This window comes from Mesorhizobium sp. SP-1A (assembly GCF_032460275.1).
In the GTDB taxonomy this organism is placed as follows: domain Bacteria; phylum Pseudomonadota; class Alphaproteobacteria; order Rhizobiales; family Rhizobiaceae; genus Mesorhizobium.
This window is the reverse complement of the sequence record NZ_JAVXZD010000005.1, coordinates 280,032-334,720: the sequence shown is the minus strand read 5'-3', so window position 1 is coordinate 334,720 and position 54,689 is coordinate 280,032. Positions and strand designations below refer to the sequence as shown.

57 protein-coding genes (2 of these 57 cut by a window edge) are annotated in these 54,689 nt (G+C 66.0%); 32 read left to right on the top strand and 25 right to left on the bottom strand.

Annotated features, from left to right (window positions below; translation table 11 throughout):
- Both QU595_RS23110 and QU595_RS23105 read left to right on the top strand, forming a co-directional pair.
- A protein-coding gene (locus tag QU595_RS23110) for a DMT family transporter (RefSeq protein WP_315926339.1) crosses the window boundary here: on the top strand, window positions 1–121 show its final stretch. It extends 737 nt beyond the left edge of the window; the window shows 121 of its 858 coding nt (coding positions 738–858); its start codon lies beyond the left edge, outside the window; it ends in the stop codon at window positions 119–121.
- 271 nt (window positions 122–392) lie between these two features.
- Entirely contained in the window at window positions 393–1,427 is a 1,035-nt protein-coding gene (locus QU595_RS23105; protein WP_315926337.1) for an aspartate-semialdehyde dehydrogenase, read from the top strand.
- A 65-nt stretch (window positions 1,428–1,492) separates the two neighbouring features.
- On the opposite strand, the gene QU595_RS23100 is transcribed toward QU595_RS23105, so the two are convergent.
- Window positions 1,493–1,909: an ACT domain-containing protein gene (locus QU595_RS23100; RefSeq protein WP_315926499.1), complete on the bottom strand. Its 417-nt coding sequence runs from the start codon at window positions 1,907–1,909 to the stop codon at window positions 1,493–1,495.
- 141 nt (window positions 1,910–2,050) lie between these two features.
- Between QU595_RS23100 and QU595_RS23095 the strand changes: the two genes are divergently transcribed.
- Window positions 2,051–2,317 (top strand): YMGG-like glycine zipper-containing protein, encoded by a 267-nt coding sequence (locus QU595_RS23095; RefSeq protein ID WP_315926335.1) that lies wholly within the window; start codon window positions 2,051–2,053, stop codon window positions 2,315–2,317.
- Between the two features lie 165 nt (window positions 2,318–2,482).
- Here QU595_RS23095 and rpsP read toward each other — a convergent pair whose 3' ends face one another.
- The 3 genes from rpsP to ffh are packed head-to-tail and all read right to left on the bottom strand — an operon-like array spanning window position 2,483 to window position 4,866.
- Complete coding sequence (gene rpsP, locus QU595_RS23090; RefSeq protein WP_315926333.1) at window positions 2,483–2,872, bottom strand: 30S ribosomal protein S16; 390 nt, start codon at window positions 2,870–2,872, stop codon at window positions 2,483–2,485.
- Window positions 2,873–2,921: 49 nt separating this feature from the next.
- Window positions 2,922–3,248: a chorismate mutase gene (locus QU595_RS23085; protein WP_315926331.1), complete on the bottom strand. Its 327-nt coding sequence runs from the start codon at window positions 3,246–3,248 to the stop codon at window positions 2,922–2,924.
- Window positions 3,249–3,255: 7 nt separating this feature from the next.
- Window positions 3,256–4,866, bottom strand: a complete 1,611-nt coding sequence (gene ffh / locus QU595_RS23080) for a signal recognition particle protein (RefSeq protein ID WP_315926329.1) — start codon at window positions 4,864–4,866, stop codon at window positions 3,256–3,258.
- Between the two features lie 323 nt (window positions 4,867–5,189).
- Here ffh and QU595_RS23075 point away from each other — a divergent pair, with 323 nt between their 5' ends.
- On the top strand, window positions 5,190–5,888 hold the full coding sequence (locus tag QU595_RS23075; protein ID WP_315926327.1) for a DUF2270 domain-containing protein: 699 nt from the start codon (window positions 5,190–5,192) through the stop codon (window positions 5,886–5,888).
- A gap of 92 nt (window positions 5,889–5,980) precedes the next feature.
- Here the strand turns inward: QU595_RS23075 and QU595_RS23070 are convergent, their stop codons facing one another.
- Complete coding sequence (locus QU595_RS23070) at window positions 5,981–6,928, bottom strand: CPBP family intramembrane glutamic endopeptidase (protein WP_315926325.1); 948 nt, start codon at window positions 6,926–6,928, stop codon at window positions 5,981–5,983.
- A gap of 265 nt (window positions 6,929–7,193) precedes the next feature.
- Here QU595_RS23070 and QU595_RS23065 point away from each other — a divergent pair, with 265 nt between their 5' ends.
- A complete protein-coding gene (locus QU595_RS23065; protein ID WP_315926323.1) occupies window positions 7,194–8,009 on the top strand; it encodes a lytic murein transglycosylase in 816 nt (271 codons plus the stop codon).
- A 121-nt stretch (window positions 8,010–8,130) separates the two neighbouring features.
- Here the strand turns inward: QU595_RS23065 and QU595_RS23060 are convergent, their stop codons facing one another.
- Both QU595_RS23060 and QU595_RS23055 read right to left on the bottom strand, forming a co-directional pair.
- The gene (locus QU595_RS23060) at window positions 8,131–8,703 is read right to left on the bottom strand and encodes a GNAT family N-acetyltransferase (RefSeq protein ID WP_315926321.1); all 573 of its coding nucleotides are present in this window, start codon (window positions 8,701–8,703) and stop codon (window positions 8,131–8,133) included.
- Window positions 8,704–8,820: 117 nt separating this feature from the next.
- Window positions 8,821–9,600, bottom strand: coding sequence for a Bax inhibitor-1/YccA family protein (locus tag QU595_RS23055; RefSeq protein WP_315926318.1), 780 nt, complete (start codon window positions 9,598–9,600; stop codon window positions 8,821–8,823).
- A gap of 429 nt (window positions 9,601–10,029) precedes the next feature.
- Between QU595_RS23055 and thpR the strand changes: the two genes are divergently transcribed.
- From thpR to QU595_RS23035, 4 genes are all read left to right on the top strand, one after another.
- Window positions 10,030–10,626, top strand: a complete 597-nt coding sequence (gene thpR, locus QU595_RS23050) for an RNA 2',3'-cyclic phosphodiesterase (RefSeq protein WP_315926316.1) — start codon at window positions 10,030–10,032, stop codon at window positions 10,624–10,626.
- Between the two features lie 5 nt (window positions 10,627–10,631).
- Complete coding sequence (locus tag QU595_RS23045) at window positions 10,632–10,928, top strand: 4a-hydroxytetrahydrobiopterin dehydratase (RefSeq protein ID WP_315926314.1); 297 nt, start codon at window positions 10,632–10,634, stop codon at window positions 10,926–10,928.
- Between the two features lie 133 nt (window positions 10,929–11,061).
- On the top strand, window positions 11,062–11,424 hold the full coding sequence (locus QU595_RS23040) for a YkvA family protein (protein ID WP_315926312.1): 363 nt from the start codon (window positions 11,062–11,064) through the stop codon (window positions 11,422–11,424).
- Window positions 11,425–11,692: 268 nt separating this feature from the next.
- Window positions 11,693–12,196, top strand: coding sequence for an invasion associated locus B family protein (locus QU595_RS23035; RefSeq protein WP_315926310.1), 504 nt, complete (start codon window positions 11,693–11,695; stop codon window positions 12,194–12,196).
- A 72-nt stretch (window positions 12,197–12,268) separates the two neighbouring features.
- Here the strand turns inward: QU595_RS23035 and QU595_RS23030 are convergent, their stop codons facing one another.
- Window positions 12,269–13,621, bottom strand: coding sequence for a chloride channel protein (locus tag QU595_RS23030; RefSeq protein ID WP_315926308.1), 1,353 nt, complete (start codon window positions 13,619–13,621; stop codon window positions 12,269–12,271).
- 178 nt (window positions 13,622–13,799) lie between these two features.
- Between QU595_RS23030 and rlmN the strand changes: the two genes are divergently transcribed.
- Window positions 13,800–15,032 (top strand): 23S rRNA (adenine(2503)-C(2))-methyltransferase RlmN, encoded by a 1,233-nt coding sequence (gene rlmN, locus QU595_RS23025; RefSeq protein ID WP_315926306.1) that lies wholly within the window; start codon window positions 13,800–13,802, stop codon window positions 15,030–15,032.
- Window positions 15,029–15,484: a hypothetical protein gene (locus QU595_RS23020; RefSeq protein ID WP_315926304.1), complete on the top strand. Its 456-nt coding sequence runs from the start codon at window positions 15,029–15,031 to the stop codon at window positions 15,482–15,484. The genes rlmN and QU595_RS23020 overlap by 4 nt, the downstream gene beginning before the upstream one ends.
- A 39-nt stretch (window positions 15,485–15,523) precedes the next feature.
- Here the strand turns inward: QU595_RS23020 and QU595_RS23015 are convergent, their stop codons facing one another.
- Together QU595_RS23015 and QU595_RS23010 are read right to left on the bottom strand one after the other, a co-directional pair.
- The gene (locus QU595_RS23015; protein WP_315926302.1) at window positions 15,524–16,168 is read right to left on the bottom strand and encodes a LysE family translocator; all 645 of its coding nucleotides are present in this window, start codon (window positions 16,166–16,168) and stop codon (window positions 15,524–15,526) included.
- Window positions 16,169–16,361: 193 nt separating this feature from the next.
- Entirely contained in the window at window positions 16,362–17,627 is a 1,266-nt protein-coding gene (locus QU595_RS23010; protein WP_315926300.1) for a Glu/Leu/Phe/Val dehydrogenase, read from the bottom strand.
- A 292-nt stretch (window positions 17,628–17,919) separates the two neighbouring features.
- Here QU595_RS23010 and QU595_RS23005 point away from each other — a divergent pair, with 292 nt between their 5' ends.
- On the top strand, window positions 17,920–19,143 hold the full coding sequence (locus tag QU595_RS23005; RefSeq protein ID WP_315926298.1) for an argininosuccinate synthase: 1,224 nt from the start codon (window positions 17,920–17,922) through the stop codon (window positions 19,141–19,143).
- 183 nt (window positions 19,144–19,326) lie between these two features.
- Here QU595_RS23005 and QU595_RS23000 read toward each other — a convergent pair whose 3' ends face one another.
- From QU595_RS23000 to acnA, 3 genes are all read right to left on the bottom strand, one after another.
- Entirely contained in the window at window positions 19,327–19,713 is a 387-nt protein-coding gene (locus QU595_RS23000) for a DUF2794 domain-containing protein (RefSeq protein WP_315926295.1), read from the bottom strand.
- 392 nt (window positions 19,714–20,105) lie between these two features.
- Window positions 20,106–20,879, bottom strand: a complete 774-nt coding sequence (locus tag QU595_RS22995) for a thioredoxin family protein (RefSeq protein WP_315926293.1) — start codon at window positions 20,877–20,879, stop codon at window positions 20,106–20,108.
- A gap of 167 nt (window positions 20,880–21,046) precedes the next feature.
- Entirely contained in the window at window positions 21,047–23,749 is a 2,703-nt protein-coding gene (acnA, locus tag QU595_RS22990; RefSeq protein WP_315926291.1) for an aconitate hydratase AcnA, read from the bottom strand.
- Between the two features lie 263 nt (window positions 23,750–24,012).
- Between acnA and ccmA the strand changes: the two genes are divergently transcribed.
- From ccmA to QU595_RS22970, 4 genes are all read left to right on the top strand, one after another.
- On the top strand, window positions 24,013–24,645 hold the full coding sequence (gene ccmA, locus QU595_RS22985) for a heme ABC exporter ATP-binding protein CcmA (RefSeq protein ID WP_315926289.1): 633 nt from the start codon (window positions 24,013–24,015) through the stop codon (window positions 24,643–24,645).
- Between the two features lie 49 nt (window positions 24,646–24,694).
- On the top strand, window positions 24,695–25,360 hold the full coding sequence (ccmB, locus tag QU595_RS22980; RefSeq protein WP_315926497.1) for a heme exporter protein CcmB: 666 nt from the start codon (window positions 24,695–24,697) through the stop codon (window positions 25,358–25,360).
- Between the two features lie 103 nt (window positions 25,361–25,463).
- Window positions 25,464–25,631 carry a heme exporter protein CcmD gene (gene ccmD, locus QU595_RS22975; RefSeq protein ID WP_315926287.1) on the top strand — a complete coding sequence of 56 codons (168 nt, stop codon included), beginning with the start codon at window positions 25,464–25,466 and terminating at the stop codon, window positions 25,629–25,631.
- Window positions 25,628–26,209, top strand: coding sequence for a DsbE family thiol:disulfide interchange protein (locus QU595_RS22970; RefSeq protein ID WP_315926285.1), 582 nt, complete (start codon window positions 25,628–25,630; stop codon window positions 26,207–26,209). The genes ccmD and QU595_RS22970 overlap by 4 nt, the downstream gene beginning before the upstream one ends.
- 134 nt (window positions 26,210–26,343) lie before the next feature.
- On the opposite strand, the gene QU595_RS22965 is transcribed toward QU595_RS22970, so the two are convergent.
- The 7 genes from QU595_RS22965 to QU595_RS22935 form a co-directional block, all read right to left on the bottom strand.
- Window positions 26,344–26,511, bottom strand: coding sequence for a DUF1127 domain-containing protein (locus QU595_RS22965; RefSeq protein ID WP_315926283.1), 168 nt, complete (start codon window positions 26,509–26,511; stop codon window positions 26,344–26,346).
- Window positions 26,512–26,702: 191 nt separating this feature from the next.
- Window positions 26,703–27,371, bottom strand: coding sequence for a septation protein A (locus QU595_RS22960; RefSeq protein WP_315926281.1), 669 nt, complete (start codon window positions 27,369–27,371; stop codon window positions 26,703–26,705).
- A 77-nt stretch (window positions 27,372–27,448) separates the two neighbouring features.
- The gene (gene ftsY / locus QU595_RS22955; RefSeq protein WP_315926279.1) at window positions 27,449–29,239 is read right to left on the bottom strand and encodes a signal recognition particle-docking protein FtsY; all 1,791 of its coding nucleotides are present in this window, start codon (window positions 29,237–29,239) and stop codon (window positions 27,449–27,451) included.
- Between the two features lie 14 nt (window positions 29,240–29,253).
- Window positions 29,254–30,552: a tRNA (N(6)-L-threonylcarbamoyladenosine(37)-C(2))-methylthiotransferase MtaB gene (gene mtaB, locus QU595_RS22950; protein WP_315926277.1), complete on the bottom strand. Its 1,299-nt coding sequence runs from the start codon at window positions 30,550–30,552 to the stop codon at window positions 29,254–29,256.
- Complete coding sequence (gene dapF / locus QU595_RS22945; protein ID WP_315926275.1) at window positions 30,552–31,439, bottom strand: diaminopimelate epimerase; 888 nt, start codon at window positions 31,437–31,439, stop codon at window positions 30,552–30,554. The genes mtaB and dapF overlap by 1 nt, the downstream gene beginning before the upstream one ends.
- A gap of 59 nt (window positions 31,440–31,498) precedes the next feature.
- Window positions 31,499–31,660, bottom strand: coding sequence for a DUF1328 family protein (locus QU595_RS22940; RefSeq protein WP_315926273.1), 162 nt, complete (start codon window positions 31,658–31,660; stop codon window positions 31,499–31,501).
- Between the two features lie 102 nt (window positions 31,661–31,762).
- Entirely contained in the window at window positions 31,763–32,773 is a 1,011-nt protein-coding gene (locus QU595_RS22935) for an MBL fold metallo-hydrolase (RefSeq protein WP_315926271.1), read from the bottom strand.
- Window positions 32,774–33,000: 227 nt separating this feature from the next.
- Between QU595_RS22935 and QU595_RS22930 the strand changes: the two genes are divergently transcribed.
- From QU595_RS22930 to lpdA, 8 genes are all read left to right on the top strand, one after another.
- Window positions 33,001–33,543, top strand: a complete 543-nt coding sequence (locus tag QU595_RS22930) for a protease inhibitor Inh/omp19 family protein (RefSeq protein ID WP_315926269.1) — start codon at window positions 33,001–33,003, stop codon at window positions 33,541–33,543.
- Window positions 33,544–33,564: 21 nt separating this feature from the next.
- Entirely contained in the window at window positions 33,565–34,749 is a 1,185-nt protein-coding gene (gene zapE, locus QU595_RS22925) for a cell division protein ZapE (protein WP_315926267.1), read from the top strand.
- 314 nt (window positions 34,750–35,063) lie between these two features.
- Window positions 35,064–36,032, top strand: coding sequence for a malate dehydrogenase (mdh, locus tag QU595_RS22920; RefSeq protein ID WP_315926265.1), 969 nt, complete (start codon window positions 35,064–35,066; stop codon window positions 36,030–36,032).
- Window positions 36,033–36,047: 15 nt separating this feature from the next.
- Window positions 36,048–37,241: an ADP-forming succinate--CoA ligase subunit beta gene (gene sucC, locus QU595_RS22915; RefSeq protein ID WP_315926263.1), complete on the top strand. Its 1,194-nt coding sequence runs from the start codon at window positions 36,048–36,050 to the stop codon at window positions 37,239–37,241.
- Window positions 37,242–37,325: 84 nt separating this feature from the next.
- Window positions 37,326–38,237 carry a succinate--CoA ligase subunit alpha gene (gene sucD / locus QU595_RS22910; protein ID WP_315926261.1) on the top strand — a complete coding sequence of 304 codons (912 nt, stop codon included), beginning with the start codon at window positions 37,326–37,328 and terminating at the stop codon, window positions 38,235–38,237.
- A gap of 89 nt (window positions 38,238–38,326) precedes the next feature.
- Window positions 38,327–41,329 (top strand): 2-oxoglutarate dehydrogenase E1 component, encoded by a 3,003-nt coding sequence (locus QU595_RS22905; RefSeq protein ID WP_315926259.1) that lies wholly within the window; start codon window positions 38,327–38,329, stop codon window positions 41,327–41,329.
- A 25-nt stretch (window positions 41,330–41,354) separates the two neighbouring features.
- Window positions 41,355–42,653, top strand: coding sequence for a 2-oxoglutarate dehydrogenase complex dihydrolipoyllysine-residue succinyltransferase (gene odhB / locus QU595_RS22900; protein WP_315926257.1), 1,299 nt, complete (start codon window positions 41,355–41,357; stop codon window positions 42,651–42,653).
- A gap of 91 nt (window positions 42,654–42,744) precedes the next feature.
- Complete coding sequence (gene lpdA / locus QU595_RS22895) at window positions 42,745–44,148, top strand: dihydrolipoyl dehydrogenase (RefSeq protein ID WP_315926255.1); 1,404 nt, start codon at window positions 42,745–42,747, stop codon at window positions 44,146–44,148.
- Between the two features lie 88 nt (window positions 44,149–44,236).
- Here the strand turns inward: lpdA and QU595_RS22890 are convergent, their stop codons facing one another.
- The 3 genes from QU595_RS22890 to QU595_RS22880 all read right to left on the bottom strand — a co-directional run bounded on the left by QU595_RS22890 (window position 44,237) and on the right by QU595_RS22880 (window position 46,838).
- Window positions 44,237–44,632: a hypothetical protein gene (locus tag QU595_RS22890; protein WP_315926253.1), complete on the bottom strand. Its 396-nt coding sequence runs from the start codon at window positions 44,630–44,632 to the stop codon at window positions 44,237–44,239.
- 140 nt (window positions 44,633–44,772) lie between these two features.
- Complete coding sequence (locus QU595_RS22885) at window positions 44,773–45,834, bottom strand: TraB/GumN family protein (protein WP_315926251.1); 1,062 nt, start codon at window positions 45,832–45,834, stop codon at window positions 44,773–44,775.
- 65 nt (window positions 45,835–45,899) lie between these two features.
- Window positions 45,900–46,838, bottom strand: a complete 939-nt coding sequence (locus tag QU595_RS22880; protein WP_315926249.1) for a tyrosine recombinase XerC — start codon at window positions 46,836–46,838, stop codon at window positions 45,900–45,902.
- Between the two features lie 68 nt (window positions 46,839–46,906).
- Between QU595_RS22880 and rimM the strand changes: the two genes are divergently transcribed.
- Window positions 46,907–47,506 (top strand): ribosome maturation factor RimM, encoded by a 600-nt coding sequence (rimM, locus tag QU595_RS22875; RefSeq protein WP_315926247.1) that lies wholly within the window; start codon window positions 46,907–46,909, stop codon window positions 47,504–47,506.
- On the top strand, window positions 47,503–48,204 hold the full coding sequence (gene trmD, locus QU595_RS22870) for a tRNA (guanosine(37)-N1)-methyltransferase TrmD (protein WP_315926245.1): 702 nt from the start codon (window positions 47,503–47,505) through the stop codon (window positions 48,202–48,204). Before rimM ends, trmD begins: the two co-directional genes overlap by 4 nt.
- Here the strand turns inward: trmD and QU595_RS22865 are convergent.
- The gene (locus tag QU595_RS22865; RefSeq protein WP_315926495.1) at window positions 48,186–48,938 is read right to left on the bottom strand and encodes a sulfite exporter TauE/SafE family protein; all 753 of its coding nucleotides are present in this window, start codon (window positions 48,936–48,938) and stop codon (window positions 48,186–48,188) included. The genes trmD and QU595_RS22865 overlap by 19 nt on opposite strands.
- Window positions 48,939–49,255: 317 nt before the next feature.
- Between QU595_RS22865 and rplS the strand changes: the two genes are divergently transcribed.
- From rplS to leuC, 5 genes are all read left to right on the top strand, one after another.
- Entirely contained in the window at window positions 49,256–49,774 is a 519-nt protein-coding gene (gene rplS, locus QU595_RS22860) for a 50S ribosomal protein L19 (protein WP_315926243.1), read from the top strand.
- A gap of 95 nt (window positions 49,775–49,869) precedes the next feature.
- Window positions 49,870–50,394, top strand: coding sequence for a GNAT family N-acetyltransferase (locus QU595_RS22855; RefSeq protein WP_315926493.1), 525 nt, complete (start codon window positions 49,870–49,872; stop codon window positions 50,392–50,394).
- A 77-nt stretch (window positions 50,395–50,471) separates the two neighbouring features.
- Window positions 50,472–51,266, top strand: coding sequence for a transporter substrate-binding domain-containing protein (locus tag QU595_RS22850; RefSeq protein ID WP_410000555.1), 795 nt, complete (start codon window positions 50,472–50,474; stop codon window positions 51,264–51,266).
- Between the two features lie 102 nt (window positions 51,267–51,368).
- Complete coding sequence (locus QU595_RS22845; RefSeq protein ID WP_315926489.1) at window positions 51,369–52,184, top strand: amino acid ABC transporter permease; 816 nt, start codon at window positions 51,369–51,371, stop codon at window positions 52,182–52,184.
- A gap of 263 nt (window positions 52,185–52,447) precedes the next feature.
- Complete coding sequence (gene leuC / locus QU595_RS22840) at window positions 52,448–53,857, top strand: 3-isopropylmalate dehydratase large subunit (protein WP_315926241.1); 1,410 nt, start codon at window positions 52,448–52,450, stop codon at window positions 53,855–53,857.
- An 85-nt stretch (window positions 53,858–53,942) separates the two neighbouring features.
- On the opposite strand, the gene QU595_RS22835 is transcribed toward leuC, so the two are convergent.
- Window positions 53,943–54,236 carry a hypothetical protein gene (locus tag QU595_RS22835; protein WP_315926239.1) on the bottom strand — a complete coding sequence of 98 codons (294 nt, stop codon included), beginning with the start codon at window positions 54,234–54,236 and terminating at the stop codon, window positions 53,943–53,945.
- Window positions 54,237–54,390: 154 nt separating this feature from the next.
- On the opposite strand from QU595_RS22835, the gene QU595_RS22830 reads away from it, so the two are divergent.
- On the top strand, window positions 54,391–54,689 hold the beginning of the coding sequence (locus QU595_RS22830) for a GGDEF domain-containing protein (RefSeq protein WP_315926237.1). 892 nt of this gene lie beyond the right edge of the window; the window shows 299 of its 1,191 coding nt (coding positions 1–299); it begins with the start codon at window positions 54,391–54,393; the stop codon falls past the right edge of the window.

The window sequence follows — 54,689 nt, the reverse complement described above, 5'->3', positions numbered from 1 at the left end:
CCTGGTTTTCGGCGACATTCCCGACGCCCGCATCGGGATAGGCGCCGCCCTGATCGTCGCCGGCGGGCTGATCCTGGTGCAGCGCCGCAGCACCGCCAAGGCCGCGAGCGAGATCCATTGACTCTTCGGCCGGTTCGCGCCATATGCCGCGCGTAACGGAGCTTTCCATGCGCGCCTCATCGACAGCTATGGCGAACAGCGCTTCCGGCATCCTGCCGGGGCTTGATCGCGCGCGTGCCCGTTTCACCAAAACCACGGCCAAAAAAACGACCGTCACCACGGTCTGATCTCCCTTGGCCTGCTCGCCCTCTCCCCGGGTCCGGCCCGGGGCAGCGAGACCCGCACCGGCCGGCGGGTTTCCCAAACGAGCGGAGAGGGACGGAGATTGGAAAATGGGTTTCAAGGTTGCGATCGCTGGCGCCACGGGCAATGTGGGCCGGGAAATGCTCAATATCCTCGAAGAGCGCGGCTTCCCCGCCGATGAGGTGGTGCCGCTGGCCTCGCGCCGCAGCCAAGGCACCGAGGTGTCCTACGGCGACAAGACGCTGAAGGTGAAGGCGCTCGACACCTACGACTTCTCCGACACCGACATCTGCCTGATGTCGGCCGGCGGCAACGTGTCGAAGGAATGGTCGCCCAAGATCGGCAAGCAGGGCTGCGTCGTCATCGACAATTCCTCGGCCTGGCGCTACGACGCCGAGGTGCCGCTGATCGTGCCGGAAGTGAACCCGGACGCCATTTCGGGCTTCACCAAGAAGAACATCATCGCCAACCCGAACTGCTCCACCGCCCAGATGCTGGTGGCGCTGAAGCCGCTGCACGACAAGGCGAAGATCAAGCGCGTGGTCGTCGCCACCTACCAGTCCGTGTCCGGCGCCGGCAAGGAAGGCATGGACGAGCTGTTCACCCAGACCCGCGCCGTCTTCGTCGCCGATCCGGTCGAGGCCAAGAAGTTCACCAAGCGCATCGCCTTCAATGTCATTCCCCATATCGACGTCTTCATGGAAGACGGCTCGACCAAGGAGGAATGGAAGATGGTGGCCGAGACCAAGAAGATGCTCGACCCCAAGATCAAGGTCACCGCGACCTGTGTGCGCGTGCCGGTCTTCATCGGCCATTCGGAAGCCGTGAACCTGGAGTTCGAGGAGCCGATCACCGCCGACGAGGCGCGCGAGATCCTGCGCGAAGCGCCCGGCTGCCTGGTCGTCGACAAGCATGAGAACGGCGGCTACATCACCCCGATCGAGAGCGCCGGCGAGGATGCGACCTACATTTCCCGCATCCGCGAAGACCAGACCGTCGACAACGGCCTCAATCTCTGGATCGTCTCCGACAATCTGCGCAAGGGCGCGGCGCTGAACGCCGTGCAGATCGCCGAGTTGCTGATCGAGCGCGGCCTGATCCAGCCCAAGCAGAAGGCGGCCTGAGCGCCGCGCCAAGCGTCTCCCTGCCGTTTCCAGCGGGCCGCCGGGCAACCGGCGGCCCGTGTCCGTCATTTCCGGGTCATGTCGCGCCTCGCCGCCATGTCCTGCAGGATCGCGAACGCTTCTTCGGCCCGCTCCGCGGGCACGAAGAGGTGGTCGTGATAGAAGCCCGAGACCGGGTTCACGCCCATTCCGGCCTCGGCCAGCCGCGCGGTGATCGCGGCGAGGAAGCCCACCGCCTCCAGCGAAGAGTGGATCGCCAGCGTGATCATCCGGCAGCGGAAGGTGCCGGCAAGCCCGGCCGCCGCCGCCTCGTCCTCGAGCACGACCAGCGTGCGGCCTTCCCGCTCCCGAAAGACCAGCACCGGATCGAGCCCTGGCGGTATTGCCTTGCCGTGCGGAAGCGTCGCGAAAACGAATATGCCGGACGCGAGGTCCGGTTGCATGCCTTCCAGAAGCGCTTCCAGCTTCGTTTCTCCAGCCATCGCCTGCCTTTTCATGTGGCTTTCCCGCATCACCGGTAACGTCTTTTAGCCGCCTGATCACAACTTAGGGATCAAAAACGGCTTTCGGCCGTTGAGGAGCGTGGCGGTGGACGGGGCATTCGCTTGTTGAGAGGAACTGCAATGAAGAAAACTTTGGTTCTGCTGGCCCTGCTCCTGCCGCTGGGCGCATGTTCGCAAACAGAAAAAGGTGCCGCGATCGGCGGCCTCGGCGGCGCGGCCGTCGGTGCGGCTGTCGCGGGCGACCCGGTGCAGGGCGCCGTCATCGGCGGCGCGGTCGGCACGGTGGCCGGCGCGCTTATCGGCAACGCCAGCGAGCGCGGCCAGTGCCGCTATCGCGACCGTTACGGCCGCGTCTACGTGGCGCGCTGCCCACGCGGCTACTATTGATGTCGTGACCCGGTCCTGAGCCGGCAGGCAGGCGAAGCGGCGCACGCGCCGCTTCGGTGAGCGGTCGGTGCCTTCCGGGAAACCGTTACCGAGAAAACAAAACGGCGGGCTGGTGCCCGCCGTTCGTATTTCCGGAGAGTGACGGCCGGAGGCCGGCCAGTCGACTTATTCGGCGCTGGCTTCGGCCGGAGCGGCCGCCGCGGCGGCAGCGGCAGCCGCCGCTTCCTGCGCCTTGGCCAGCAGGGCGGCGCGCTCCTGCGCCTTCTTGCCGGGCTCGGCCTTGGTCGGGTTGCTGCGGGCTTCGCGCTTCACCAGGCCGGCCTGGTCGAGGAAGCGTGCCACGCGGTCGGTCGGCAGGGCGCCGTGGCCGAGCCAGTGCTTGACGCGGTCGGTGTCGATCGTCACGCGCTCGCCGTCCTTGGGCAGCAGCGGGTTCCAGGCGCCAATGGCCTCGATGAAGCGGCCGTCGCGCGGGCTGCGCGAGTCGGCCACGACGATGTGGTAGTAGGGACGCTTCTTCGAGCCCGCACGGGCCAGTCTGATCTTCAGTGCCATTTCTTTCTCCTAAAGCTCTGAGTTTCGATGATGTATTTGCGGCCGATGGTCAGCCGGTCTTGCCTGCGCCGTTTTCAGCGGCGATCTGCTCGTGATGGCGGATCACTTCCCGCACCACGAAATTGAGGAACTTCTCCGCGAAGTCGGGATCGAGATGGGCGTCGTCGGCCAGCCGGCGCAGGCGCTCGATCTGTTGCGCCTCCCGCGCCGGATCCGCCGGCGGCAGGCCGTGCGTGGCCTTCAGCATGCCCACGGCCTTGGTGCAGCGGAACCGCTCGGCCAGCATATGGATCAGCGCGGCATCGATGTTGTCGATCGAGACGCGATAGTCGGCGAGTTGCCTGCGGGCTTCCGCCATGTCCTGTACCTGGCTCATCTCACCCTCACTTTTTCTTGGCCGAACCGGGCAGCCCGCCGAGACCGGGCAGCTTCATGCCGCCGGGCAGTCCGGGAAGGCCGCCGCCCAAACCCGGCATGCCGCCGGGAAGACCGCCCGGCAAACCTCCGGGCAGGCCCTTGCCGAGGCCCGCGGCTTCGGCCTGCTTCTTCAGCGCCTCGAGTTGCTTGGGGTCCATCTTGGAAAGGTCCGGCATGCCGCCCCCGAGGCCGCCCCCCAGGCCGCCCCCAAGACCGCCAAGCCCCATCTTGGAGGCGAGCCCGCCCATCAGGCCGCGCATCATGCCGCCGCCTTTGCCCTTGCCGCCCATGGCCTTCATCATGTCGGCCATGCCGCGATGCATCTTGAGCAGCTTGTTGATCTCGGCGGCGTCTGTGCCCGAACCTGCGGCGATGCGCTTCTTGCGGCTGTGCTTGAGGATGTCGGGATTGGCCCGCTCCTGCCGGGTCATGGAGGAGATGATGGCGAGCTGGCGGCCGAACATCCTGTCGTCCAGGCCGGCGGCCGCCATCTGGTCCTTCATCTTGCCCATGCCGGGCATCATGCCCATGATGCCGCCCATGCCGCCCATCTTCTGCATCTGGCGAAGCTGGTCGGCCAGGTCGTTCAGGTCGAACTTGCCCGACTGCATCTTCTTGGCCATCGCCGCGGCCTTTTCCGCGTCGATGGTCTCGGCCGCCTTCTCGACGAGGCTGACGATGTCGCCCATACCGAGGATGCGGTCGGCGATACGCTTGGGATAGAACTCCTCCAGCGCGTCCATCTTCTCGCCGGTGCCGATCAGCTTGATCGGCTTGCCGGTGACGGCGCGCATGGAAAGGGCTGCACCGCCGCGCCCGTCGCCGTCCATGCGGGTCAGCACCAGGCCGGTGATGCCGACGCGCTCGTCGAAGCTCTTGGCGAGGTTGACGGCGTCCTGGCCGGTCAGCGAGTCGGCCACCAGCAGGATCTCGTGCGGCGCGGACATCTTCTTGATGTCGGCCATCTCGACCATCAGCGGCTCGTCGATATGCGTGCGGCCGGCGGTGTCGAGGATGACGACGTCATGGCCGCCGAGCTTCGCCGCCTGCACGGCGCGCTTGGCGATGTCCACCGGCGACTGGCCGGCGACAATGGGCAGCGTGGCGACCTTCACCTGCTCGCCGAGCTGGCGCAACTGCTCCTGCGCGGCCGGACGGCGCGTGTCGAGCGAGGCCATCAGCACTTTCTTGCCTTGCCGGTCGGTCAGGCGGCGCGCGATCTTGGCGGTGGTGGTGGTCTTGCCCGAGCCCTGCAGGCCGACCATCATGACGACCACCGGCGCCGGCGCGTTGAGGTCGATGGCCACGCCCTCCTCGCCCAGCATGGCGACCAGCTCGTCATGGACGATCTTGACCACCATCTGGCCGGGCTTGATCGACTTCAGCACCGCCGCGCCGACCGCCTTCTCGCGCACCTTGTCGGTGAAGGAGCGCACCACTTCCAGCGCGACGTCGGCTTCCAGCAGCGCGCGGCGCACCTCGCGCAGCGCGGCCGAGACGTCGGCCTCCGACAGCGCGCCGCGGCCGGTGAGGCCGTTCAGGATCGAGCCAAGGCGTTCCTGTAGCGATTCAAACATGCTTCGTCCTTTTCTCCGGCATCGGGATCGATGCCGCAGAGGTAGTGCCTGCGCGCCGAAGGTCCAAGCAAAAGCGGGACCGCAAAGGCCCAAAGCCGAAAAGCACCCGGGGGCGCATCGCGCTGCCGGGTGTTGGCCTCCGGGATCTGTTTACAGCACCGCCTCTGATGAGGCTTGGGCGTCCCGGTCAGCTTTCGCGAAGACAATCGTCGCGGAATTTGCCGCGTGTAGACAGGAAAAGCGCGAAAGAGTCAAGGGAACGGCGACGTCCGGCCTGCCCGGCGCTATTCTTGCGGCAGAAACGGGCGACGGAGGAGAAACCCATGACACAGGAAAACGTCCCGGTCCAGTTGTCGCCCCTGCCCCAGACCCGCTCCGAGGCGGTGACCGCCGCCGTCCACTACTATCGCGCCGAACTGGCGCGCATGGCGGGATGGCGCGACCGCATCGACCGCACCACCAACTGGGCGATCACCGTGGTCGCCGCGTTGCTGTCGGTCTCGCTGTCCACGGCCTCGGCGCATCACGGCGTTCTCCTGTTCGCCATGCTGCTGGTCTACCTGCTCCTGATGATCGAGGCGCGGCGCTACCGCTTCTTCGACGTCTATCGTTTCAGGGTGCGACAGTTCGAACGGCACTATTTCGCGCAGCTGTTCTCGCCCATGCCCGATTTTTCCGCCAACTGGCTGCAGATGATGGGACAGAACCTGCGGGAGCCGAAATTCTTCATCTCCTATGGCGAGGCGCTGTCGCGCAGGCTGCGGCGCAACTACATCTGGATGTTCCTGATCCTGCTGCTGGCCTGGGTGCTGAAGATTTCCACGCCCAAGCTTCAGCATGAGGGCACCAGCCTCACCATCGCCGAATCGCTGCAGGAGGTGGTGGCCAACGCCAATCTCGGACCGGTTCCCGGCTGGCTCGTGCTGGCGGCCGTCGCGGCGTTCTTCCTCTGGCTGGCGTTCGCCTCGCTCCGCGCGCTCGACGACGGCGGTGAAAGCAGCTTCGGCGAGGTTCACGTCTAGGCTCGAAAGTGGGGACCGGTTTCGGCACGACGACCTGCCCGAAAACAGGAACACAAGGCGCGCCGTCTGGTTCCGCCTGCTGGCGACGCGCCTTAACCTGGCCAGTCCCGTGCCTTGCCCCGATCCGGCTCGATCTTCAGCGGCGAGCGCGGATGCAGCAGCAAAAGCGCCGTCATCCCGCTGGCGACGATGCCGATGGCGGCCAGCAGCAGAACGTCGCTGCCGCTCCATCCGGCCCCTTCCAGCGGTCGGGCGGTAAACAGCGCGAAGGCATTGTAGCTTTGCTGGTGCGAAATCAGCAGGAAGCCGAACAGGTTATTGCCCAGATGCGCACCGAACGCCGCGCCCAGATTGCCGGTGGCGTAGACGGTGAGCATCAGCACCAGCGCGAATGCGCCGATGGTCGCCAGGATGCACAGGTTGATGGCAAGGCTCGACGACGCGCTCCAGTGCAGCGCCGTGAACAGCGCCAGAGGCGGCAACCCCCACGCCCACGGGCTGCGGAAACGGGCCGCGAGATGCCGGGGCAGATAGGCCCGGAACAGGATTTCCTCCGCCGAGATCTGCACGAATGCAAGCAGCACGACGGGCACGAGGAACAGCAGCCAGGACGCCGGCGAAATGGCGCCGCGTTCGATGCCGGGCCACAGCGCATAGAGCGCGATTTCCGAGAGCAGCGAGGTGACCGCCACCGCGGCGAAACCCTTGGCGAAGCCGTTCCAGGAGATGCGGCGGCCGTTGCCGAGCAGGGCGCTGGGCGGCTCGCGATGCACGAAGCGCTCGGCGACCGCCACGCCGATCCAGATGCCGATGAAGGAGGCGAGCGCCGACATCACGCCGACGGGCGCGGAGAGAAAGTCCTGCGCGGCGGCGTTCGCCGCATCCAGCCGGTAAAGGAAGCTTCCGGCGGCCAGCACGATCACCGTGCCCGCCATCCAGGACGCGCCGATGACGGCCAGTCCCAGCCCGAGGCGCGGAAGGCTCGAACGGGCGGAAGAGGCGGCGCGATATGCCTCGAATGCCGCCGGATCGATAGCCACGATTGCCCCCCAAGGCATATTGCGAAGCATCACTGGATGCCCGCCACCCGTTAACATAGTTCAAACGGTCGCGCGGTTGGCCAGGGAGTAAAAGGCAAGGTCTTCATGCGTTTCAGCTAAAATGAACGGCCCGGCCTTCATTATCCCAAGGTCCAATCCCTCTCCAAGCGAGGCTGCCCCTGAATTGCCAGCTTCTGCGGTGACAAGCACGCGTTTCGCTGGCAAGTTCGCCGCGGACGTGATTCAGGCATCTCAGGAGAAAAGCATGGCATTGCTTGCCAAAGGAAAGATATTCGGAGCCGCGCTCGCGGCTGTGCTTGCCACCGCGGCGGGCGCACAGGCCGCCGGCAAGTGCGGCAACGACAGCAGCGGCTTTGCGGCGTGGGTGGAAGCCTACAAGGCCGACGCCAAGGCGCGCGGCATCGACCCCTCGCCTCTGGCCGGCGTGAAATACGACACCGGCGTCATCCGCATCGACCGCGCGCAGCACAAGGCGTTCTCCGGCACGGTCGACCAGTTCCTGGCGCGGCGCGCGCCGGCGTCCTACGTGTCCAAGGCCAAGAGCCTCTGGAAGTCGAACGCCGGCCTGTTCAGCAAGATCGAGTCGCGCTACGGCGTGCAGCCGGAAGTCCTGCTCGCCATCTGGGGCATGGAAACGGGCTTCGGCGCCAATTCCGGCAACAAGAGCGTGTTCGGCCCGCTGGCGACGCTGGCCTATGATTGCCGCCGCTCGGCCTATTTCACCAACGAACTCGATTCGGCGCTGGAGATCGCGCAGAAGGGCTACATCTCGGCCGCCCAGATGCGCGGCGCCGGTTTCGGCGAGTTGGGCCAGACCCAGTTCCTGCCCTCGAAATACCTGCAGTTCGCCGTGGACTTCGACGGCGACGGCCGCCGCGACCTCATCCATTCGCGCGCCGACGTGCTGGCCTCGACCGCCAACTTCCTGCGCGGCCATGGCTGGCAGCCGGGTGGCGGCTACGGCCCCGGCCAGGCGAATTACGGCGTCTGGAACGACTGGAACCGCGCCTCGATCTACCAGCAGGCGCTGGCCGAATTCGCCCGCCGCATCGCCAACTAAAGTTCCGATCCACGCTCTGCCGCCCCGCATGAGGCGACCGCTCCTGCGGGGCAGCATTTGATTCTTCCGGACTTGCCGGACCGGCCTCTCCAGGCGAGAGAGCCGGCGCCGGAACGGCCGGTCAGGCTCGTGCCTCCCGGAATCGCCTTTCCGGCAGCGAGTCCGGATCCGGCGGCGGACCGTTGCCGCCGTTCAGCGCAAGCTGCATGAACACCGTGTCCAGCCAGCGGCCATGCTTGTAGCCCGAGCCGGTCAAGGTGCCGCAATGGCTGAAGCCGAGCTTTTCATGCAGGCGCACCGAGGCGCTGTCGGGGCTGCCGTCGCCGATCACCGCCACGATCTGCCGGAAGCCGAGCGCGCGCACCGCCTCGATCAGTTCGCGCATCAGCGCCATGCCGACGCCGCGGCCCTTCGCCTCCGGCGCGACATAGACCGAATCCTCGACGATGAAGCGGTAGGCCGGCCGCGCGCGGAACGCGCCGGCATAGGCATAGCCCAACACCGCTCCGGCGTCGTCGGCCACCAGATAGGGAAAGCCGGCCGCGATCAGCGCGTCGAAACGCGCTTCCATCTCCGACCGGCCCGGCGGCTCCAGCTCATAGCTCGCGGTGCCGTTGGCCACCGCGTCGGCGTAGATCGCCGTGACCCGGTCGAGATCGGCGGGACCAGCCGCCCTTACAGTAAAATTGCTCATAATTTGTGCAACTCTTTTTGATGCACATCATTACAGCAAACGATTCCGGAAAAGAAAAGGGCGGCCGTTGGGCCGCCCTTGTCGTCTTTGCTGGTCCAGCCCAGCGGCATGAATGTCCTAGCGGCGGTCGCCCATGAACTGCAGCAGGAACATGAACATGTTGATGAAGTCCAGGTAGAGCGTCAGCGCGCCCATGATGGACTTGCGGCCGGCGACCAGGGTGTCGTCGCCCTCGAAATACATCTCCTTGATCTTCTGGGTGTCGTAGGCGGTGAGGCCGGCGAACACCAGCACGCCGATCGCCGAGATGGCGAAGGACAGCGCCGAGGACTGCAGGAAGATGTTGATCAGCATGGCGATGATCAGGCCGAACACGCCCATGATCAGGAACGAGCCCATCGCGGTCAGGTCGCGCTTGGTCGTGTAGCCGAACAGCGACAACGCGCCGAAAGCGGCCGCGGTGGCGAAGAACGTCTGCGAGATCGACGCCGTCGTGTAGACCAGGAAGATGGACGACAGCGACAGGCCGACCAGCCCCGCATAGACCCAGAACGTGGTCTGCGCGGCCGACACGCTCATCGACTGGACGCGGAACGACAGGAAGAACACGGCGCCAAGCGGCGCCAGCATTACCACCCAGCGCAGCGGCGAAGCGAAGATGGCGTAGCCGAAGGAGGTCAGCATCTGGCCGTTCGGCAGCGTCGCCACGGCGGCGGCGGGATTGGTGGTCGTGGCCATCATGACGGTGCCGATGGCGGCCAGACCGGTAATGAGCAGGCCAAGGCCCATCAGGTTGTAGACCCTGATCATGTAGGCGCGAAGGCCCTCGTCGATAGCCGCGTCCGTGCGGGTGCCCATGGGCACGGTGCGCGTCTGGTAGTTGCGGAAGTCGGACATGGATTCCTCTGTTGCTTCTGCCCCGTCGGGTGTCGGATCGGCACGATCCAGGCGCCGCTGGCGGGGCTCCAGCATGCCTAGGGCAAAATATGATGTCTTTCGGTGGCGAGAACAAGACCGTAACAGTCCGCAACGCTCCGTGATGCGCGCAATCGCCGCAATCTCACGGGCATTCCGGCCATTCTCGCGGCCTTCATGACATAAATTTAATCCGCCGGCCGCGCTGGCGGCCCTTGCGGGCCTTGGAGCGCATGCGCCGGACATCCCGCCGGGAAGGGAACCGGCAGGCCATAGGGGACGGTTTGGCCGGGAACGGTTTGCGACCGTCGGGCATTTGGTTGGGGTGATCGCAGACAATCCCCTTGCCCCCGACGCATATCGATGATTCGCTGGGCCTGAGGGGTCCGATTCGAGGAAGGGAGGCTTTCCATGCCGCGTCTTTTCACCGCCCTCGAAATTCCACGCCAGGCCGCGCTTTCGCTCTCCCTGCTCAGGGGAGGTCTGCCGGGCGCCCGCTGGATCGATGTCGAGAACTACCATCTCACCCTGCGCTTCATCGGCGATGTCGAGGGCCATGTCGCCGACGAGATCGTCAACGCGCTCGACCGGGTAAGGCGCCCGGCCTTCGACCTGGCCCTTTCGGGGGTCGGCGCGTTCGGCCAGAAGAAGCCGCACGCGGTCTGGGCCGGCACGGCCGCCTCGCCGGACCTCAATGCGCTGCAGGCCGAGATCGACCGCATCTGCCAGCGCCTCGGGATCGCGCCCGACCCGCGCAAGTTCATGCCGCACGTCACCCTGGCGCGCCTGCGCAATTCGAGCCCGGTGGAAGTGGCGAAATACCTGTCCGCGCGCGGCAATTTCTCCACCCTGCCCTTCCGGGTCGGTCGCTTCGTGCTGATGTCGTCGCGCGACTCCGTTGGCGGCGGACCCTATATCGTCGAGGAGGCATGGCCGCTTTCGGGGCAGCAGCCCGGCCGTTTCGCCGACGCGGCGGAGGCGGCCGAGACCGCGCGTTTCATGAGGTAGACGTCATGGGCAGGGAAAGGCTGGACAAACAGGCGATAGAGGCCGCGCTGGCGAACGCGGCCGGATGGACGCTGGCCGAGGACGGCGGCGCCATCACCCGCACCTTCACCTTCCGGAACTTCTCGGAGGCCTTCGCCTTCATGGCGCGCGTCGCGCTCGCCGCCGAGAAGATGGACCATCACCCGGACTGGTCGAACGTCTACAAGACCGTCGATATCCGGCTGAACACCCATGACGCCGGAGGCCTGACCCAGCTCGACTTCGACCTGGCGAAGAAGATCGACCGCATCTTCGGCGGTTGACGCCGCCCTGCACCCTCTCCGCCGGGACATCCAGGCCGGCAGGCTGGGCGAATGGCCTTGCAGGAAGGACCTGCCTTTCCCACATTTGCCATTCGTGCGGCTTCGACAGGCCGCCGGCGAGGAACGACCGACGATGGCACGTGAATTCGGTTTCGACTTTGGCAAATTCAGCGACAAGCTGGGCAACGAAGGCGAGATACGCGAAAAGTTCTGGCGCACCGCCAAGAAGGCCGCACGGCAGATTCCCTTCATGGAGGATGTCGTCGCAGCCTATTACTGCGCGCTGGACCGGAACACGCCGTTGCGCGCCAAGGGCATATTGCTGGCCGCGCTCGGCTATTTCATCCTGCCTGTCGACGCCATTCCCGACGTCATCTTCGGCATCGGCTTCACCGACGACATCGCCGTGCTGACGGCCGCGATCACCGCCGTGCGCGCCCATATCACGCCCGCCCACCGGCTGGCCGCGCGAGAGGCCCTGGCCTCGGAGGAGTGAGCGCCGGGGACGCGCCTGTAACGGCTCGGAAACTTGCCGTCACATGGCGTGAAAAAAGTCAAACTCTTGCCTTTTTCCTGTCCTCCAAGTCCGCGCAGGGACATCGCGGCGGCTTCCCGGTCGCCGCGGAGGTGAGGCGGGTTGCTTTTGGGAGTCTGCTTTTCAGGCGAGGCTTCATCCTTTGGTAACCCAGATTAAATCAAAATGAAGCGAACGGGCGGTCGCGGGGCCGGCCTGCCTTTGCCTCATTTGGAATACAGGAAGAACCATGCGCGGATTGATTGCCACGATTTCAAGCCTGGTCCTCGTCGCCGCGGCGGGACCGGCACTCGCCCAGCAGGCCACGAAGATCGGCCAGCACAACGCCTGGGGCACCTACAGCTATCAGGCCGCGAGCGGCAAGGTCTGCTACGTGTTGACCGTGCCCACCGACAAGCAGCCGGCGACGCTCGACCATGGCGACATGTTCTTCTTCGTCAGCCAGCGGCCCGGCCAGCAGGTTTCCTACGAGCCGCAGTTCATCGCCGGCTACAATTTCCAGGAAAACTCCAAGGTCACCGTCACCATCGACAAGAAGTCCTTCACCATGTTCACGCGCGGCAAGTCGGCCTGGGTCGAGAACGCGGCGGAAGAGCCGGTACTGATCGCGGCGATGAAGGGCGGCACCGACATGAAGGTGCAGGCGAAGTCCGGCCGCGGCAATCCCACCAGCTATGTCTTCTCGCTGAAGGGCATTTCGGCGGCGCTCACCTCGATCGCAAGCTGCAAATAGGCATTCGCCCCTGAGCTGGACGAAAGCCGGGCCGCGCGCCCGGCTTTTTCGCGTCCGGGTCTTGCCGTCCGGTCAGCCCGAGGCAGCTGCCGGCGAGGCTTCCGCGCGCTTCCTGCGAATGGCCTCGGCGAGGAATATACGCGACAACGCATGGTAGAGCGGCTCGTGCGAGACGATGCGCGCCGTGCCGTAGCCCAGCATCGAAGCGAGCATCAGCGCGATGACATTGTCGTGATTGCCGGTCATCTCGAGAATGATGACGAAGGCGGTCATCGGCGCCTGCACCACGCCGGCGAAATAGCCGGCCATGCCGAGCAGCGCCGCCACGCCGATATCGGAACCGAAGATCTGCCCCAGCGTGCTGCCGATACCCGCGCCGACCGAAAGCGACGGCGCGAACAGGCCGCCGGGAATGCCCGATATGGTCGACAGCAGGCCCGCCGCCAGCTTGGCGGCGAAATAGTACCAGGGCAGCCCCGCGCCCTCGATGGCGCCGCGCGCCTGTTCGTAACCCGTACCGAAGGTCAAGCCGCCGGATGCGAGACCGATGACCGCCACGCCGAAACCGCAGGCGGCGGCCACGAGCAACGTGCGCTGCAACGGCTGCAGGGCGTGCCAGCGCCTGATGCGGCGCATGGCTTTCAGCACCGCCAGCGAGAAGAAGGCGCCCAACGCGCCGCCTGCGATGCCGCAGGACAGGATCAACGGCCAATCGTTCACCGTGACGCTGCCCTTGGCGACGCCGAAATAGGTGTAGTTGCCGACGAGTCCCAGCGCGGCGAGGCCGGCGAAGATCACCGCCGTCAGCACCAGCCCGTTGGTGCGCGCCTGATAGGTGCGGCCCATCTCCTCGATGGCGAAGACGATGCCGGCGAGCGGCGTGTTGAAGGCGGCCGCCACGCCGGCGGCCGAGCCGGCGAGGATAAGGCCCTTCGCCTGCGCCATGCCGCCCCAGCGCGCCGCCTGCAGCATGACCGAGGCGCCGACCTGCACCGTCGGCCCTTCGCGACTGATCGAAGCCCCGCAGATCAGCCCCAGTATGGTGAGGCCGATCTTGCCCACCACCAGCCTGAGCGACAGGAGATGGCTGCGGTCCTCCTCGTCGCGCAGATGGCGCGCGGCGATGGCCTGCGGAATGCCGCTGCCCTGCGAGTTCGGGAAATAGACATGCGCCAGCCAGGCGCAGGCCGCGAAACCCGCCGGCGTGATGACCAGCGGCAGCCAGCCGCGCCAGCCCTGGCCACCGTTCACGATCGTGTGGAACAGCACTTGCGCCAAGTCCGCCAGCTTGGCGAACAGCACGCTGATGATGCCGACCGCGATCGCCCCGGACCAGAACACCAGCCGCGGTCGCCAGACCCGGCGCGAGCCCCACATGGCGCGGGAGCGCCGCAGCATGGCATGTTTTCGGATGGATGCGACCATGGAAGTCTCGGCATGTCGGGGACGGGACCGATAACACAGGTCCGGCGAGGACGAAACCGGCGTCCGGCAAGGTATGCCTGCGCAGCGGCATGACTCCCGCGCCATTCCATGCTATGCGGCGCACTTTGCTGCCCGTCTCCTGCTGAATTCGGCGGGAAACAGCCTATATTGAGCCGCCATGAGCCTTTCTCTCGACCTCACCGCCGCCGGTGCGCGCGACGCTTTGCGACCAGCCCCGGCCTCCGAAAAACCCACCCTGATCGGCCTGACGCGCGCCGAGCTGGGCGAGGCGCTGGTCGCCGCCGGCATCGTGCCCGAAAAGCAGGCCAGGATGCGCGTGCAGCAGCTCTGGCACTGGCTCTATGTGCGTGGCGTCTCCGATTTCGCGCACATGTTCAATATTTCCAAGGACCTGCGCGCCGCGCTCGCCGGGCATTTTTCCATCGCCCGCCCCGAGATCGTCGAGGAGCAGATTTCCAACGACGGCACGCGCAAATGGCTGTTCCGCTTCCCGCCGCGCGGCGCCGGCCGTCCGGTCGAGATCGAGACCGTCTACATTCCCGAGGAAGGGCGCGGCACGCTGTGCATCTCCAGCCAGGTCGGCTGCACGCTGACCTGCTCCTTCTGCCACACCGGCACGCAGAAGCTGGTGCGCAACCTCACCGCCGAGGAAATCCTCGCCCAGCTTCTGTCGGCCCGCGACCGGCTGGGCGATTTTCCCGACCGCGACACGCCGGCCGGCGCCATCGTGCCGAGCGAGGGGCGCAAGGTGTCCAACATCGTCATGATGGGCATGGGCGAGCCGCTCTACAATTTCGAGGCGGTGAAGAAGGCTCTGCTGATCGCCTCGGACGGCGACGGGCTGGCGCTGTCGAAGCGCCGCATCACGCTGTCCACCTCCGGCGTCGTGCCGGAAATCTACCGCACCGGCGAGGAAATCGGCGTCATGCTGGCGATCTCGCTGCACGCCACCAACGACGATCTGCGCGACCTCCTGGTGCCGATCAACAAGAAGTTCCCGCTCAAGGAGCTGATGAAGGCCTGCCGGGACTATCCGGGCCTCTCCAACGCGCGGCGCATCACCTTCGAATATGTGATGCTGAAGGACGTCAACGACAGCCTCGACGACGCCAAGGCGCTGGTACAGTTGCTCAAGGGCATTCCGGCCAAGATCAACCTGATCCCGTTCAACCCGTGGCCGGGCTCGAACTACCAGTGCTCGGACTGGGAGCAGATCGAGAAGTTCGCCGACTATATCAACGCGGCCGGCTACGCCTCGCCGATCCGCACCCCGCGCGGCCGCGACATTCTCGCCGCCTGCGGCCAGCTCAAGTCGGAATCGGAGCGGCTGCGGAAGTCGGAACGCCTTGCGCTGGAGGCGATGATGATCGCGGGACACGGCGAGGCGTGAACCGGTTCGCCGCCTGTCTGCTGCGCTGCTTCGCCATCCTGCTCGGCTACGCCGCGGCCTCGCTGGGCGCCAGTGCCTTCCTCAACCTGATCTTCCTCGGCGCCGTCTTCGGGCCGCAGGATGCGTCGGCGGTCGCCTCTTCCGGCTCCCTGTTCTTTTCCGTCCCGTTCGTCGCGCTGTTCGTCGCCTATTTCGGCTTCATCCCGGCCGCCGCAATCATCCTGATCGCCGAGGTGCTGGCCCGGCGGGACTGGCTGTTCTATGCGCTCGGCGGCGGCGTGGTGGCGGCGGTCTTCATCGGCTTCCTGCACCAGGCGGCCGATCCCGATTTCCAGATCACCGGGGTGAGCCCGGCGCTGACGGTGATCGGCGCCGGCATGGTCGGCGGCATCTGCTACTGGCTGACCGCCGGCCGCTGGGCCGGCAGCTGGCGGGACGAGCTTGGGGCATGATCCTGCCCGAAAAGCCTGCGACTTTTCGGGATCGTGCTTCTACCGCGCCTGGGCCGTCAGGATCTTGAGCGCGAAGGCCGAGAACACGCCGGCGAACAGATAGTCCGTCACCCGCGTCACCTTCGGATTCTTCCGAAGCAGGCCGGCGAACCTGTCGGCGGCGATCACCATCGGAGCGGTGACCGGCAGCGACAGGACGATGAACGTCATGCCCAGGAAGAACAGCTTGCCCGGCGCATGCGGGTCGTGCGCCGACACGAACTGCGGCAGGAAGGTCATGAAGAACAGGATGATCTTGGGATTGAGCAGATTGATGCCGAGCCCGGTCGCCCAGTTCTGCGCCAGCGTGCGCGGCGCGCGCTTGACGGTATCCGGCGAGAAGGCGGACCCCTTCATGACGGCCTGCCAGGCGAGCCAGACCAGGTAGCCGGCGCCGGCCACCTTGAGCACCAGGAACGCCTGCGGCGAGGCGACGATCAGCGCGGAAAGGCCGAGCGCCACCAGCGAGGTGTGGATGACGATGCCGGTCATGGCGCCGCCCATGCAGGCAAACCCCGCCGCCCGCCCTTGCGACAGCGCGCGGCCGACGAACAGGGTCATGTCCGGCCCGGGGGTGATGGCGATGATGAAGGTGGCGATGGCGAATTGCAGGATCGTGGCGGCGTCTGGAACAAAGCTCGACATGACTCGACCGCCGGCGCGGCTCCCTTGTGACTGGGCGCTCCGCCGCGAAACGGTGGAACCGGACGGTTCCGCCAACAGCATTTCAGGGGATGCGCGGCGGATCCGATAGCATTTTTGTCCGCCGCGCTCCAGATGTCGTGTCCAGCTCTCTCGAAGCGGGAGACCGCGCTGGCACGGCCCCCGACAGGCCGGGCTAGCTGATGAAGTAGTTCTGCGTGCCGTGCGCCTCGATCGCTTCGGCAAGCCGGCTCAGCGCGTGCACATAGGCGGCCGTGCGCATGCTGATGCGGCGCGAGAGGGACAGCTCCCAGATCGCCCGGCCTTCGCGCTCCATGATGGTGCGCAGCTTGGTGTGGATTTCCTCCAGCTCCCAATAATAGCCCTGCTTGTTCTGCACCCATTCGAAATAGGAGACGGTGACGCCGCCGGCATTGGCGAGGATATCGGGAAGCACGACCACGCCGCGCTTGGCCAGGATCTCGTCGGCCTCCGGCGTCACCGGCCCGTTGGCCAGTTCCAGCACCAGCCGCGCCTTCACCGAAGCGGCGTTGCCGGTGTGGATCATGTTCTCCAGCGCCGCCGGCACCAGCACGTCGCAATCGACCGACACCAGATCGTCGGCCTTTATGACCTCGTGGCCGTTCTTGCCGGCGGTGGCGGTGACCGACAGGCCGTCGCGCTTGGCCGCCAGCAGCGCCTCCAGGTCGAGACCGTTCGCCGAATGCACCGCGCCGCCGGAATCGGACACGGCCACGATCTTGTGCCCGTCGTCGGCCAGCAGCGACGCGATGTACTGCCCGGCATTGCCGAAGCCCTGGACGGCGATGCGCATCCGGCCGTCCAGGCCGAGATCCTTGGAAAGGTGGCGCACCAGATAGTAGCCTCCGCGCGCCGTGGCGTCGCCGCGGCCCAGCGAGCCGCCGAGCGCGATCGGCTTGCCGGTGATGACGGCGGGCGAGGCCTGGCCGACGATCTGGGCGTATTCGTCGGCCATCCAGCCCATGATCATGGAATTGGTGTAGACGTCCGGCGCGGGAATGTCGCGGTCCGGCCCGATGATGCGCGAGAAGGCCTGCATGTAGGAACGCGACAGGCGCTCCAGCTCCGCCTTGGACAGGGTGCGGGGATCGACCTGCACCGCGCCCTTGCCGCCGCCATAGGGCAGGTTCATGACCGCGCATTTGAAGGTCATCCAGAAGGCCAGCATCTCGACCTCCTCCGCTGACGCGTCGGGATGGAAGCGGATGCCGCCCTTGGTCGGGCCGCGCGTATCGTCGTAGCGGCAGCGCCAGGCCAGGAACGATTTTCGCGAGCCGTCGTCCATGCGGATCATCAGGCGCACCTTGGTGGTCTCTCGCGGGAATTTGAGCTTCTCGATCACATCGGCATCGACGTTGATGTGTTTGGCGGCGTCGTCGAGACGAACGAGTGCACTGTCGAGAAGGTTGTTTTCCGGCATCATGAATCCTGTCTGGTTTTCCGTCTTCTTGGCTTGGGTGCCCGTCTTTCCTGGCTCTGGTAAAAGGGGGCCGAGCGGCCGGGCACTGAATTGCACAAAAAGGCGGCAGGTCACAATGGCCGAATCGGAAATCGAGCGGAATCGCGGCGATTTTCCGGCGATTTTCGGCCCAGCCGAAATTTCCGCGCAGCGCCGCAACTCCGAAACCTTGTCCGCCTGCGCTTTCCTGCTATGAGTGCCCCCGATCAGATGACGGCTTCACCGCCGCCGGCCAGAGACAACGGAAACGCCCATGCCCGCACCCAGAGACGTCAAAAAGGTCGTGCTCGCCTATTCCGGCGGCCTCGACACCTCCATCATCCTGAAATGGCTGCAGACGGAGCTGGGCGCGGAAGTCGTGACCTTCACCGCCGATCTCGGCCAGGGCGAGGAACTCGAGCCGGCCCGCAAGAAGGCCGAGATGCTCGGCATCAAGGAAATCTTCGTCGAGGACGTGCGCGAGGAATTCGTGCGCGATTTCGTCTTCCCGATGTTCCGCGCCAATGCCGTCTATGAAGGCGTCTACCTGCTCGGCACCTCGATCGCCCGCCCGCTGATCTCCAAGCACCTCATCGAGATCGCCGAAAAGACCGGCGCCGACGCCATCGCCCATGGCGCGACCGGCAAGGGCAACGACCAGGTCCGCTTCGAGCTTTCGGCCTATGCGCTGAACCCCGACATCAAGATCATCGCGCCGTGGCGCGACTGGGCCTTCAAGAGCCGCACGCAACTGCTCGAATTCGCCGAGCAGCACCAGATTCCCGTCGCCAAGGACAAGAAGGGCGAGGCTCCCTTCTCCGTCGACGCCAACCTGCTGCACTCCTCCTCGGAGGGCAAGGTGCTGGAAGACCCGGCGCAGGAAGCGCCGGAATATGTGCATATGCGCACCATTTCACCGGAAGCCGCGCCCGACAAGGCGACCGTCATCAGGATCGGCTTCGAGAAGGGCGACGCCGTCTCCATCGACGGCGTGCGCATGAGCCCTGCGACGCTTCTCGCCAAGCTCAACGACTGTGGCCGCGACAACGGCATCGGTCGCATCGACCTCGTCGAAAACCGCTTCGTCGGCATGAAGAGCCGCGGCGTCTACGAGACCCCGGGCGGCACGATCCTGCTGGCCGCGCACCGCGCCATCGAGTCCATCACGCTCGACCGGGGTGCCGCCCACCTCAAGGACGAGCTGATGCCGCGCTATGCCGAGCTGATCTACTACGGCTTCTGGTTCTCGCCGGAGCGCGAGATGCTGCAGGCGGCCATCGACCTCAGCCAGAAGAACGTCGAGGGCGAAGTCACGCTCAAGCTCTACAAGGGCAACGTCATGGTGATCGGCCGTGAATCGCCGAAGTCGCTCTATTCCGACAAGCTCGTCACCTTCGAGGACGACCAGGGCGCCTACGACCAGAAGGACGCCGCCGGCTTCATCAAGCTCAACGCGCTACGCCTGCGCACGCTGGCGGCGCGCAAGCGCAGAGGCTGATCCGGTAGGCAGCAAACGGCGGCCGGACGAGAATGCCGGCCGCTTTCGGAAGCCTTTTTGGAAAAACCGCCGGGTTTTCGCGAAAAATGGCCGGCGGGCACCTGGGCGGTGCGGACATAAAGCACCGGCGCGCGGCCGGGCGTGGTTTGCAGCCCGGCCTCACGGAATTCTCAAAAAAGGCCCTCAGGCCTGGACCAGCTTGAGCTTGCTGTCGAACACGCCGAGCACGCGCGCAAGTTCGTGGCCGCGCTTCAGCACCCGGCCGCCGGTGGCGACGACCGCGAAGGCGCCCTGGCGCCGCGCCATTTTCGGGTCCTTGACGATCTGGTAAAGCGGAACGTCGTGCGCGCGGCGGAACACCGAGAACACGGCGCGGTCGGAAAGATGGTCGATGGCATAGTCGCGCCATTCGTTGGCCGCCACCATGCGCCCGTAGAGCCGCAATATCAGGTCGAGTTCCCGCCGTTCGAACGAGACCGGCATGTCGAGCCGCGCTCGGCGGGCCTCATGCAACGGGATCAATATCGCGGATGCTTCCCCATCCTCCGTGCTCCCGCCGCGATCGGTCATGCCTCGATCCTTCGACAATTTCGTTTGCTGGCCAAGGTTCGCGCTTTCAGGCGGCAATTGCAAGTCCGAACGGGAAATACGCCTTGCAAGAGAGTTCCATTCGCATCCGCTCACTTTTGCAAACGGGTTGTTGAAATTGGTGATTCAGCGCCATATTTCCGCCACTTTTTATCCGCGCTAACGCCCCATTGTACGAAGAATTTACGGTCGTTGCCTGAGACGGTTCGGTCCGGCACCGGCTCGTAAACCCCAAGCCCCCCGCCCACGGGCCTGCGTCGGATCGAACCAACCTCGGTTTCCCACTAGCGGAAGCCGGGTGCGACGATCCCAAAATCCTGAATCGCCGGCGTCGGACATCTACTGACGCCGGTTTTTTAATGCCTATGACTTGGTCAGGATTGCGGCTTGTGCACCATGGCCGCTCCCAGGATCGGGCCCGGCAACCCGTCGCGGCCGACAGCCTGCAGCAGGACCGCGCAACCGCCTTTGCGCGACACCTCGCTTGCCGGCAGTTCGTAGCGCTGCGCCTTGCCATGCCACATTCCGGCGGTCTGGATGTCGGAGACGGCGTTCCAGTAGGTCAGCTTGCGGCCGTCGTTCTCGCCCCGGCCGATGGTGACGGTCTGCGGCGGGTTGAAGTAGACGAGGATGAGGTGCGCGTCGCGCAAGGACGGCTGGCCGCCCGCCACGGGCGGCGCGTCGCCCGCGTCGATCATCACGTCGCCCGCCTCGTCGCGGCTGACCCTGACGTCCACGCGCATGCCTTCCCCGGCCTTCGCAAGCGACGCCAGCCGGTCGTCGACCGCTTCGCGATTGGCGCCGTTGACATGGGTGCGGCCGTTGAGCACGGCCTGCGGCGTATAGACCGACCGGATGCCGAAGGCGCGCATATAGTCATATTGGCGCGCGGTGTTTTCCTTGCTGCTCAACGTGTCCTGCCAGCCGAGATAGTCCCAGTAATCGACGTGGTAGGCGAGCGCGACCAGGTCGTCGCGGGCAGCAAACCCGGCGAACAGCTGGTCGGCCGGCGGGCAGGAATTGCAGCCCTGGCTGGTGAAGAGTTCGATGACGCCCAGGGGCTTCTTCGCCTCATCGGCCGCGGCGGGGCGTGTCAGCACCGACAGGGCCAGCGCCGCCGCCAGCCATGATGATTTGCGAAGGGTCATGACCGTCCGATTCCCGCCGGTACGCCGGCTTCTGTTCTGAATTGCCGAAATATTTGGCAGAAGCACCGGTCAAGGTGAAGTCACGTTGCGGTGAAATTTCAAGGCCGGAAAAACAAAGCCGCCGGGGACGAACCCCGGCGGCTCCAGGTTTCAGGACCTATTGACGGCTACGCCGCCAGGTCGCGCAGCACATATTGCAGGATGCCGCCGTTCTTGAAGTAGTCCAGCTCGTCCAGCGTATCGATGCGGCACAGGATCGGCACGTTCTTCACCGTGCCGTCGGCATAGGTGACCTTGGCCGTCAGCTTCTGGCGCGGCTTGATCGTCTCCAGCCCGTCGATCTCGACCAGTTCGTCGCCCTTGAGGTTGAGCGACGCCCAGGACGTGCCTTCCTCGAACACGAAGGGGATGACGCCCATGCCGACCAGGTTGGAGCGGTGGATGCGCTCGAACGACTGGGCGATGACGGCGCGGACTCCCAGGAGATTCGTGCCCTTGGCCGCCCAGTCGCGCGACGAGCCGTTGCCGTATTCGACACCGGCGAAGATGACCAGCGGCACGCCTTCCTTCTTGTATTCCATGGCGGCGTCGTAGATCGACATCTCCTCCTTGGACGGATAGTGGATGGTGTAGCCGCCTTCCCTGCCGTTCTCGCCCAGCATGTGGTTGCGGATGCGGATGTTGGCGAAGGTGCCGCGCATCATCACCTCATGGTTGCCACGCCGCGTGCCGTACTGGTTGAAGTCAGCGACGCCGACGCCATGGTCCATCAGGTACTTGCCTGCCGGCGAGGCCGCCTTGATCGATCCGGCCGGCGAGATGTGGTCGGTGGTGATCTTGTCGCCGAACAGGCCGAGCACCCGCGCGCCCTTGATGTCGGAGATCTTGCCGAGGCCGGCGCGCATGCCCGCGAAATAGGGCGGGTTCTGCACATAGGTCGAATTGTCGTCCCAGGCATAGGTCTGCCCTTCCGGCGCCTTGACCCTCTGCCAGTTCTCGTCGCCCTTGAAGACGTCGGCATATTTGCGGGCGAACAGCTCGCGCGTGACGTTCTTCTCGATGAACTCCTGAATCTCGGCGCTGGTCGGCCAGATGTCCTTCAGCATCACCGGATTGCCGTCGCGGTCCTCGCCGATCGGCTCCTTGGTCAGGTCCTTGGTGACGGTGCCGGCCAGCGCATGCGCCACCACCAGCGGCGGCGAGGCGAGATAGTTGGCCTGCACGTCGGGGGACACGCGGCCTTCGAAGTTGCGGTTGCCGGACAAGACCGCGGCAGCGATCAGCCCCTTGTCGTTGATGGTCTTGGAGATCGGCGCCGGCAGCGGGCCGGAATTGCCGATGCAGGTGGTGCAGCCGAAACCGACGAGGTTGAAGCCGATCTGGTCGAGTTCCTTCTGCAGGCCGGACTTCTCCAGATATTCGGCCACGACCTGCGATCCGGGCGCCAGCGAGGTCTTCACCCAGGGCTTCTGCTTAAGCCCGAGGCGGTTGGCGTTGCGGGCCAGCAGGCCCGCGCCGATCAGCACCGATGGGTTCGAGGTGTTGGTGCAGGAGGTGATGGCCGCGATGACCACGTCGCCATGGCCGAGATCGTGGCCGGTGCCTTCCACGGCGTAGCGCTTGTGGATTTCGGCGGCCTTCTTGTACTCGGTCTCCATCGCCTTGGCGAAGCCGGCCGGGATGTCTTCCAGCGCGACACGGCCTTCGGGCCGCTTCGGGCCGGCCATGGACGGCACCACGTCGCCGAGGTCGAGCTCAAGCGTGTCGGTGAAGACCGGATCCGGCGAATTATTGTCGCGCCACATGCCCTGCGCCTTCTGGTAGGCTTCGACCAGTTCGATGCGGTTTTCGGCGCGGCCGGACATGGTGAGATAGCGCAGCGTCTCGGAATCGACCGGGAAGAAGCCGCAGGTCGCGCCATATTCGGGCGCCATGTTGCCGATGGTGGCGCGGTCGGCCAGCGTCATGTTGGAGAGGCCCGGGCCGAAGAACTCGACGAACTTGCCCACCACGCCCTTCTTGCGCAGCATCTGCGTGACGGTGAGCACCAGGTCGGTGGCGGTCACGCCTTCCTTCAGCCTGCCGGTGAGGCGGAAGCCGATGACCTCCGGCAGAAGCATGGACACCGGCTGGCCGAGCATGGCGGCCTCGGCCTCGATGCCGCCGACGCCCCAGCCGAGTACGCCGAGGCCGTTGATCATGGTGGTGTGGGAATCGGTGCCGACGCAGGTGTCGGGATAGGCCACCGTCTCGCCGTCTTCCGTGTTGGTCCACACGACCTGGCCGAGATATTCGAGGTTGACCTGATGGCAGATGCCGGTGCCGGGCGGCACGACGCGGAAGTTGCGGAACGCCTGCTGGCCCCATTTCAGGAACTTGTAGCGCTCCTCGTTGCGCTCATATTCCAGCTCGACATTGCGCGCGAAGGCCATCGGCGTGCCGAACTCGTCGACGATCACGGAATGGTCGATGACCAGGTCCACCGGCACCAGCGGATTGATCTTCTGCGGGTCACCGCCGAGCGAGGCGATGCCGTCGCGCATGGCGGCAAGGTCGACCACGGCGGGAACGCCGGTGAAGTCCTGCATCAGCACCCGGGCCGGGCGATAGGCGATCTCGACGCCGGCGGTGCCCTTGTCGGTCAGCCAGCCGGCCACGGCCTGGATCGATTCCTTGGTGACGGAGCGTCCGTCCTCGTTGCGCAGCAGGTTCTCCAGCAGCACCTTCATCGAATAGGGAAGCTGGGCGATGCCGGTGAGGCCGTTCTTCTCGGCCTCGACAAGGTCGAAATACACATAGTCGGCGCCGTCTGCGGTCAGCGTGCGGCGGCAATTGAAACTGTCGAGTGATTTGGACACGTGGGACCCCATCTAGTCTGTCGCCTGAAGGGAACGGACTCCGATGGCATGCTCATCACGCGCAAAGGTGCGGGTACGGCCATTTCCGCTGTCCGCTCCCAGCGCCCGGCCTTGAACGACCGTGCGCCGGTTCGGCGCAATAAAGGTTGCCTTCCCCGACCGCTGGGGTTGGTGACCCGGATATAGAGAAAATTCTGAAATAGTTCTAGACACGGAATCGGCAATTTTGCTGCGCCGCATGGGGGCGGCTTCGGACTTTCGGCGGAAGGAAAGCAATGCGGCTGATTGCCGAAAATCTGGGCGGCGAGCGCGGCGGCGAAGCCGTTTTTTCCGGAATGGATTTCACCCTCGGCAGCGGCGAGGCGCTGACCGTCATCGGGCCGAACGGGTCCGGCAAATCGACCTTGCTGCGCATCCTGTGCGGCCTGTTGCCGGCAGCGGTCGGCAAGGTCAGGCTCGAAGGCGGCGGCGAGGACTTTCCCACCGTCGCCGCCGCCTGCCACTATCTCGGGCACCAGAACGCGATGAAACCAACCCTGTCGGTGACGGAAAACCTCGCTTTTTGGCGCAGTTTCCTCGGCGCGGACGGCAGCAACGGCCGCGCGCGCTCCCTGACGGTGGCGGAGGCGCTGGAAACTGTGGGGCTCACCGGCATCGGCCACCTGCCTTTCGGCTATCTCTCGACCGGGCAGCGGCGCCGTGTCGCGATTGCGCGGCTTCTGGCCAGCCATCGCCCGGTCTGGCTGCTGGACGAGCCGACTTCCGGATTGGACAAGGCCTCGGAAGCGCGCTTCTCGCAACTGATGACCGCCCATTGCTTGGCGGGCGGCCTGATCGTCGCCGCCACCCACCTGCCGCTGGGACTGAAAGAAACGAAGCTGCTGGAGATGCGAGCCTCCGCGACGTGATGTGTCTTCCAAAACACCCCCTCGACCGCGAGGCATGGAGCGGATGGCGATGCTAGCCCTCTACCTGCGCGATCTCAGGCTTTCGATCCGGGCCGGCGGCGGCGCGCTGATCGGCGTGATCTTCTTTCTGGCCGTCATCGTCACCATCCCCTTCGGCGTCGGGCCGGACCTCAACCTGCTTGCGCGCATCGGCCCGGCCATTCTGTGGATCGGCGCGCTCCTGGCCTGCCTGCTGGGGCTCGACCGTCTGTTCCAGGCCGACCGCGAGGACGGCTCGCTCGATCTCCTGGTCCTGGCGGGCGACCGGCACATGACGCCGCTGACGGTACTGGCCAAATGCCTGGCGCACTGGACCGCCAGCGTGCTGCCGCTGGTCATAGCTGCGCCCCTGCTCGGCCTTTTCATGAACATGTCGCCGGCCGGCATGGGCGCGACGGCGCTGACCCTGCTGGTCGGCACGCCGGCCATCACCTTCATAGGCGCGGCCGGCGCGGCGGTCGCGGTGTCGCTGCCGCGCGGCGGCCTGCTGATCTCGGTGCTGGTGCTGCCGCTGGCCATACCGGTGCTGATCTTCGGCGTTTCGGCGAGCTACGGGGCCGTCAACGACCCCGATCCCTTCCTGCAGCCCTTCCTCATTCTCGCCGCGCTGACCCTGTTCCTTGCCGTCATCGGCCCGGCCGCGGCGGCGCTTGCCCTGCGCCACGGCAGCGATTGAGGTGCGGCGCGAGGGCCAATTGCGGGACCGGCGCGGCAGGGTTAAGGAAGGCCATGATCGCAAAAGCCCATAGCAAGGCGGCAGACATCGCGGAGCGCCGCTCATGAGCCCGCATGCGCTCTATGTCGCGGCCGCCTATGCCATCACCGCCGTGGTGCTGGCCGGTCTGATCGGCTGGATTCTGCTCGACCAGCGGGCGCGGCGCAAGGAACTGGCCGAGCTGGAGGCCGCCGGCATACGCCGCCGCTCCGACAAGGCGGCCAAGCCATGAGCCTGGACGCCGAAGCCAAGCGCGCCGGCCGCCGCCGCCTGCTGCTGCTGATACCGCTGTTCGTGTTTCTCGGCCTTGCCGCGCTGTTTCTCACGCAACTGCTGTCAGGCCGCGACATTTCGGCCGTGCCCTCCGCGCTGATCGGCCAGCCCGCGCCCCGGACCAGCCTGCCGCCGGTCGAGGGCATGAACCTGCCGGGACTGGAGTCCGACGCTTTCGCGGGCAAGGTCACGCTGCTCAACGTCTTCGCGTCCTGGTGCGTGCCCTGTCGCGACGAGCATCCGGTGCTGATGGCGCTGGCGCAGGACAAGCGCTACGTGCTGGCGGCGATGAACTACAAGGACAAGCCCGAGAACGCCCGGCGCTTCCTCGGCGATCTCGGCAACCCCTTCCAGGCGATCGGCTCGGACGAAAAGGGCCGCACCGCCATCGACTGGGGCGTCTACGGCGTGCCGGAAACCTTCCTGATCGGCAAGGACGGCAAGATCGCCTACAAGCATGTCGGCCCGCTGACGCCGGATTCGGTCAGGACGCTGCTGCTGCCGGAAGTGGAAAAGGCGCTGGCCGCGCCGGGCTGACCGCCGATCTGGCAGGCGGCGAGACAAGACGGCTCGGAGCCGTTCTGACAGCATTGGAGCGCACGTCGAACAGGTGAGCGCCGGAGCGGGGCCGGCCGTTTCCGTCCGGCCCCGCGGGGGCGAAAAAAGAGTTCTCAGCCGAAATATTGCTGACGCACCTGATGCAGCATTTCCGAACGGCTGGCGCGGATATCGGCCAGGTCGCGTTCGCTCAGGCTCATGATTTCCCGCACCTGTTCGTTGTAGCGGCGGCGCTTGGCAAGGTTGTTGCGAGCGCGCGAGACGAGATCGTTGATGAACATCGCTGTTTCCCTTTGAGGTTCTGTTGGCCGCGCGTTTGCGCGGCAGGTTGCCTCCTCCCTGGGTGGTCGCATCATGACATAGGAACTGTGCGGCGCAACAAAAGATGCCGCAACGCAGCATTGCACGCGCTGCATGGCCGGTTAACGGCTTGTTACCGGAGATATCCGATGGGAGCCCGATGCTTCAGGCTCTACTTGGCGCTCTTCTGCGCGCCCTTTTCGTCCAGCGAATGGCGCATGATGAGGGGCATCTGGCTCGCCGTGAACAGGACGGTGATGGGGATCGTCGCCCAGACCTTGAAGCCGACCCAGAAATCGGTCGAGAAGTTGCGCCAGACCACCTCGTTGAGCACTGCGAGGAACAGGAAGAACAGGCCCCAGCGCAAGGTGAGCTTGCGCCAGCCCTCCGCGTCGAGGCGGAAAGCGGAATCGAATACATAGCCGAGCAGCGACTTGCCAAAGGCAAGGCCGCCGAGCAAAACGACCCCGAACAGCGTGTTGACGATGGTCGGCTTCATCTTGATGAAAACGTCGTCCTGCAAATAGAGCGTCAGCGCGCCGAACACCAGCACCACCACGCCGGACACCAGCGGCATGATCGGCAGCGTGCGCACCAGCGCCCAGGACGCGGCGAGCGCGATCACCGTCGCGGCCATGAACAGGCCGGTGGCGATGAAGATCGGGCCGCCGAAATCCGCCAGGACGGGGAATTTCTGCGCCAGCCAGTCGCCGCGCGTGTTGGCGAAGAAGAACACCATCAGCGGCCCGAGCTCCAGCACCAGCTTGAGCATCGGGTTGATGGCTTCCTTCTTCTCCTTCTGCGGGTCGGAGGGGTCGCGTTCAAGGATGGGCGGGTTCATTCTGGCTCGCTCGATAGCTCGCTGGCGGAAATGGGACTGTCGGCCGCGAATGTGGAAAAAGTCCGGACATCTGCGGCCTAACCCACACCCGCGATCGCCTTGGCGAAATCGCCGGCGGAAAACGGTTCGAGGTCGTCCACCTGCTCGCCGACGCCGATGAAATAGACCGGCAGTTTATGTTTGGCGGCGATGGCGACGAGGATGCCGCCGCGCGCGGTGCCGTCCAGCTTGGTCATCACCAGCCCGTTGACGCCCGCGACATTGCGGAAGATCTCGACCTGGTTGAGCGCGTTCTGGCCGGTGGTGGCGTCGACCGTCTGCAGCACCGTATGCGGCGCTTCCGGGTCGAGCTTGCCCAGCACGCGCACGATCTTCTCCAGTTCGGCCATCAGCTCGGCCTTGTTCTGGAGCCGCCCGGCCGTGTCGATGATGAGCACGTCGGAGCCGGCCTCTTTGGCCTTTTCGAAGGCGTCGTAGGCGAGGCCGGCGGCATCGGCGCCGAGCTTCGTCGCCACGACGGGCGAGCCTGTGCGTTCGCCCCAGATCTTGAGCTGCTCGATGGCCGCGGCGCGGAAAGTGTCGCCGGCCGCCAGCATCACCGAAAGCCCCCCCTCGGTCAGCTTGGCGGCAAGCTTGCCGATGGTGGTGGTCTTGCCCGTGCCGTTGACGCCGACCACCAGCACGACATGCGGCTTGTGCGCCAGGTCCAGTTCCAGCGGCAGCGCCACCGGCTTCAGCACCTTTTCCACCTCGGTCGCCATGACCGAGCGGACCTCCGCATCGGAAACATCCTTGCCATACCGGCTGGCTGCCAGCGCGTCGGTGACGCGCAACGCCGTCTCGACGCCGAGATCGGCCCGGATCAGCACGTCTTCCAGATCCTGCAGCGTGTCCTCGTCGAGCTTGCGCTTGGTGAAGACGCCCGCGATGTTGCCCGACAGTTCCTTGGAGGACCGCGCCAGCCCCTCGCGCATGCGCTGGAACCACGAGCGCCTCGGCTGTGCCGGCTGGGCCGCAGCTTCCGGCACGGCCTTCTGCTCGACCTTCTTCGAAACCGTGACCTTGCCGGCCGCCGGCTTCGGCGGGGGAGGCTGGGCGGCGGGCACCGCCTCGGCTTGCACAGGTTCGGCCTTGACCGGTTCTTCCGCTGCGGCGGGCTCGGCTTTCGCGGGCTCCGGCGCAGCAGGCGTCGTCGGCGCGGCAGGTGGTCTTCCCGCCGTGGCCGGCCGTGCGGGCTCGACCGCAGGCGCTTCGGCCGGCGGCTCCGCTTCCTTCGCAGGTTCGACCTTCCGCGCTTCGGCCGCGGGCTGGACCTTCGGCTCGGGCACGCGGGCATCCAGGGCCTTATGCCCGGGAACCGGGGCGGGCTCCTTTGCCACCCGTTGGGCGGTGGCCGGCGGCTCGTCGGGTCGGGTCCTGGCGACCGGCTCCGACTGCTGCGTCGGCGCCGCTTCCGCGCCGGGCTCGGGCAGCTTTGGCTCCGGCTTTTCGGCAACCGGCCGGCTGGTCTCGACGGGCGAAACAGGCTCGGGCGAAGGCGCAGCCGGTTTTTCGGCCGGCCTCCCGGTTTCGACCGGCGCGACAGGTTCCACCGGCTCGACGGCCGGCTTCGGCGTTTCAAAGACAGGCGGCGGGGTCTCCGCGACCGGTTCGGTGGTCGCTTCCTCTGCCCTTGACCGTTCCTCGACTTGAGGAGCTTCTTGTGTTTTCGGAGTCTCGGTCGAAACCGGCTCGGCCGCCTCTTCCTTCTTCAAGGCCTCCAGCGCCTCGAAATTGAGCGGCGGCAGCGGCGCCGTCTCGTCTGGGCGTTCCTCGACCACTTCCTTCTTGCCGAAGGAGAAGACTTTCTTGATGAAGCCGAATGCCATGCGTCAGTTCGTCCTCAGGCCGCCCGGGCGGCTTGGTGTGCGGCGACCAGCTTCTGACCGTCATGGCCGGTGACGACAGCCCCCACGATCTCGCCGGGCACGCCGGCATCGATGGCGGCGAGCGTGAAACCCTCGGTGCGGCCGATGCCCTCGCGCTCGACCAATACCTGCTGGGCGCTGCCCGCCAGTGAACCGAGATGGCGGACATAGGCCGCCTCCCCGGCGGCCCGCAGGCGCGCGGCGCGTTCCTTCACCACCTGCCGCTTCACCTGCGGCATGCGCGCGGCGGGCGTTCCCTCGCGCGGGCTGAACGGGAAGACGTGCAGATGGGTGAGTCCGCATTCCTCCACGATCTTCAGCGAGTTCTCGAACATCTCCTCCGTCTCGGTCGGGAAGCCGGCGATGATATCGGCACCGAAGACGATGCCGGGGCGAAGCCGGCGCACCTCCTCGCAAAAGCGGATCGACTGGTCGCGCAGATGCCGCCGCTTCATGCGCTTCAGGATCATGTCGTCGCCCGATTGCAGCGACAGGTGCAGATGCGGCATCAGCCGGCTTTCGGTGGCGATGGCGTCGAGCAGATCGTCGTCCGCCTCGATGGAATCGATGGAGGAGAGCCTGAGCCGCTTCACCTCGGGCGCCTGCTTCAGGATCGTCTTCACCAGCCTGCCGAGGCGCGGCGCACCCGGCAGGTCCGCCCCGTAGCTGGTCATATCCACGCCCGAAAGCACGACTTCGGCATAGCCGTTTGCGGCCAGCCGCTTGATCTGCTCCACCACTGCGCCCATCGGCACCGAGCGCGAATTGCCGCGTCCGTAGGGGATGATGCAGAAGGTGCAGCGGTGGTCGCAGCCGTTCTGCACCTGCACGAAGGCGCGCGCGCGGCCCTCGATGGCATCCACCATATGGCCGGCCGTCTCGCGCACGGAAAAGATGTCGTTGACGCGCGCCTTCTCGAAATCGTTGACGCCGAAATCCGGCAGCGCGCGATAATTATGGCGTTGCAACTTCTCCTCGTTGCCGAGCACGAGGTCCACTTCGCCCATGGCGGAGAAATCCTGCGGCGCCGTCTGCGCCGCGCAGCCGGTGACGATGATGCGCGCGCCCGGATTCTCGCGGCGCGCCTTGCGGATGGACTGCTTGGCCTGCCGCACCGCCTCGCCGGTGACGGCGCAGGTGTTGAAGATGATGGCGCCATCCTTCAGTTCGGCGAGCCCGGCGGCCTCCGCCTCGCGGCGCATGACTTCCGACTCGTAGGTGTTGAGCCGGCAGCCGAAGGTGATCACCTCTATGCCCTTATGCTCGACGGCCATCAGGCGGCGCTTTCCTCGTCGCGCGTCCAGGCGCCGGTCGCCGGATCGAAGCTGCCGGAAAACTCCCATTCTGCCGCGCCCGTCAGCACGACATGGTCGTCCTCGCGCCACTCGACATGCAGCGGCCCGCCGGGCGCGGCGATGTCCACGCTGCGCCCGGTGCGCCTGGTGCGCGCCCCGGCCACGGCGGCCGCGCAGGCGGCCGAGCCGCAGGCCCTGGTCAGCCCCGCGCCGCGTTCCCAGGTGCGGATCACCATGCTCGACGGCGATGTGACCTGCGCGATGGTGATGTTGGCGCGTTCGGGGAAGATCGGGTGGTTTTCCAGCAACGGCCCGAAGCGCTCCAATTCGTAGGACCAGACGTCGCGGTCGACCCAGAAGATCGCGTGCGGATTGCCCATGGAAACGACCGAGGGCGAGTGCAGCACCGGCGCGTCGATGGGGCCGATCTGCAATTCGATCATGCGCGTGTCGCGGAATTCCTCGGCCAGCGGAATGTCCTGCCAGCCGAAGCGCGGCTTGCCCATGTCGACGGAGATCATGCCGTCGCCGTGCTGCTCGGCATTGAGGATGCCGGCCAGCGTCTCGAAGGTGAAGGTCTTGCGGCCGGTTTCGGCGGCGAGCGCCTGCACCACGCAGCGCGTGCCGTTGCCGCAGGCCTGCGCCGCGGTCCCGTCGGAGTTGAGGATGGAGACGTAATAGTCGGTGCCCGGCGTACGCGCGTCATGGATCGCCATGATCTGGTCGAACTTCGTCGCCGGGTCCGCATCGAGCGCCAGCGCCGCCGCCGCCGTTACCTTGTCGGCACGGCCGCGCATGTCGGCGACGATGATCTCGTTGCCGACGCCGTTCATCCTGGCGAAGGGGGCCGCATGCGACGTGTCCATGCGGCGCTATATGGCGGAAACGGCCGGGAATTACCAGTGCGATGGCGCGTGTGGCACGCTCACGTCACCGCGAAGACGCCCAGCACGATCAGCAGGAAGATGATCAGCACGATGCCGATGAGGATGCGCGCGCCGGTGGCGGCCGCACCGGCCAGCGCCGGCATGCCGAGCAGGCTCGCCACGGCGGCGACGATCAGGAGAATGACGATCCATTTGAGCATGAAAACAGGGCCTTCGGGTGGTTGTCTCGGTGTCCGCCCCACAACGCGGTCGAGGGCTCCGAGGTTCCGCCCGCCGCTGCGCGCGTCCGTGCGAACCGCCGCTCAGGCCTCGGGCACGTCCCACACCTCGCCGGGCCGCAGCGCGCGGAACCGCTCGGGAGCGATCTGCGCCCTCTTCAACGCCTCGGCAAGCCGCGCCGCCGGTTCCTCCATCGGCTCGTCGGTGAGGCGGAACGTGCCCCAATGGCAGCCCGCGGCGAAAGCCGCGTTGCACAGCGCCATGCCCTGCACCGCCTCCTCCGGGTTCTGGTGGTGCGGCTCCATGAACCAGCGCGGCTCGTACGCGCCGATCGGCAGGATTGCGAGGCGGAAGCCGCCATGTTTTTCGGCAAGGCGCCGGTAATGGGCGCCTTCATGAAAGCCGGTGTCGCCGGCGAAATAGATCTTGCCCGCCGACGTTTCGATCGCGAAGCTGCCCCACAGCGCCATGCGCCGGTCGCGCGCGCCGCGCGCCGACCAGTGATGCGCCGGCTCGACATGCATGACGACTTCCTTCCCGACCTGCAGACGATCGCCCCAGTCGTGGACCGAAACCTTCATGTCCGGAACCGCGGCATGGACGACATTGTCGTTGCCGAGCGGCGTCACCACTAGCGGATCGTGTTCCGCCTTCAGCCTAGCCAGCGTGGCGAGGTCGAGATGGTCGTAATGATTGTGGCTGAGCAGCACGAGATCGATGGGCGGCAGGTCTGCGAAGGCGATGCCGGGCGCATTGACCCGCTTCGGTCCGGCGAAGGACAGCGGCGACGCGCGCTGCGACCACACTGGGTCCGTCAGCATGTTGAGGCCGGCCACCTGTACCAGCAGCGACGAATGGCCGACCATGGTGACCCTCAGGTCGCCACCGTCCACCCGTTGCGCCGGCCTGACGTGCGCAAACGGGCTCGGCCAGTGCGGCGGCCATTTGGGGCTCGGGTTGCGCAGCTTCCATTTCAGGAGATCGAGGAAGCTCCCCGGCATCCGGCCGCCGGGATTGAAGAAAAGGGTGCCGTCGAAATGGTCGCTTTCGGGGCCGCCGTAATAGCGGTTTGCGGCCTTCTTGCTGGCTGGCACGTGAAGCTCCGGCTTGCGTTTCCGCCAAGATAGGCGGCACGACCCTCCACGCAACCCGGCTCGGACGCATTCGCGCGGCTTCGCGCCGCGCCATAGCGACAATTTTGCAACGCCCCTCGCCAAAAACCCTATTTTAACCATATGCGGTTGAAATTCTGCCGTCTTCGCCGATTTGGTGAGAAACCCGTTTGTCGCACGGCACCCGTTCTGGGGCCGCGGAGGTTAAGATGGCTTTTTCGAGAACCGGCCTGTTGGCCGTATCCATGGCTGCGCTGGTGGTGAGCGGCTGTTCCAGCACCCGGTTCTCCAACATGGATTCCGCGCAGCCGGCGCCGCTGCCGGCCGCTCCGTCAGGCACCGTGTCGTCCAGCCAGCTCCCGCCGCCCGCGGCGCCGGGCACGGCCGATCCTTCCGCCTTCCCGACCGCGCCGAACCAGAACCAGCAGATGGCCTCGCTGCCGCCGGACGGTACGGCGCCCGCCAGCGCCGTAGACGTCACGCCCGCCGCGGTGGCCGGCGTTTGGAACGTCAACATGTCCGGCCAGAGCTGCAAGGTGGCGACGCCGCAGACCAAGTTCGGCCAGGGCTACCGCGCCGGCCCGCTGCGCTGCCCCGCGCCGGTGGACGGCGTGAAGTCGTGGAACGTGTCCGGCAAGCAGCTCACCCTCTACGATCAGGACGGCGGCACGCTGGCCCGGCTCTATTCCTCGGGTTCCAGCCGGTTCGACGGCCAGACGTCCAACGGGCAAGCCATCTCGCTGTCGCGCTAGCCGGCCGGACAACGCTCGACCATGCATCTGCGCGACGGCCTCCAGACCCGCGTCAGCGTCCGTCAGCGCTATGACCATCTCGTGGAGACCGGCGCGATATCGCGCGACCCGGCGCAGGAGGCTATCGCCGGCCGTCTCGACCGGCTGATCGACGAGATCTCGGCCAGGCGGCTGGCGCGCAAGTCGAGCGCGCTGGGCTGGCTGCTGGGCAAGAAGCGCGACACCCACGAAGCCATCAAGGGTCTCTACATCCATGGCGGCGTCGGCCGCGGCAAGACCATGCTGATGGACATGTTCTTCGAGCTGCTGCCGGTCCGGCGCAAGCGCCGCGTCCATTTCAACGACTTCATGGCCGATGTGCAGGATCGCATCCAAAAGCACCGGCAAGCCCGCAAGAACGGGACCGTCAGGGAAGACGACCCGATCCCGCCGGTGGCGCGCGCGCTGGCCGAGGAAGCCTGGGTGCTGTGCTTCGACGAATTCACGGTGACCGACATCGCCGACGCGATGATCTTGTCGCGCCTGTTTTCCGCCCTGTTCGCCAATGGCGTCGTGCTGGTGGCGACCTCGAACGTGGCGCCGCGCGAACTCTATCGCGACGGGCTGAACCGGCAGCTCTTCCTGCCGTTCATCGACATATTGGAACGCAACACCGAGGTCGTGGGGCTGGATTCCGAGCGCGACTACCGGCTGGACCGCCTGAACGGCAAGCCGGTCTATGTCACGCCGGCCGACGCCGCCGCGCAGCATGCCCTCGATGCGGCCTGGGCAAAAGTCACGCATGGCGCGCCGGATGCCCCAGCCACGCTGACGGTGAAAGGGCGGCATGTGCTGGTGCCGCGCGCCGCGGGCGACGCCGCCCGCTTCACCTTCGCCGAACTGTGCGGCAAGCCGCACGGCGCGCGCGACTTTTTGGCGATCGCGGCCCGTTACTCGACGATCTTCATCGATCACGTGCCGGTTCTGAGCGACGCGCATCGCAACGAGGTCAAGCGCTTCATCCTGCTCATCGACACGCTCTACGACCATCATGTGCGGCTGGTGGTGAGCGCCGACGCCGCGCCGACGGGACTCTATGCCAACGGGCGCGGCACCGAGGCGTTCGAGTTCGACCGCACCGCCTCCCGCCTGATGGAGATGCAGAGCCGCGACTGGCTCGAGGATTGGGCCGAGCGTCATGAAGCGGCCATGCCGGCGCAGACCTGATCCGACGGGCGGCCGGCGACGGACCAGGCAGCGCGAACCGCATCACGAGCGCGTCATCCCCGGACGATAGTCTTCAGCTTTCGATTGCCATCGTATAAGTGTCCAGTGTACGCCAATTTCGAGAAAATTTTTACGTTTACGTAAATCCCATATGATCTAACCGATTGAAAAAACTGGAGAGGAAATAATCGTTTGAATTTTCGTCGGACCGGAGCTATTGGGTGCGGCGAAATCGCGCGGGACACGCCGCACCGCACCGGCCTCTCCTTACGACGCCGTCCTGGCGTCGCCACAGCAAAGGGAAAAATCCTGACATGGCACGCAACAAGATAGCGCTCATCGGCTCGGGCATGATCGGCGGCACGCTCGCCCATATGATCGGCCTGAAGGACCTCGGCGACGTGGTGCTGTTCGACATCGCCGAAGGCATGCCGCAGGGCAAGGCGCTCGACATTGCGCAGTCCTCGCCGGTGGACGGTTTCGACTCGCGCCTGACCGGCGTCAACGACTATGCCGGCATCGAGGGCGCGGACGTGTGCATCGTCACCGCCGGCGTGCCGCGCAAGCCTGGCATGAGCCGCGACGATCTGCTGGGCATCAACCTCAAGGTCATGGAGCAGGTCGGCGCCGGCATCAAGAAATACGCCCCCAACGCCTTCGTCATCTGCATCACCAACCCGCTCGACGCCATGGTCTGGGCGCTGCAGAAGTTCTCCGGCCTGCCGAAGAGCCATGTCATCGGCATGGCTGGCGTGCTGGATTCGGCCCGCTTCCGCTATTTCCTGGCCGAGGAATTCAAGGTCTCGGTCGAGGACGTCACCGCCATGACGCTCGGCGGCCACGGCGACGACATGGTGCCGATGGTGCGCTACTCCACCGTCGGCGGAATCCCGCTGCCGGATCTCGTCAAGATGGGCTGGACCAGCCAGGACAAGCTCGACGCCATCGTCGAGCGCACCCGCAAGGGCGGCGGCGAGATCGTCGGCCTGCTCAAGACCGGCTCGGCCTATTACGCGCCGGCCGCCTCGGCGATCGCCATGGCCGAGAGCTACCTCAAGGACAAGAAGCGCGTGCTGCCCTGCGCGGCCCATCTCAACGGCCAGTATGGCGTGAAGGACACCTATGTCGGCGTGCCGGTGGTGATCGGCGCCGGCGGCGTCGAGCGCGTCATCGAGCTCGATTTCAGCAAGGCCGAGCAGAAGATGTTCGACAAGTCGGTCGCCGCGGTCCAGGGCCTGACCGAGGCCTGCACGCAGATCGCGCCGCAACTCGCCAAGAAGTGACCCGGAGAGCCCTCCATGAACATCCACGAATATCAGGCCAAGCAGCTTCTCAAGGGTTTCGGGGCGCCGGTTGCCGAAGGCGTTCCGGTGTTCAAGGCGGGTGAAGCGGAAGCCGCGGCGAAAAAGCTGCCCGGACCGCTCTATGTGGTGAAGAGCCAGATCCACGCCGGCGGCCGCGGCAAGGGCAAGTTCAAGGAACTGCCCGCCGACGCCAAGGGCGGCGTGCGTCTGTCCAGGTCCGTGGCCGAGGTTGTCGCCAACGCCAACGAGATGCTTGGCCACACCTTGGTGACCAAGCAGACCGGCCCGGCCGGCAAGCAGGTCAACCGGCTCTATGTCGAGGACGGCGCCGACATCGACCGCGAGCTTTACCTCTCCATCCTCGTGGACCGCTCGGTCGGCCGCGTCGCCTTCGTGGTCTCGACCGAGGGCGGCATGGACATCGAGACGGTGGCGCACGACACGCCGGAAAAGATCGTCACCCTGGCCATCGATCCGGAAAAGGGCGTCACCGCCGGGGACGCGAAGAAGCTGAACGCGGCGCTCAAGCTCGACGGCACCGCCGCGAGCGACGGCGAGAAGCTGTTTCCCGTGCTCTACAAGGCCTTCGTCGAGAAGGACATGAGCCTGCTCGAGGTCAACCCGCTGATCGTCATGAAGGACGGGCACCTGCGCGTGCTCGACGCCAAGGTGTCGTTCGACAACAACGCCCTGTTCCGTCATCCCGACGTGATGGAGCTGCGCGACACCACCGAAGAGAACGAAAAGGAGATCGAGGCGTCGAAATACGACCTCGCCTACGTCGCGCTCGACGGCAATATCGGCTGCATGGTCAATGGCGCGGGCCTTGCCATGGCGACCATGGACATCATCAAGCTCTATGGCAAGGAGCCGGCCAACTTCCTCGACGTCGGCGGCGGCGCGAGCAAGGAGAAGGTGACGGCGGCGTTCAAGATCATCACCGCCGATCCGAACGTGAAGGGCATTCTCGTCAACATCTTCGGCGGCATCATGCGCTGCGACATCATCGCCGAGGGCGTGGTCGCGGCGGTGAAGGAAGTGGGCCTCAAGGTGCCGCTGGTCGTGCGGCTGGAAGGCACCAATGCCGCGCTCGGCAAGAAGATCATCAACGAGAGCGGTCTGAACGCCACTTCGGCCGACGACCTCGACGACGCGGCCAGGAAGATCGTGGCGGCGGTCGGAAACTGAAGACCGCGACAGGCGTCCGCAAGCGCCCCACCCGGCTTCAACGCAACATCGACCGCGGATCGAGCGAACGAAAAAGGTTACGGAATGTCCATTCTCGTCGACAAGAACACGAAGATCCTGGTGCAGGGCCTGACCGGCAAGACCGGCACCTTCCACACCGAGCAGGCGCTGGCCTATCACGGCACCAAGATGGTGGGCGGCATCCACCCGAAGAAGGGCGGCGAAACCTGGCAGGGCAACGTCGGCGGCAGGACCGTCGATCTGCCGATATTCGCCACGGTGGCGGAAGGCAAGGAAAAGACCGGCGCCACCGCCTCGGTGGTCTACGTGCCACCGGCAGGCGCCGCCGAGGCCATCATCGAGGCGATCGATGCGGAAATCCCCTTCATCGTCTGCATCACCGAGGGCATCCCAGTGCTGGACATGGTGCGCGTCAAGGCGCGGCTGGACCGCTCCAAGTCGCGGCTGCTCGGACCCAACTGCCCCGGCATCCTGACCCCCGACGAGTGCAAGATCGGCATCATGCCCGGCAACATCTTCAAGAAGGGCTCGGTGGGCGTTGTCTCGCGCTCGGGAACGCTTACCTATGAGGCCGTGTTCCAGACCACCAATGTCGGGCTCGGCCAGTCCACCGCGGTCGGCATCGGCGGCGATCCGGTCAAGGGCACCGAGTTCATCGACGTGCTGGAGATGTTCCTTGCCGACGACGAGACCAAGTCCATCATCATGATCGGCGAGATCGGCGGCTCGGCCGAGGAAGACGCGGCGCAATTCCTGATCGACGAGGCCAAGCGCGGCCGCAGGAAGCCGATGGCCGGCTTTATCGCCGGGCGCACCGCGCCGGCCGGCCGCACCATGGGACATGCGGGCGCGGTCATCTCCGGCGGCAAGGGCGGCGCGGAAGACAAGATCGCGGCAATGGAAGCTGCCGGCATCAAGGTTTCGCCTTCGCCGGCCCGTCTCGGCACGACACTGGCCGAAGCGATCAAGGGATAGGCAGTCGCCAATCGGCAATCGGCAGTCGACAACTATTTCGATTGCCGACTGCCGCAAGCAGGAGACGGAGCCACAGCTCCGAAGAAAAAATGGCACGACAAGATCAAGCCAACGATCAATTCTCCCTCACCTCTTTCCTCTATGGCGGCAACGCCGACTATATCGAGGCGCTCTACGCCGCCTACGAGAACGATCCTTCCTCGGTCGATCCGCAGTGGCAGGATTTCTTCGCCTCGTTGAAGGACGACGCCGCCGACGTGAAGAAGAACGCCGAGGGCGCGTCGTGGAAGAAGCCGGGCTGGCCGCAGGTGGCCAACGGCGAACTGGTCTCGGCCCTCGACGGCAATTGGGGCATGGTCGAGAAGGTCATCGAGAAGAAGGTCAAGGGCAAGCTGGCCGACAAGGCGGCCGCCAGGGGCGAGATCCTGACCGAGGCCGACGTGCACCAGGCCACCCGCGATTCGGTGCGGGCGATCATGATGATCCGCGCCTACCGCATGCGCGGCCATCTGCACGCCAATCTCGATCCGCTCGGCATCGCCAAGCCGCTCGAGGACTACAACGAACTGTCGCCGGCCAATTACGGCTTCACCGAAGCCGACTACGACCGTCCGATCTTCCTCGACAACGTGCTCGGGCTGGAATTCGGCACCATCCGGCAGATGCTGGAAATCCTCGCCCGCACCTATTGCTCGACGCTGGGCGTCGAATTCATGCACATCTCCGATCCCGAGGAGAAGGCCTGGATACAGGAGCGCATCGAAGGCGCGGACAAGGAGATTTCCTTCACCGCCGAAGGCAAGAAGGCGATCCTGCAGAAGCTGATCGAGGCCGAGGGCTTCGAGCAGTTCCTGGACGTGAAGTACAAGGGCACCAAGCGCTTCGGGCTCGACGGCGGCGAGGCTCTGATTCCGGCTCTGGAGCAGATCGTCAAGCGCGGCGGCCAGCTCGGCATGAAGGAGATCGTGCTCGGCATGGCCCATCGCGGCCGTCTCAACGTGCTGTCGCAGGTCATGGCGAAGCCGCATCGCGCCATCTTCCACGAATTCAAGGGCGGCTCCTACGCCCCCGACGACGTCGAGGGCTCGGGCGACGTCAAGTACCATCTCGGCGCCTCGTCCGACCGCGAGTTCGACGGCAACAAGGTGCACCTGTCGCTGACCGCCAATCCCTCGCATCTGGAGATCGTCGATCCGGTCGTCATGGGCAAGGCGCGCGCCAAGCAGGACCAGCTCTACGGCCGCACGCCCCGCCACGAGATCGTGCCGCTGGAAGAGCGCGCCAAGGTGCTGCCGCTGCTGCTGCATGGCGACGCGGCCTTCGCCGGACAGGGCGTCATCGCCGAAATCCTCGGCCTGTCGGGCCTGCGCGGCTACCGCGTCGCCGGCACGGTGCACATCATCATCAACAACCAGATCGGCTTCACCACCAATCCCCGCTTCTCGCGCTCCTCGCCCTATCCGTCGGATTTGGCCAAGATGATCGAGGCGCCGATCTTCCACGTCAACGGCGACGATCCCGAAGCCGTGGTCTTCGCCGCCAAGGTGGCGACCGAGTTCCGCATGAAGTTCCACAAGCCGGTGGTGGTGGACATGTTCTGCTACCGCCGCTTCGGCCACAACGAGGGCGACGAGCCGGCCTTCACGCAGCCGATCATGTATCGCTCGATCCGCAACCACAAGACGACGGTGCAGATCTATGCCGATCGGCTGATCGCCGAAGGCTACGTCACCCAGGCCGAGTTCGACAAGATGAAGGCGGACTGGCGCGCCCATCTGGAAGCGGAATGGGAAGTCGGCCAATCCTACAAGCCCAACAAGGCCGACTGGCTCGACGGCGCCTGGTCGGGCCTGCGCGCCGCCGACAACCAGGACGAGCTGCGCCGCGGCAAGACTGCGGTGCCGGTGAAGGTGCTGAAGGAGATCGGCAAGAAGCTGACCGAAGTGCCGAAGGACTTCGAGGTCCACCGCACCATCCGCCGCTTCCTCGACAACCGCCGCCAGGCGATCGAGACCGGCGAGGGCATCGACTGGGCGACGGCCGAATCCCTGGCCTTCGGCTCGATCCTGCTCGACGGCAATCCGGTCCGCCTTTCGGGCCAGGATTCGGAGCGCGGCACGTTCTCGCAGCGCCATTCCGTGCTCTACGACCAGCGCGACGAGACCCGCTACATCCCGCTCAACAACCTCTCGCCCGCGCAGGCCGGCTACGAGGTCATCAACTCCATGCTGTCGGAAGAGGCGGTGCTCGGCTTCGACTATGGCTACAGCCTCGCCGACCCGAAGGGACTCACCCTTTGGGAAGCCCAGTTCGGCGACTTCGCCAACGGCGCGCAGGTGGTGTTCGACCAGTTCATCTCGTCTGGCGAACGCAAATGGCTGCGCATGTCCGGCCTCGTCTGCCTGCTGCCGCATGGCTACGAGGGCCAGGGACCGGAGCATTCGTCCGCGCGCCTGGAGCGCTTCCTGCAGCTCTGCGCCGAAGACAACATGCAGGTCGCCAACTGCACGACGCCAGCCAACTACTTCCACATCCTGCGCCGGCAATTGAAGCGCGACTTCCGCAAGCCGCTGATCCTGATGACGCCGAAATCGCTGCTGCGCCACAAGCGGGCGGTGTCCACCATCGCCGAGATGTCGGGCGAAAGCTCGTTCCACCGCCTGTTGTGGGACGACGCGCAGCTTCTGCCCGACCAGCCGATCAAGCTGGTCAAGGATTCCAAGATCCGCCGCGTCGTGCTGTGCTCGGGCAAGGTCTATTACGATCTCTACGAGGAACGCGAGAAGCGCGGCATCAACGACATCTACCTGCTGCGCGTCGAACAACTCTACCCGTTCCCGGCCAAGGCGCTCATCACCGAACTGTCCCGGTTCCGCAACGCGGAGATGGTGTGGTGCCAGGAGGAGCCCAAGAACATGGGCGCCTGGTCGTTCATCGATCCCTATCTGGAATGGGTGCTCGCCCATATCGACGCCAAGCACCAGCGCGTGCGCTACACTGGGCGGCCGGCATCCGCCTCGCCCGCCACGGGCCTGATGTCCAAGCATCTGGCACAACTCGCCGCGCTGCTCGAAGACGCGCTCGGCGAATAGACGTCAACAGGAACGGAAACGACCCATGGCCACCGAAATCAAGGTTCCCACCCTCGGCGAATCCGTCAGCGAGGCAACCGTCGGTAAATGGTTCAAGAAGGCGGGCGACGCCGTCGCCGTCGACGAGCCGCTGCTCGAGCTGGAGACCGACAAGGTGACCGTCGAGGTGCCCGCGCCCGCCGCCGGCACGCTGGCCGAGATCGCCGTGAAGGAAGGCGAGACGGTCGGGGTCGGCGCGCTGCTCGGCTCGATCTCGGACGGCGCCGCCAAGCCATCGTCGCCCGCGCCCAGGCAGGACACCGCCGTGGCGCAGGCATCGGCGCCGACCGCGGCCTCGACCTCGAAGGAAGCCGCCGCGCAGACGGCCAGGATCGCCGGCGACAGCCAGGTCGAGGAACGCAGGATGCCGCCGGCCCCCTCGGCCGCCAAGCTGCTGGCCGAATCCAACCTGTCGGCCGATCAGGTCACGGGCTCGGGAAAGCGCGGCCAGGTCCTGAAGGGTGACGTGCTGGAGGCGGTGGCGCAGGGCGCGCCTTCGCAGCCTGCCGAGACGCCCAGGGCCGTGGCTGGTTCCGCGCCGGCTGCCCCGGCGGCCGCCCGTGCGCCGTCTTCCGGCGAGGATGCCGCGCGCGAGGAGCGCGTGCGCATGACCAAGCTGCGCCAGACCATCGCGCGGCGTCTCAAGGACGCCCAGGCGACCGCGGCCATGCTCACCACCTTCAACGAGGTGGACATGAAGGCGGTGATGGACCTGCGCGCCAAGTACAAGGACCTGTTCGAGAAGAAGCACGGCGTGAAGCTCGGCTTCATGGGCTTCTTCACCAAGGCGGTGACCTATGCGCTGAAGGAGATTCCGGCGGTCAACGCCGAGATCGACGGCACCGACCTCATCTACAAGAATTACGCCCATATCGGCGTGGCGGTCGGCACCGACAAGGGCCTCGTGGTCCCGGTCGTGCGCGACGCCGACAGGATGTCCATCGCCGAGATCGAGAAGGAAATCGCCCGCCTCGGCGTCGCCGCGCGCGACGGCAAGCTCTCCGTGGCCGACATGCAGGGCGGCACCTTCACCATCTCCAATGGCGGCGTCTACGGCTCACTGATGTCGACGCCGATCCTGAACGCGCCGCAGTCGGGCATCCTCGGCATGCACAAGATCCAGGAGCGGCCGGTCGTGGTCGGCGGCCAGATCGTCATCCGCCCGATGATGTACCTGGCGCTCAGCTACGACCACCGCATCGTCGACGGCAAGGAAGCCGTCACCTTCCTGGTGCGCGTCAAGGAAACCCTGGAGGATCCGGAGCGTCTGGTACTCGACCTGTGACGAACGCCGGCCTCATCTGCCTGTAGTTACCGATCCGACCAGCCGCGGCCTGTCCGCCGGAGCGGTCGTCTATGTGAAGAGGGACGAAAGAATGGCTTACGACGTGGTGGTGATCGGGTCGGGACCGGGCGGCTATGTGTGCGCCATCAAGGCCGCGCAGCTCGGCCTCAAGGTCGCCGTGGTGGAGAAGCGCGAAACCTTCGGCGGCACCTGCCTCAACATAGGCTGCATCCCCTCCAAGGCCCTTCTCCATGCGTCAGAGATGTTCGCCGAGGCGGGACATTCCTTCGACACGCTGGGCGTCGAAGTTCAGCCGAAGCTCAACCTTCCGAAGATGATGGCCCACAAGGACGCCACCGTGGCGGCCAATGTCAGCGGCGTCGCCTTCCTGTTCAAGAAGAACAAGATCGACACGTATCGCGGTACCGGCAGGATCGTCTCCGCCGGCAAGGTCGCGGTGACCGGCGAGGACGGCAAGGTCCAGGACATTGAGGCGAAGAACATCGTCATCGCCACCGGCTCCGACGTTGCCGGCATTCCGGGCGTGGAGGTGGATTTCGACGAGAAGGCCGTCGTCTCCTCCACCGGCGCGCTGTCGCTGGAAAAGGTGCCGGAGCGCCTGATCGTGGTCGGCGGCGGCGTCATCGGGCTTGAGCTCGGCTCGGTCTGGGCGCGCCTCGGCGCCAAGGTGACGGTGATCGAGTTCCTCGATACGATCCTCGGCGGCATGGACGGCGAGGTCGCCAAGCAGTTCCAGCGCCTGCTGTCCAAGCAGGGTTTCGAATTCAAGCTCGGCGCCAAGGTCACCGGCGTCAAGAAAGCCAAGAAGGGCGTTTCCGTAACCTTCGAGCCGGTGAAGGGCGGCGCTGCCGAAACCGTCGAGGCTGATGTGGTGCTGGTCGCCACCGGCCGCCGCGCCTATGCCGACCAACTCGGGCTGAAGGAAGCCGGCGTGGAGACCGACGAGCGCGGTCGCGTCAAGACCGACGCGCATCTGCGCACCAACGTGCCGGGCATCTGGGCGATCGGCGACGTGGTGGCCGGGCCGATGCTCGCCCACAAGGCCGAGGACGAGGGCGTCGCGGTGGCCGAAACCATCGCCGGGCAGGCCGGTCACGTGAACTACGACGTGATCCCGAGCGTGGTCTACACCAGTCCGGAGGTCGCCTCCGTCGGTAAGACCGAGGAGGAACTGAAGAAGGCCGGAATCGACTACAAGGTCGGCAAGTTCCCCTTCACCGCCAACGGCCGGGCGCGCGCCATGCTGCACACCGACGGCTTCGTGAAGATCCTGGCCGACAAGAAGACCGACAAGGCGCTGGGCTGCCACATCGTCGGCTTCGGCGCCGGCGAGATGATCCATGAGGCGGTGGTGCTGATGGAGTTCGGCGGCTCGGCCGAAGACCTCGCCCGCACCTGCCATGCCCATCCGACCATGTCGGAAGCGGTGAAGGAAGCCGCGCTGGCCGCCTATTTCAAGCCGATCCATCTTTGACGGCCAGTCAAACCGCTGCGCGGTTTCCCCGTCCCTCTTTTCACAAAAGAAAGGCCCGCCGAGCGGCGGGCCTTTCGCATTTCTGACCTTACTGTGCCGGCTGGGCAGGTTGAGCCGGCTGCGCGGGGGCAGGAGCGGGCGCGGGCTTTGCCGGTTCAGGCTGCGCAGGCTGCGTCGTCGAAGGCGCAGGCGCCGGCTCGGCCGGCTTCGTCGGCTCCGGCTGCGCCGGGGCGGGCGTCGTCTGGCTGGCCGCCGGCGGTTCAGCGGGCGTCTCGGCCTTGTTGCGACCGAACACGAAGAACGCGATGACGGCGAGCACGATGACGATCACCACGATCAGCCATGTGCTGCTGCCGCCGCCACTCGGTGGCGGTGGCGGGGCGGCTGGTCCGCCACGCACGGGATCGGAAGAGCGCGGTACGGGATTCAAGGGGTCGTTCAGCCGCGGATCGTTGGGATCCGGGCTATTGGGCGGGTTGGCCATGGTCAGTCCTCCTCGATGAAAGGCATCAAGTAACGCCGACACAACGCGTCACCGCTGATGAAGTTTCAAAATTCGGGCAGGAAAGCACCGGATCGAGCCTTCGACCCGGCCCAAATGAACCAAAATCGGTCCAGTTGCCCTCAATCGGCCCGTGTGACGACGTAACCGGCCTTGCGGAACTGCTCGACGAGTCCTTGCGGGCCGGGCAGATGCAGGGCACCCACCGCCATGAAGACATCGCCCTTCTTGAGGATGGGCAGCGCGCGCTCGGCCATCACCTTGTTGCGGCTGATGACCAGCGCCTCCTCGAAAGCGGCATAGCCGTCCGGACCACCCGCCTCGTCCGGCACCACGGCGCGCAGCAGCGGCCAGATCATGCCGATCCGGCCGCGCTGATAGAGCACGACCATGGTTTCGGAGAGGTCGTCGGCCTTGTCGCCGAGCTTCAGCGTCTCGACCAGCCCCTTCATGTGCAGCGAGATCGGCAGCGAAGCCATGGCATGGAGCTGGTCCGCCACGGATTCGACCCCTTCGAGATCCTTGCCCTGCGTCTTGGCTTCCTGCGCGAGCTTGACGTCGAGCACCGGCGCGCCTTCGGCCTTGCGCACCATCTCGCAGGCCGGCAGCGCCACCATGGCCGAAAGCATCCACGGCTTCATCTTGGCGACGGCAGCCATCGAGATGCCGCGCGCGGCCAGCCCCTTGTCGACCAGTGCGGCATCCTTGGACGACAGCAGCGAGGCCAGCGTGGTGCCGTCGGTGAACATCATCAGCTCCGGCTCCTTCGCCAGCGCCGCCATCATCTTGGCCTGGTCGAGCACCTCCGTGGTCTCGATGACGACGGTGCCGGAAGCGTCGAAAGCCTTTTGCGCCGCCGCCGGCAGGGTGACGACGCGCGGATCGGTCAGGTGCATGGTGCCGAACAGCCAGGACGGCCGCTCGCCCGGCCTTTCCAGCTTCCAGAGCAGGCCTTCCCCGTTGAGCGTCGCCGCCGCTTCGGCTTCGATCTTGCCGTAGGTCGCCGGATCGTCCTTTTGCAGCGCCGCCGTCATGTCCTTGCCGGAGCAGACGGTTTCGGCCCCGGCCCGGCCCGCAAGCAGCAGAATGACCAGGAAGGACAGCAAGAACAGGAGGTTGAGCGCGACCAGCCCCTTGAGCGACAGGAGCGCCGCGCGGTCAGCCATGGCCATGATGCGTTTCATGCCATCGCTCTAGGCGCAAAAGACGGCGAAACGGTTAATCGGCCACGCAAAATTGTCGCAACGGCTCACGCGCGCGGATGCGCGGCGTCGTAGATTTCCAGAAGCCGCGCGGTATCGACGCCGGTGTAGATCTGGGTGGTGGACAGGCTGGCATGGCCGAGCAGTTCCTGGATGGTGCGCAGGTCGCCGCCGCGGCCGAGCAGATGCGTGGCGAAGGAGTGGCGCAACGCGTGCGGCGTGGCCGTGTCCGGCAGGTTCAAGGCCGAACGCAGCCCGGCCATCTCGCGCTGGACGATAGCCGGATTGAGTGGTCCGCCGCGCGCACCGCGAAACAGCGGTGCGCCGGTCCCGAGATGATACGGACACAGCCGGCGGTATTCCGCTACGGCGGCGAAAGCCACCGGCAGCACCGGCACCAGCCGCGTCTTGCCGCCCTTGCCGGTGATGCGCAGCACGGTTTCGCCGGCCGAAGCCAGATCGGCTCCGTCGAGCCCGAGCGCTTCGGAAATGCGCAGGCCGCAGCCATAGAGCAGCGTCAACACGGCCGCGTTGCGCGCGGCGATCCACGGCTCCTCGGCCAGTTGCTCGCCGGCGGAGACGACGCGCTTGGCATCCGGCGCCGTCAGCGGCTTGGGCAGGGATTTCGGCTGTTTCGGCGCGCGCAGCGCGGCGGCGCCGGCCGCGTTGACCAGACCGCGCCGTTCCAGGAAGCGCAAAAACGAGCGCACGCCGGCAAGTCCCCGCCCCAAAGTGCGCGCGCCCGCCCCCGTCGCTCGGCGCGAAGCGAGAAAGGCGCGCAGATCGGCCGGCCTGAGATCCTTGATGTCGGCGATGCCCGGCGCGCCGCCGCAATGGCCGGTGAGGAATTGCAGGAACTGGCGCGTGTCGCGCTCATAGGCCTCGACCGTCAGGGCGGAGAGACGGCGCTCGGCCGCCAGCGCCTTCAGCCAGCTTTCGCGGGCGGCCTGGAGGTCAGGCTTGGCCGAGATGAGGAATTCCTGCATTGGCAGCGGAGGTCCGATTGAATAAGTCAGTATTTCCCTGTCAGGTTAGCAAGCGGTGAAGCCGGACGATGCCCAAGCCCGAAAACCCGATCCAGATGGCCGTGGTCGGCGCCGCCCACGGCATCAAGGGCGAGTTGCGCGTGAAGACCTTCACCGGCGATCCGCTGGCGCTGGGCGATTACGGTCCGCTCTATGCCAGGGACGGACGCGCCTTCGAGATCGCTGACATCCGCCCGGCCGGCACGGTGGTGGTCGTGCGCTTCAAGGGCGTGAACGACCGAAGTGCTGCCGAAGCGCTGAACGGCACGGAACTGTTCGTCGACCGGTCCGCCTTGCCGGACGAAGAAGAAGACGAGTTCTATCATGCCGATCTCGTCGGCCTCGCGGTGCAGGACGCGACCGGCGCGGTGATCGGCAAGGTGAGCGCGGTGCAGAATTTCGGCGGCGGCGACATCCTCGACCTGATGCTGGGCGGGCGCAAGGGCGTGCTCATCCCCTTTTCCAAGGCGGCTGTGCCGGAAGTTTCGATTGCGGGCGGTTTCGTCCGCATCGATCCGGTGGCGGCGGGGCTGGTCGAGGAAGAGGACGGCGAGGCGCCGGACGCCGAGGATTTCGACCCCGCCAAAAGCCGGCCGCGCGGGCCGAAGGATGCCGGAGGCAACCGGTGACCTTTCGGGCTTCCGTGCTGACCCTTTATCCGGAGATGTTTCCGGGCGCGCTCGGCCTGTCGCTGGCCGGCAAGGCGCTGGAGGCGGGCACCTGGTCGCTGGAGGCGATCCAGATCCGCGACTTCGCCACCGACCGCCACCGCACCGTGGACGACACGCCGGCCGGCGGCGGCGCCGGCATGGTGATGCGCGCCGACGTGCTGGCCCGCGCGATCGACCACGCCTCGCCGGAAGGCGATCCGCGCCCGCGCCTGCTGATGAGCCCGCGCGGCAGGCCGCTGGCGCAGGAAAGGGTGCGCGAGCTTGCCGCCGGACCCGGCGCCACCATTCTGTGCGGACGTTTCGAAGGCGTGGACCAGCGCGTCATCGAGGCGCGCGGACTGGAGGAAGTCTCGATCGGCGATTTCATCCTCTCCGGCGGCGAGCCGGCCGCGCTGGTGCTGCTCGACGCGGTGGTGCGGCTGCTGCCCGGCGTGATGGGCAACGAGCGCTCCGGCGAGGAGGAGAGTTTCGAGAACGGTCTGCTCGAACACCCGCACTACACGCGCCCGCAGGACTTCGAGGGCCGGACGATTCCCGAGGTGCTGACCTCCGGCAACCATGCCAGGATCGCGGCATGGCGCCACGCCGAGGCCGAGCGGCTGACCCGCGAGCGGCGGCCCGACCTGCTTTCCCTGGTTCAGCCCCGCACGAAATAGTAACCGGCCAGGATGAGGCCGACGGCGATGACGAAGCCGCGCAACAGCGGCTGCGGCACACGCTTTGCCAGCCACACCCCGCCATAGCCGCCCAGCGCCACGCCCGGCACCATCGCGGCCGCCTGCGGCCACGCCACCACCCCGCCCGAGACGAAGACCGCGATCGCCACCGCCGCGATGACGATGGAAAGCATGTTCTTCAGCGCGTTCAGCCTGTGATAGTCACCGCTTTCGGTAAGGCCGAGCGTGGCCAGCATCATCACCCCCATGCCGGCTCCGAAGAACCCGCCATAGACGGCCGTGCAGAACTGCACGGCCGAGCCGGCAAGCGAGCCCGTGCGCGGCTTGACGCCGGCCTTCGGTTTCGGCTTGAGCCAGGGACCGGCGGCGAACAGCGCGGTGGCGGCGATCAGCAGCCAGGGCACCAGCGCGCGAAAGGAGGGATTGGAGAGCGACAAAAGGATCAGCGCGCCGGCAAGCGCACCGGCGGCCGAGATGAGGCAAAGCAGCAGCGCCCCGCGCCACATGTGGCGGATATCGCTCCAATAGGCGAGCGTCGAGGTGATATAGCCGGGGAATTGCGCGACGGAGGAGGTGGCGTTGGCGGTGATCGGCAGCGAACCGGTCAGCGTCAACGCCCCGAACGTGAGGAAGGTGCCTCCGCCGGCGACGGCGTTGACCGCGCCCGAAAGCACGCCCGCCAGGAAAAGCGTCACGATATCGAGGAAGGCCATTGCACCGCCCGCATTGAAGAGACCGGTTCCGGCTGTAGAAAGCATGCGGCCCTCGTGCAAGCCGCAGGCGTGGCCGCCGCGTAAATAAACAGCGACAAGGCATGACAAACGGGCATGACAAACGGGGCGTGACAAACGGGCAAAATAGCTGTATGTGCCGCCGAACCGATGGGAAGGCCTGTCGGGCCCGTCAACAATGGCGGTGTAGTCGCCCCTGCCCGATGCTCCGGCAAAAGGCATAGCCGAGCGGTCGAAGGAACTGCAAGGCGAGCGCAGGGCGCTCTGGCTGTCGGAAGAACAAGAAGTGGATTTTTGAGATGGACATCATCCGTCAGCTCGAGGCCGAACAGGCCGCCAAGATCGAAGCCAAGCGCAAGCTGCCCGAATTCCAGCCCGGCGACACCGTGCGCGTCAACGTGCGCGTCACCGAAGGCTCGCGCACCCGCGTGCAGGCCTATGAGGGCGTCGTCATCGCCCGCTCCGGCTCCGGCTTCCAGGAAAATTTCACCGTCCGCAAGATCTCCTACGGCGAAGGCGTGGAGCGCGTGTTCCCGGTCTTCTCGCCGATGGTCGAGGGCGTCGACATCGTGCGCCGCGGCAAGGTGCGCCGCGCCAAGCTCTATTACCTGCGCGACCGTCGCGGCAAGTCGGCCCGCATTTCGGAGAACACCGGCGTGCGCGCCCGCAAGCTGAACGATGCCGAGCGTGAAGCGCTGAACGCCGAAAAGGCCCGCATCGAGGCCGAGAAGATCGCCGCCGCCGAGGCGCTCGCCGCCGAGAAGGCCGCGCAGGAAGCCGCGGAAAAGGCCGCGGCCGCCGAGACGGCCGCCGAATAAGCCGGACTTCGGTCCAGCCGGTTTCAAAAAGGCGGCTTCGGCCGCCTTTTTCTGTTTGGCCGCCCATTTTTCCTTTGGAACAAGGCTTGGAAATCATGGCCGCGGATTCCATCCCAATACGCCCGCTTACCATCGCGGATGCGGTTGCCTACAGGCGCCTGCGTCTTGCCGCGCTCATCGACAGCCCGGAGGCGTTCAGCTCAAGCCCTCAGGACGAAGAGCATCTTTCCGACGCAGAGATTGCCGCAAGGGCCGCGCCTGCCCCTCCAGGCATCGTCTTCGGGGCGTTCATGGGCGGCGAGTTGAGCGGCATGGCGGTCTATCTGCCCGATACCCGCCTCAAGACGCGGCACAAGGGCACGATGGTCGGGGTCTACGTCGCGCCCGCCCTGAGAGGCACCGGGACCGGGCGCCGGTTGGTCGAGCATGTCGTCCGCCACGCCGCGACGCAGGGCGTCATCCTGCAGTGCGTCGTGGCGGTCGGGAACGAAGCCGCGCGCCGGCTCTACCGCAGCCTGGGCTTCCAGCCCTACGGCCTCGAGCGGGATGCGGTTTTCGTGAACGGCCGCTATTTCGACGACGAGTTGCTTGCGCTTGATCTGCGCCACGGGCAAAGCTGACAAGGCTTGCGCCGCGGGGGGTCCCGCCGGCGCGGCGATATGCAGGGAAACGGCTTTTCCGAACGCGGAGCATTTTGATGACGTGCAAATCTTTCTTTCTCGGCCTGTTCGCCGCCTTCCTCCTGCCGGCGATGGCGCTGGCGGGCGACCTTCCCGATCTCGGCGGTCGCAAGGTCGTGGTGGTGACGGAGAACGCCTATCCGCCGCTGCAATTCATCGACCCCAAGACCGGCAAGCAGATCGGCTGGGAATATGACGCGATGAACGAGATCGCCAAGCGGCTGAACTTCAACGTCGAGTACCAGAATACGTCCTGGGATGCGATGATCCAGGCCGTCGCCGACAACCAGTACAATATCGGCATGACCGGCATAACCATCAACGACGAGCGCAAGCAGAAGGTCGATTTCTCCGATCCCTACATGCGCAACGAGCAGTTCATGCTGGTGCGCGGCGACGAAGGCCGCTTTTCCGATGCCAAGAGCTTCGCCGCGCTCAAGGAAGGACTGATCGGCGCGCAGGCCGGCACTTCGCCCTTCTACACGGCCGTCTACAGCGTGCTGGACGGCAATGAGCAGAACCCGCGCATCAAGCTGTTCGAGACCTTCGGCGCCAGCGTGCAGGCCCTGAAGGCCGGCGACGTGGACGTGGTGCTGACCGACTCGACCGCCGGCAAGGGCTATGTCGATGCGTCCGACGGCAAGCTGAAGCTCGTCGGCGGCCCGCTCGGCGCCGAGGATTTCGGCTTCATCTTCCCGAAAGGATCCGACCTGGCGAAGCCGGTCGATGCCGCCATCGCCGCGATGAAGGCAGACGGCACCATGGAAGCGCTGAACAAGAAATGGTTCCTCGACTACAAGGTGGGCGAGTGAGCCGCGCGGCAGGCGCGGCCGGAAGCACGCATTGAATCCCTTTCCCGGCAGGCCGGAGGAACGCCGGAGCGATCTCCGGCGTCTGGGACGTTGAGCTTCGATATGCAGGGGGCGGCACGCACACGTAAGCGCGACTTTCCGTGGTGGCTGGCAGCCGCCGTGGCGATAGCCCTCGCCGCAGCCATGGCGATCGCCGCCAGCGACCTCTATCGCCAGGTCTTTTCGACCGTCGCCAAGGGCATCGGCATCACCGTCTTCGTCACCGTGGTCGGCTTCGCGTTGGCATCGGCGCTCGGGCTCGGCATCGCCCTGATGGCGCTGTCAGGCTCGGCCTGGCTGCGCCAGATCGCACGCTTCTATGTCGAGATCGTGCGCGGCGTGCCGATCCTGGTGCTGCTGTTCTGGATCGCCTTCGTCGGCGCCCCGGCATTCGTGAGCGCATGGAACTTCCTCACCGCGCCGCTGCAGCAGGCCGGCTGGCTGGGCGAACTCGTGGTGCGCGACGTGTCGCTGCTGTGGCGCGCGATCATGGCGCTGACCATCGGCTATTCGGCCTTCATCGCCGAAGTCTTTCGCGCCGGCATCCAATCGGTCGAGGTTGGCCAGATCGAGGCCGCCAAGGCGCTCGGCCTTTCGCGCGTGCAGCGCTTCAGGCTGGTCGTCTTCCCGCAGGCGATCCGCACCATCCTGCCGCCGCTCGGCAACGACTTCGTCGCCATGGTCAAGGATTCTTCGCTGGTTTCCGTGCTCGGCGTCGCCGACATCACCCAGATGGGCAAGGTTTACGCCTCGGGCTCGTTCCGTTTCTTCGAAACCTATTCCGTCGTCGCCTATATCTATCTGATCCTGACCGTCGGCCTGTCGCTTGCCCTGCGTGCACTGGAAAAACGCCTGCGCCGCCAGAACATGCAGGCCTGACGGACAGACGAACGCCTTTCGGCGAGGCTTTCGCCGCAATTGCCGTTCCGGCAAAAGATTGGTATTGAGCGGGCATGGAAGAGCTTTTCGGAGATCCGTCCTACAAGGGGTTCGTGTTGCAGGACAAGAAGCGCCTGCCGGCACGGTTCTTTGCGCGGGTCTGCGGCGCGCTGACCAGCCTGCTCGGTTGAAGCCCGCCTGGCGCCGCCCGTTTCCGGCCGAAGCCGGAGGTTTCCAGTTTTCTCATCGACGGATTTACGCAAATGAGCGCACCGCGCACCCTCTACGACAAGATTTTCGACGATCACGTTGTCGACCGCCAGGCCGACGGCACCTGCCTGCTGTGGATCGACCGCCACCTCGTGCATGAAGTGACCAGCCCCCAGGCCTTCGAGGGCCTGCGCATGGCAGGCCGCAAGGTGCGGCATCCGGAAAAGACGCTGGCCGTGGTCGACCACAACGTGCCGACCTCGCCGGACCGCGTCAACGGCATCAAGAACGAGGAAAGCCGCATCCAGGTCGAGGCGCTGGCAAAGAACGCCGCGGATTTCGGCGTGGAATATTACTCGGAGAAGGACCGCCGGCAGGGCATCGTCCACATCATCGGCCCCGAACAGGGCTTCACCCTGCCCGGCATGACCATCGTATGCGGCGACAGCCATACCTCCACCCACGGCGCTTTCGGCGCGCTGGCGCACGGCATCGGCACGTCCGAGGTCGAGCATGTGCTGGCCACGCAGACGCTGATCCAGAAGAAGGCCAAGAACATGCTTGTGCGTGTCGACGGCCAGCTTCCCGCCGGCGTGACGGCCAAGGACATCATCCTGGCCATCATCGGCGAGATCGGCACCGCCGGCGGCACCGGCTACGTCATCGAATATGCCGGCGAGGCGATCCGGTCGCTGTCGATGGAAGGCCGCATGACGGTCTGCAACATGTCGATCGAAGGCGGAGCCCGCGCCGGCCTGATCGCGCCCGACGAGACCACCTTCGCCTATGTCAAGGACAAGCCGCGCGCGCCGCAGGGCAAGGCGTGGGACATGGCGCTGGACTACTGGAAGACGCTGAAGACGGACGAGGACGCGCATTTCGACAAGGTGGTGGTGCTGGATGCCGCCAAGCTGCCGCCCATCGTCACCTGGGGCTCCTCGCCCGAGGACGTGGTGGCCGTGACCGGCGTGGTGCCGAACCCCGACGAGATCGAGGACGAGAACAAGCGCAACTCCAAGAAGCGCGCGCTGGATTATATGGGCCTCACCGCCGGCACGAAGATCACCGACATCGAACTCGATCGCGTCTTCATCGGCTCCTGCACCAACGGCCGCATCGAGGACTTGCGGGCGGTGGCCGTCATTGCCAAGGGCAAGAAGGTCAACCCGCGCGTCAACGCCATGATCGTTCCGGGATCCGGCTTGGTGAAGGCGCAGGCCGAGGCCGAAGGCCTCGACAAGATCTTCATCGAGGCCGGCTTCGACTGGCGCGAGCCGGGCTGCTCCATGTGCCTGGCCATGAACGACGACCGGCTCGCCCCGCACGAGCGCTGCGCCTCGACCTCGAATCGCAATTTCGAGGGCCGCCAGGGCTTCAAGGGCCGCACCCATCTGGTGTCGCCGGCCATGGCGGCGGCTGCGGCCATAGCCGGCCATTTCGTCGATATCCGCGACTGGGAATAGGCGCGGCGCCGCAGAACGATCACAGGAAAGCAGGCCCGGCCTTCGTGCCGGGCCTTTTCCGTTCCGGGCCGACGGCTCTATGTCTTCATGCTTTCACGAGCTGGTGATAGCCGTTGAGCCGCCCGGGCTGGTCCTTCTCGACCACCATGACCAGCTTCTGTGCGTCGAACAGGCGGAACCATTCGTCCCACTCGACCACTTGGAGGCCGCCCGCGTCCAACGGCTGGTCGACGTCCTGATAGGCCTGCTCGCCGAAAACGATGCGCAGCATGGGCGTGCCGGCTTCGAGCGAGGTGTCCACGACGGCAGGCGCACCGCCACGCGCCGCCGCCCAGTCGCGTATGGCGTCGTGGTCCGTCAGGGTGATCGATTCGGCCATTTGTCCTCTCCTTCCGGTTCGCGGTAACGTCGTTGCGGACGCCTTGTTCCTGGAGCATCCGCCCGTCACGCATTGCTGTCCATCCCTTAACGCGTTGTTTGCGCTTGGACGCTAGCGTCCCTTCCGCAACGGCACTCCGGCGGAAGGCGCTTGCTTGGACATCGATCTGTTCATGGCTTTGCTCAACCCGTCGATCGCGCTCGTCCTCGCTTCGACGTTCCTGGCGCTGTGGTTCTACCGCCCCCGCAATCTGCTGCTGGCCTTTTCCGGCGGCTATGCCTGCACCGCGGCGGGCTTCCTGCTCCAATATTTCACCCCGCAGTCGAGCTTCCTGGCCGGCAGGCTGGTCTCGGCCGCAAGCTTCACGCTCGGCGTCGCGGTGATCGCCGGGGCGGTGGTGAGCCTGCATGGCCGCCGCCCGCCCTTGAGGGGGCTGCTCCTGTTCAGTCTCGC

Excerpts from the sequence above, each read along its gene's own strand:
- QU595_RS23040 (WP_315926312.1), top strand. The coding sequence starts at position 11,062 with ATGGCACGTGAATTCGGTTTCGACTTTGGCAAATTCAGCGACAAGCTG.
- QU595_RS23010 (WP_315926300.1), bottom strand. The coding sequence starts at position 17,627 with ATGCCGGAAAACAACCTTCTCGACAGTGCACTCGTTCGTCTCGACGAC.
- QU595_RS23075 (WP_315926327.1), top strand. The coding sequence starts at position 5,190 with ATGACACAGGAAAACGTCCCGGTCCAGTTGTCGCCCCTGCCCCAGACC.
- QU595_RS22930 (WP_315926269.1), top strand. The coding sequence starts at position 33,001 with ATGGCTTTTTCGAGAACCGGCCTGTTGGCCGTATCCATGGCTGCGCTG.
- QU595_RS23085 (WP_315926331.1), bottom strand. The coding sequence starts at position 3,248 with ATGAGCCAGGTACAGGACATGGCGGAAGCCCGCAGGCAACTCGCCGAC.
- QU595_RS23015 (WP_315926302.1), bottom strand. The coding sequence starts at position 16,168 with ATGTCGAGCTTTGTTCCAGACGCCGCCACGATCCTGCAATTCGCCATC.
- ffh (WP_315926329.1), bottom strand. The coding sequence starts at position 4,866 with ATGTTTGAATCGCTACAGGAACGCCTTGGCTCGATCCTGAACGGCCTC.
- QU595_RS22880 (WP_315926249.1), bottom strand. The coding sequence starts at position 46,838 with ATGCAGGAATTCCTCATCTCGGCCAAGCCTGACCTCCAGGCCGCCCGC.
- leuC (WP_315926241.1), top strand. The coding sequence starts at position 52,448 with ATGAGCGCACCGCGCACCCTCTACGACAAGATTTTCGACGATCACGTT.
- rimM (WP_315926247.1), top strand. The coding sequence starts at position 46,907 with ATGCCCAAGCCCGAAAACCCGATCCAGATGGCCGTGGTCGGCGCCGCC.
- thpR (WP_315926316.1), top strand. The coding sequence starts at position 10,030 with ATGCCGCGTCTTTTCACCGCCCTCGAAATTCCACGCCAGGCCGCGCTT.
- QU595_RS22905 (WP_315926259.1), top strand. The coding sequence starts at position 38,327 with ATGGCACGACAAGATCAAGCCAACGATCAATTCTCCCTCACCTCTTTC.
- QU595_RS22845 (WP_315926489.1), top strand. The coding sequence starts at position 51,369 with ATGCAGGGGGCGGCACGCACACGTAAGCGCGACTTTCCGTGGTGGCTG.
- QU595_RS22885 (WP_315926251.1), bottom strand. The coding sequence starts at position 45,834 with ATGAAACGCATCATGGCCATGGCTGACCGCGCGGCGCTCCTGTCGCTC.
- QU595_RS23060 (WP_315926321.1), bottom strand. The coding sequence starts at position 8,703 with ATGAGCAATTTTACTGTAAGGGCGGCTGGTCCCGCCGATCTCGACCGG.
- sucC (WP_315926263.1), top strand. The coding sequence starts at position 36,048 with ATGAACATCCACGAATATCAGGCCAAGCAGCTTCTCAAGGGTTTCGGG.
- sucD (WP_315926261.1), top strand. The coding sequence starts at position 37,326 with ATGTCCATTCTCGTCGACAAGAACACGAAGATCCTGGTGCAGGGCCTG.
- QU595_RS22835 (WP_315926239.1), bottom strand. The coding sequence starts at position 54,236 with ATGGCCGAATCGATCACCCTGACGGACCACGACGCCATACGCGACTGG.
- QU595_RS22865 (WP_315926495.1), bottom strand. The coding sequence starts at position 48,938 with ATGGCCTTCCTCGATATCGTGACGCTTTTCCTGGCGGGCGTGCTTTCG.
- rplS (WP_315926243.1), top strand. The coding sequence starts at position 49,256 with ATGGACATCATCCGTCAGCTCGAGGCCGAACAGGCCGCCAAGATCGAA.
- QU595_RS23095 (WP_315926335.1), top strand. The coding sequence starts at position 2,051 with ATGAAGAAAACTTTGGTTCTGCTGGCCCTGCTCCTGCCGCTGGGCGCA.
- mtaB (WP_315926277.1), bottom strand. The coding sequence starts at position 30,552 with ATGGCCGTCGAGCATAAGGGCATAGAGGTGATCACCTTCGGCTGCCGG.
- QU595_RS22995 (WP_315926293.1), bottom strand. The coding sequence starts at position 20,879 with ATGACCCTTCGCAAATCATCATGGCTGGCGGCGGCGCTGGCCCTGTCG.
- ccmA (WP_315926289.1), top strand. The coding sequence starts at position 24,013 with ATGCGGCTGATTGCCGAAAATCTGGGCGGCGAGCGCGGCGGCGAAGCC.
- QU595_RS23030 (WP_315926308.1), bottom strand. The coding sequence starts at position 13,621 with ATGGTCGCATCCATCCGAAAACATGCCATGCTGCGGCGCTCCCGCGCC.
- QU595_RS23065 (WP_315926323.1), top strand. The coding sequence starts at position 7,194 with ATGGCATTGCTTGCCAAAGGAAAGATATTCGGAGCCGCGCTCGCGGCT.
- acnA (WP_315926291.1), bottom strand. The coding sequence starts at position 23,749 with ATGGGGTCCCACGTGTCCAAATCACTCGACAGTTTCAATTGCCGCCGC.
- QU595_RS23045 (WP_315926314.1), top strand. The coding sequence starts at position 10,632 with ATGGGCAGGGAAAGGCTGGACAAACAGGCGATAGAGGCCGCGCTGGCG.
- QU595_RS22890 (WP_315926253.1), bottom strand. The coding sequence starts at position 44,632 with ATGGCCAACCCGCCCAATAGCCCGGATCCCAACGATCCGCGGCTGAAC.
- QU595_RS22850 (WP_410000555.1), top strand. The coding sequence starts at position 50,472 with ATGACGTGCAAATCTTTCTTTCTCGGCCTGTTCGCCGCCTTCCTCCTG.
- rlmN (WP_315926306.1), top strand. The coding sequence starts at position 13,800 with ATGAGCCTTTCTCTCGACCTCACCGCCGCCGGTGCGCGCGACGCTTTG.
- ccmB (WP_315926497.1), top strand. The coding sequence starts at position 24,695 with ATGCTAGCCCTCTACCTGCGCGATCTCAGGCTTTCGATCCGGGCCGGC.
- lpdA (WP_315926255.1), top strand. The coding sequence starts at position 42,745 with ATGGCTTACGACGTGGTGGTGATCGGGTCGGGACCGGGCGGCTATGTG.
- QU595_RS23100 (WP_315926499.1), bottom strand. The coding sequence starts at position 1,909 with ATGGCTGGAGAAACGAAGCTGGAAGCGCTTCTGGAAGGCATGCAACCG.
- QU595_RS23035 (WP_315926310.1), top strand. The coding sequence starts at position 11,693 with ATGCGCGGATTGATTGCCACGATTTCAAGCCTGGTCCTCGTCGCCGCG.
- mdh (WP_315926265.1), top strand. The coding sequence starts at position 35,064 with ATGGCACGCAACAAGATAGCGCTCATCGGCTCGGGCATGATCGGCGGC.
- odhB (WP_315926257.1), top strand. The coding sequence starts at position 41,355 with ATGGCCACCGAAATCAAGGTTCCCACCCTCGGCGAATCCGTCAGCGAG.
- ftsY (WP_315926279.1), bottom strand. The coding sequence starts at position 29,239 with ATGGCATTCGGCTTCATCAAGAAAGTCTTCTCCTTCGGCAAGAAGGAA.
- QU595_RS22960 (WP_315926281.1), bottom strand. The coding sequence starts at position 27,371 with ATGAACCCGCCCATCCTTGAACGCGACCCCTCCGACCCGCAGAAGGAG.
- QU595_RS22965 (WP_315926283.1), bottom strand. The coding sequence starts at position 26,511 with ATGTTCATCAACGATCTCGTCTCGCGCGCTCGCAACAACCTTGCCAAG.
- QU595_RS22940 (WP_315926273.1), bottom strand. The coding sequence starts at position 31,660 with ATGCTCAAATGGATCGTCATTCTCCTGATCGTCGCCGCCGTGGCGAGC.
- QU595_RS22970 (WP_315926285.1), top strand. The coding sequence starts at position 25,628 with ATGAGCCTGGACGCCGAAGCCAAGCGCGCCGGCCGCCGCCGCCTGCTG.
- QU595_RS23005 (WP_315926298.1), top strand. The coding sequence starts at position 17,920 with ATGCCCGCACCCAGAGACGTCAAAAAGGTCGTGCTCGCCTATTCCGGC.
- QU595_RS23105 (WP_315926337.1), top strand. The coding sequence starts at position 393 with ATGGGTTTCAAGGTTGCGATCGCTGGCGCCACGGGCAATGTGGGCCGG.
- dapF (WP_315926275.1), bottom strand. The coding sequence starts at position 31,439 with ATGGACACGTCGCATGCGGCCCCCTTCGCCAGGATGAACGGCGTCGGC.
- zapE (WP_315926267.1), top strand. The coding sequence starts at position 33,565 with ATGCATCTGCGCGACGGCCTCCAGACCCGCGTCAGCGTCCGTCAGCGC.
- QU595_RS23055 (WP_315926318.1), bottom strand. The coding sequence starts at position 9,600 with ATGTCCGACTTCCGCAACTACCAGACGCGCACCGTGCCCATGGGCACC.
- QU595_RS22855 (WP_315926493.1), top strand. The coding sequence starts at position 49,870 with ATGGCCGCGGATTCCATCCCAATACGCCCGCTTACCATCGCGGATGCG.
- QU595_RS23000 (WP_315926295.1), bottom strand. The coding sequence starts at position 19,713 with ATGACCGATCGCGGCGGGAGCACGGAGGATGGGGAAGCATCCGCGATA.
- rpsP (WP_315926333.1), bottom strand. The coding sequence starts at position 2,872 with ATGGCACTGAAGATCAGACTGGCCCGTGCGGGCTCGAAGAAGCGTCCC.
- ccmD (WP_315926287.1), top strand. The coding sequence starts at position 25,464 with ATGAGCCCGCATGCGCTCTATGTCGCGGCCGCCTATGCCATCACCGCC.